Raw genomic sequence first — 57,174 nt, forward strand, 5'->3', positions numbered from 1 at the left:
ACAGCGCCTCGGGCCAGACCCTGACCTACTCGGCCACCGGCCTCCCGGCCGGCCTGTCGATCAGCGCCAGCGGCCTGATCACCGGCACCCCGACCGCCGCGGCCACCTCCTCCGTCACCGTCACCGCCAAGGACACCACCGGCGCGAGCGGCTCGGCGAGCTTCAGCTGGACCGTCAACGGCAGCACCGGCGGCTGCACCGGCGGCGGCCAACTGCTCGGCAACCCCGGCTTCGAGACCGGCAGCCTGTCCCCGTGGTCCGCCACCGCCGGTGTCCTCAACAACGACACCGTCAGTGAGCCCGCCCACTCCGGCAACTGGGACGCCTGGCTGGACGGCTACGGCGCCGCCCACACCGACACCCTGTCGCAGACCGTCACCATCCCGGCCGGCTGCAAGGCCAGCTTCTCCTTCTGGCTGCACATCGACACCAACAAGACCACCACCAGCGCGTCCGACAAGCTCACCGTCGCCGCCAACGGCACCACGCTCAAGACCTTCTCCAACCTGAACGCCAACAACGGCTACACCCAGCAGACCATCGACCTCTCCAGCTACGCCGGAAAGTCCGTCACCCTGAAGTTCACCGGCACCGAGAACTCCTCCTCGGCCCAGACCAGCTTCGTGATCGACGACACCGCCCTCAACGCCTCCTGACGGGGCGGCGCCTGCCTCGCAGGCACCTGGCCCGTAGGCGCTGACTCACAGACGCTGAACTCACAGCAGCGCCGCCCGAAGGCCCGTGGTCCCCCGTCGCAGGACGGGGGACCACGGGTCTTTCCGCACCTCCGGCCCGCGCCGCTCCCGTAGGCGACAACGCGCCCCGGCCCGGGATGAGTTGAGCTCCAGTGCCCGGGACGGCAGCGCGTCGGCCGGGCCTCAGGCCGGGCAGGTGCCCTGCGCGTAGTCGACCGTGGCCGTCGCCCGGGAGTACTGCCACTCGGGGGTCAGCAGGTTCGCGTCGAGCTGTGCGGCTCCGGCGGGGCTCTCCACGAGGTAGCCGAAGTCCTGCAGCCAGGCCGGGTAGAGGTTCTTCGAGCCGATGTAGAAGGTCGAGCTGTCGACCGAGACGACCTTGGTGTGCAGCGGGTATGCGTGGCCGTCCGCCCACTTCGCGTCGGGGGCGGCGCGGAAGGACGCGAGCTGCAGGTTCTGGCACATCGCCGTCTTCGCCCTCGACGCGTCTCCGGTGATGGTGGCGAGCCGGTCCACCAGCGTCTTGCTGATCTCCGTCAGGGACTTCATGTTCGAGTAGCCCGCGCTGCCGACCAGGCCCCGGTTGGCGGGATCGCTGACCACGATGCGGACCTTCACCCCGGCCGCCAGTTTGGCGGCCAGGAGGTCGTAGAGCCGGACGTCGTAGCGGGGCAGCGGCGGGCAGGCGCCGTTGACGTCCTGCTGGGAGATCTCGATGTGGCTGCCGGCCCCGGCGACCAGGGCGCGCAGGGCGCTCTCCTCGGGGTTGACCGTCAGGTAGTCGCGGTCGCCGTTGGTGTTGTCGTGCAGAGCGATCGGCCCACAGGCGGTGTCGGAGGCGGTGGCCGGAGCCGGCTGGTACGTCGAGGTCGGGTCGGCACTCTCGATACCGACTCCGAGGCCGCCGACCGCGATCACCGGCACGTCGCCGGTGGGCGCGGCGGGCGCGGGGTTCTGCTCCTGCTCGAGCTGCGGGGTGCAGGCGGCGCCGTTGGAGGAGGCGAACCAGGCGGCCGAGAAGACCCCGGTGTGCCGGCAGGTCCAGGTCCACAGGGTGTCGAGGTAGGCACCGGCCGAGGAGGCCGCCGGGCCGGTCAGCGCGAGGTCGACGTCCGACACCGGGTGAGCGGTGTCGAGGTAGTCGTCCTTCCAGTCGTTGATGCCGCCGGTGATCACGCTCCGGCCGTCGACCACCAGGAGCTTGGAGTGGTTCCAGGAGAACGAGGTCTTGGAGGTGGTCATCGAAGCGACGGTCAGCGTGACGCTGTCGGCGGCGGGGCCGAGCCTGCCGACCAGCTCGTCGCGGTAGGAGGAGGGCAGTGCGCTGATGTTGTAGAGCGGAGCAGCGCCGACCAGGATCCGGACCTGGAGCCGGTGACCGGCCGCCGCCGAGGCCTTGAGGCCGGTCACTATCGCGTCCTCGAACCCGCCGTTCGGGAAGGGCGCGAGCGTCGATATGTCGACGGTACGGGTCGCGTTGGAGATGTTCTCGGTCATCTTGGCGAGCAGCCGGTCCGTCCCGGTACGGTCGGCGCAGGTCGGGTCGCCCCAGCAGCCCGGCGTCTGCAGCAGCCACCCGGCCGGGTCGGTGGCGGATGCGTCGAGGCTGTTTCCACTGCTGCGCTGCCAGACCTGGCCCTCGAGCCCGGGCGAGACCTGACGCAGCGTCTGCTCGATGGCGTCGAGATGCGGCGTGGCAGTCGGCGCAGTGGTCGGCGTGGCAGTCGGACCGGCGGCCGGTTGGGCGGCCGGAGCCGACGCGGCGAGCGCCGGGGTCACGGGCGAAGCGGCGAGGACGGCGGCGAGCGCCAGCGCGGACGGTACGAGACGGCCGGAGCGACAGGGGAGGTGGCGGGGGCGGAACAAGCGCGGTACGTCCTCTTCTCGAAATGACTGATCGTCAGCAAAGGATCGCACACGGTACATCGGGGCTGCGGCTCAGGTCCCCCCGAAGGACCGGACGGGCATCCGGCCGCCTCCTGCCTGGACGATCGCGCGGACCCCTCACCGGCACGGGCCGGCCCGGCCGACGCCGGCCCAGCTAACGGTGTGTCCAACCCGACGCCGAGCAGGTTCCGTCGGCGCAGCCCGGAGGACCGTCCGGGGCAGCCCGCGTCGTGGTGGCGGCCGGCGGCCCACCCGGTACGGCACGGCCAGCTCCCGTGGCCGCGCGGTACTTGGCGGCGGCGAAGGCCGCTGCCCGGGCCAGCGGCAGACCGGTGGGTGTGCTGAGCCGCTGGGCGAGCGGCCGGTGCCCGGCCAGCGCCCACAGGCAGGTGACGAACGCCTGCGGGCCGCGCCAGACCTCCCCCGTGTCGGCGACCACGGTGATCTCCCCCAGGGTCGCCTGATGGTCCAGGCCGGGGAATCGCTCCCGGGCCTCGGCGGAGTTCACGGCGACGAACTCCAGCGGCACGAGCTGGATCTCTCCCCGCAGCCAGCGGGTCAGCTGCCGGCAGAGCCCGCACGCGGGATCGTGCAGCACCGTGAGCCCGCTGACCACCGGTTCGGCCGGAGGCGTCGTCATCAGGGTCTAAGCCTTGGTCGGCTGCTGGGTCCAACCCTGCGGCGCGACCGGCGGGCGGTGCCGCCGCTCCAGCGCGCCCCGGCGGCGGATCTTGTTCAGCACGTACACGTTGCCCAGGTGTATCCAGCCGATCGCCAGCAGGACCGAACCGAGCTTGATCGAGAGGAAGTCGAAGATCCCCTGGACGTCCGTCACCTGCGAGCCGGCCCTCATCCACAGGACCACGAAGCCCAGGTTGATCAGGTAGAAGCCGACCACCAGCAGGTGGTTCACCGCGTCGGCCAGCTTCTCGTCCCCGGCGAAGACGTCGGTCAGGAACAGTCGGCCGTTGCGGCTGAGAGTGCGGGCCACCCACACCGTCACACCGACGGCGACGGGCAGGTAGGCGGCATAGCTGACGACTGTGTCGTACATCGGAAAGCTCCGTTTCGAACGCGTTCAAAACCTTGTACGCCCGACAGTAGACCTAGTTTTGAACATGTTCAAGATGACGTCTGAAGCCGAGCCGGGCCGGTGTCCGCTCCTGCCCACCGTGCGGGTGGCCGAGGGCGGCGCCTGTCGGGCGCGATCCGGTTCGAGCAGTCACACCGGCACGGAAAATGCCTTGCCCGGCAGTCGGGGCAACTGGGAGGCTTCCGGCCATGTCCGACACTAGATCCAGCAGCTCACCGGGGGTGGCCGCCCTGTTCTCCCAGGGACGGCTGACGGCTGTCCCTCGGAAGACGGCCCGGCGCGAGCAGTTGCTCGTGCACCTCACGGAGACACTGTTCGAACGGGACCGGGCCTACAGCGAGTACGAGGTCAACCAGGCGCTGCTCACAGTGCACGAGGACTGTTCGGCACTGCGCCGCTACCTGGTCGAAGCCGGCCTGTTGACCCGACCCAGGGACGGCAGCAGCTACCGGCGGGCCGCGTAGCCGCTCACCTGGGCGAGTCCTGATCAGGCCGTGGACGCCGCGTGCAGGCCGCCACCGTGGCGGCTGTGGTCGGTCCGGTCTCCTACGATGGCGCGCATGACTACTGGGGGCCTGGACGCCCGGCTCATCGACGACCGCTTCGAACTGCTGCAACGCCTCGGCGGCGGCGGCATGGGCCTGGTCTGGCGGGCCCGCGACAACGCCCTGCACCGCGAGGTCGCGCTCAAGGAGGTCCGCCCGGCGGACCCGGCGATGGCGGCCGCCGACCCGGCACAGACCCGGGAGACCCGGGAACGGGTGCTGCGCGAGGCACGTTCGCTGGCCCGCCTCCAGCATCCGAACGTGGTGATCATCCACCACATCGTCGACAGCCCTGAACATCCCCACCCCTGGCTCGTCATGGAGTTGGTGAGCGGCGGCAGCCTCGCCGACCGGCTCGCCCAGGGCCCGCTCACCGTCGCGGAGGCGGCCAGGATCGGGCGTGGCGTCCTCGGCGCCCTGCGGGCCGCCCACGCGGTCGGCATCCAGCACCGGGACGTCAAACCCGGCAACGTCCTGCTGCGCGCCGACGGCACCCCGGTGCTCACCGACTTCGGCATCGCCGCCATGTCCGGCGCCACCGCCCTCACCAGCACCGGCGCGCTGATCGGCTCGCCCGAATTCATGGCCCCCGAGCGGATCCGTGGCGAGGAGGGCAACCCCTCCTCCGACCTGTGGTCGCTCGGCATGATGCTGTACGTCGCGGTCGAGGGCCGCCACCCGCTGCGCCGGGCCAACGTGATCTCCACCCTCGCCGCCGTGCTCGACGAACCGCTGCCGCCCCCGGTGCGCTCAGGGCCGCTCGGCCCGCTGCTCGGCGCCCTGCTGGCCAAGGATCCGAGGACCCGCCCGGACGCCGCCCAACTCGACCAGGCGCTCGCGCAGGTCGAGTACGAGGCCGGGCACGAGACCCGGTACGAGGCCCAGTACGGCGCGTCGCCGGTGCCGGCCGATTCGCCGACCTGGGTGCCGACGCCCCCGGGAACGCCGACCGTGTCCCCAGTCACAGCCCCGGTCCTCGACCTCGCCCCGATCTCACCGAAGCAGCCGGCTCGCGGCGGACCGCGACGGACCACGCTGATAACGGTCGCTGTCGCCCTGACGGCCGTCGCCGGCATCCTCGGTTGGAGCCTAAGACCCGGCACCGGCACCGGCACCGGCCTGCCGACAACCGCAGCCACCGCACCCCACCTTGCACCGGCCCTCCCGGCGGCGAGTCACCCGGCAGCGGCCGCCGGCGCAGCAACGGCCCCCTCGTCCGCTGCAGGCGATCCCTCCACCCCCAGCGCTCCCACCGGGGGTCTGATCACCCCGGCCGGGGTGCGCGCCACGATCGCGGCGATGAGCCCGACCATGGGCGGCACCAAGGTCATCCGGCTGGTCATCTATCCGGAGTACGCGAGCGCCACCTTCCCGACCGCCGCCAACCCCGAGCTGTACGACTCCGTCGACTACCGCGACGGCAGTGTCACCCGCTCGGTGGGCGGCACCGTGACCGACGTCGACAAGGTCATCGACCTGCGAGGCTTCGACTGGGACGCCCTCCCCGCACTGCTGCAGAAGGCCCAGGACACTCTGAAGGTGCCCAAGCCGAACAGCCCCTACCTCATCATCGAAGCCGACATGTTCACCGGAGTCCCGGGTATCAGCGTCTACCTGTCGAACGACTACGGCAGCGGCTACCTGGAGGCCGACGCGAAGGGCAACGTCACGAGGAGCTACCCCCTGGGTTCCTGACGATGCGTCAGAAGTCGTACCTCAGGCGCGCAGTACCCGGACGTCTCAGGCGCGCAGCACCCGGACGCCGCAGGCGGCGATGGCCCGCTCCTGCTCCTCGTCGAGCAGGTCGTCGGTGACCAGGTCATCGATCTCGGCGAGCGGGCAGATCTCGGCGAAGGTGACCCGGCCGATCTTGGTGTTGTCGGCGACGACCACCGAACGGGCGCTGCTGCGCAGGAAGGCGCGGTCGGTGTGGGCTTCCATCTCGTCGTGGGTGGTGCAGCCTTCGCTCGCGGTCAGACCGTCCACGCCGATGAAGGCGATGTCCAGGTGGTACTGGGTCAGCATCCGCTCGGCGGCCGGCCCGACCAGTTCGTAGCTGGCGGTGCGGGCGTTTCCGCCGACGACCACCAGCCGGATGTCGGGGCGGACGATCAGGTCGGCGGCGATGTTGACCGCGTTGGTCACGATGGTGAGCCCGCTGCGGTCGGCCAGTACCCGGGCGATCTCGGTGACCGTGGTGCCTCCGGTCATGCCCACCACCGCGCCGTCCGGGACGAGCGCGGCGGCGGCGAGGGCGATCCGCTGCTTCTCCACCTGCTGCCGTCCGGCCCGGTGGCGCAGCGGCAGCTCCAGGTTGACCGTGCCGGTCACCGCGCCGCCCCGGGTGCGGTGCAGCAGTCCCTGCTCGTGCAGGGTCTGCAGATCACGGCGGACCGTCGCGCCCGACACGCCCAGCAGGTCGGTGAGCGCATGCACATCGGCGCTGCCCTCCTTGGCGATGTGGTCAAGGATGCGCGCGATTCGATCAGCTTTGAGCATGTTGGGAGTGTAGCCCCAGGTAGGGCGGGTGTGACTGACCGCGCACCTTGAGTGCCACGCCAACGGCGTGGATCACAACAGTCCAGTAACAGCGTCTGGACCTGGGGGTCGGCCTCGTGAATACTTCGCGACGCGGCAGCGTCCCTTTCGGATCTGCTCGAAACTTGCCAGGTCTGATCAATTCCACGCATCAAGTGCCGGATTTGACGCACGGTGCCGGCACATCAGATCTGGACAAACCAGGCGTGGACCCGGTCACCTGCGGGTCCGACGGTGCGAAGGCGGTAACGGCAGTGAACAAGCGTGTGCTCAGTTTTGCGGCGGTCTGTGCAGTCGGCACTCTCACCCTCGCGGCGTGCGGCAGCAGTGGCGGCAGTGGTGGTAGTCCCAAGGCGAGCGGCCCGGTGACCCTCAAGCTGGTCGCGGCCGACTACGGCGACAAGGCGTCCAACAGCTCCACGCTGTACTGGAACGACCTGGTCAAGAGCTTCGAGGCCGCCAACCCGACCATCAAGGTCGATGTCCAGGTGATCAACTGGAACGACATCGACAAGCAGGTCAAGACGATGATCCAGAGCGGCAACATGCCGGACGTCCTGCAGACCGGCGGCTACGCCGACAAGGTCGCCGACAACCTGCTCTACCCCGCCTCCGACGTGCTCTCCCCCGCCACCCAGGCCAACGTCATCGACACCTTCGCCAAGGCCGGCCAGGTCAGCGGCACCCAGTACGGGATCCCGTTCGTCTCCTCCGCCCGCGCCTTCTTCTACAACAAGGCGATCTTCGCCCAGGCCGGCATCACCACCCCGCCGCAGACCTGGGACGACGTCAAGGCCGACGCCACCCTGATCAAGGCCAAGGTCCCCGGTGTCACCCCGTACGCGCTGCCGCTCGGTCCCGAGGAGGCCCAGGGCGAGAGCATGATGTGGGAGCTCGGCAACGGCGGCGGCGTCACCGACGCCTCGGGCAAGTACACCCTCAACAGCCAGGCGAACATCGACACCTTCAGCTGGCTCAAGACCAACCTCGTCGACCCCGGCCTGACGTACGCCAACCCCGCCACCACCGACCGCAAGACCGCCTTCGCGGACTTCGCCGCCGGCAAGGCCGCCATGCTCAACGGCCACCCCTCGCTGATCCAGATGTCCAAGGACGGCAAGGTCGACTACGGCGTCGCCCCCATCCCCGGCAAGAACGGTGCGCTCAAGTCCACGCTGGGCGTGGCCGACTGGATGATGGCCTTCAACAAGAACGGCCACAAGGACCAGATCAAGGCCTTCCTCGACTTCGCGTACTCCAAGGAGAACACGGAGAAGTTCGACGAGACCTACAACCTGATGCCAGTCACCAAGGACACCCTGGCCGACATGACCTCCAGCGGCAAGCACGCGGACCTCGCGCCGTTCTTCGCCCTGCTCCCGAACGCCTCCTTCTACCCGCTGGGCGACACCAGCTGGGACGCCGTCTCCGCCCAGATCAAGCAGAGCATCGGCACCGCCGTCAGCGGCGACCCGGCCAAGGTGCTGGGCGACCTGCAGAAGAAGGCCCAGGACGCGGTCGCCAACAAGTAACCCCCGGACTGACCACCGGAAGCGGACGGGAGAAGACCGGCGCCGGCCGGCCGTTCCCCCGTCCGCCCCCGTCCGCCCACGCACCGCACGTCGGCAAGCCGTGCGGCAGACACTGCCGCACACACACGGAAGGCACCACCCGTGTCCCAAACCTCCGCCACCCCCAAGGCCCCCGGGCCTGGCCGGGGCAGGCCGAAGCCCCGGCGCTCGGGCCCGGGCAGGTTCGGCCCGCTGCCCTGGATCGCCCCCGCCATCCTGTTGATCATGGTCGTCGTGCTCTGGCCCGTCTACGAGATGGTCCACACCTCGTTCCTGCGGATCAGCACCAGCGGCTTCGTCCGTGGCTCGGCCGGCCTGGACAAGTACCGCAAGCTCTTCGGCGAACCCGACCTCGGCCACGTGCTGATCTCCACGGTGATCTGGACCGTCGCCGTCGTCACCCTGACGATGGTGCTCTCGCTGGCCCTGGCGCAGCTGTTCAACCAGGAGTTCCCGGGCCGCCGGCTCACCCGCTGGGCGCTGATCGCGCCGTGGGCGGCGTCCGTCCTGATGACCGCCATCGGCTTCAAGTGGATGCTCAACCAGACGGCCGGCGTGCTCAACACCGCGATGACCGACCTCGGCCTGATCAGCGGCCCGCAGGACTGGCTCGGCGACCCCTCCACCGCCTGGCCGTGGATGATGTTCGTCGCGATTTTTGTCTCGCTCCCCTTCACCACGTACACCCTGCTGGCCGGACTGCAGACCATCCCCGGCGAGGTGTACGAGGCCGCGCGGGTCGACGGCGCGTCCACCTGGCAGACCTACCTCAGGATCACTCTGCCGCTGCTGCGCCCGGCCTTCCTGGTCGGCGTGGTGATCAACCTGATCAACGTCTTCAACTCCTTCCCGATCATCTGGGGCATGACCCAGGGCGGCCCGAGCAGCGCCACGGCCACCACGACGGTGTTCATGTACCAGCTCAAGGACACCGACATCGGCGAGTCCGCCGCCATGTCGGTGGTCAACTTCGCGCTGGTCGTGGTGATGGTGCTGGTCTTCCTCAAGGTCAGCCGCTGGAGCGAGGACGAGAACTGATGGATCGTCATATACAGTCCCCAAAGTCCCGCAAGTCCCCCAAGTCCCGTGACTCCCTGAAGTCCCCCAGGAAGAGGCTGCGGCCGCGTACGCTGGTCATCGCCGGGATCGCCTGGTTGCTGGCCGTGGTCTTCCTTCTGCCGTACGCCGAGATGGTGATCACCGCTCTGCGGCCCGCCAGTGAACTGCGCGACCCGAGCTACCTGCCGCACCACTTCGCCTGGTCCAACTTCGTCAACGTGTGGCGCGACTCCACCCTCGGCGGCAACCTGAAGGTCACCCTGCTGGTCGCCGGCGGCTCCACGCTGCTCGCCCTGCTGGTCGCGCTGCCCGCCGCGTACTACACCGCGCGCATCAAGTTCCGTGGCCGCAAGTACTTCCTGCTGCTCGTGCTGGTCACCCAGATGTTCCAGCCCACCTCGCTGCTGGTCGGCCTGTACCGCGAGTTCTACCAGCTGGACATGCTCAACTCGGTCTGGACGCTGGTCCTCTGCAACGCGGCCTTCAACCTGGCCTTCGCGATCTGGATCCTCACCGCCTACATCGGCTCCATCCCGGTGGAGTTGGAGGAGGCCGCCATGATCGACGGTCTCGGGCGGCTCGGCGCGCTGCGCCGGGTGGTCCTGCCGCTGGCGATGCCGGGCGTGGTCACCGCCGTCATCTTCACGTTCATCTCGGCCTGGAACGAGTTCGTGATGGGCCTGACCCTCTCCACCGTCCCGCAGAGCCAGCCGCTCACGGTCGGCATCAACAACTTCATCGGCAACTACACCGTCCAGTGGAACTACCTGTTCGCCGGATCGGTCATCGCCATCGTGCCGGTGGTCGTGCTGTTCGCCTTCATCGAGCGCCAGGTCGTCTCCGGCCTGACCGCCGGATCCGTCAAGTAACCACCTCTGGCTGCCAGTTCCATCGATCCGCTCCGAAGGAGCCCCCGAATGTCCACCACACCCTCCCGTACCTCCGTCGAGATCGCCTCCCAGCCCGACTGCTGGCGCCGGGCGGCCGCCTCGCTCGCCGAGTTCGCCGCCGCCCTGCCCCGCCGGGGCGAGAGCGTCGCCGTCATCGGCTGCGGTACCTCCTGGTTCATGGCCCAGTCCTACGCGGTGCTGCGTGAGAGCGGCGGCCACGGCATCACGGACGCCTTCGCCGCCTCGGAGTTCCCGAGCGGGCGTCGCTACGACCGGGTCCTGGCGATCTCCCGCTCCGGCACCACGACCGAGGTGCTGGCCCTGCTCGCCCAGTCCCGCGAAGCCGGCGTGCCCACCAGCGCGATCACCGCCGACCCCGCCACGCCGGTGATGACGGCGGCCGACGCCGTCGCCGTCCTGGACTTCGCCGACGAGGAGTCGGTGGTGCAGACCCGCTTCGCCACCACCGTGCTCGCCCTGCTGCGTGCCCACCTGGAGGCCGAGAACGCACTGCCGGCCGGTGTGCGCACCGTCGCCCGGGCGGCCGACGACGCCGAGCGGGCCATCGCCGCGCCGCTCACCGAAGAGGTCACCGGCGCCGAGCAGTTCACCTTCCTCGGCACCGGCTGGACGTACGGACTGGCGCTGGAGGCCGGGCTGAAGATGCGCGAGGCGGCCGGCGCCTGGACCGAGGCGTACCCGGCGATGGAGTACCGCCACGGCCCGATCAGCATCACCCGGCCCGGTCGGGTGGCGTGGATGTTCGGCACCCTGCCGACCGGGCTGGCCGGTGACATCGCACGGGTCGGCGGCACGCTGGTCGCCGGCTCCCAGGACACCGGCTCGCTGGACACCGGCTCCCTTGACGCCAGCTCGCTGGGCGCCGATTCTCAGTACGCCGATTCTCAGTACGCCACCGAGAGCCTGGACCCGCTGGCCGACCTGATCCAGGCCCAGCGCCTGGCAGTTGTGATCGCCGAGGCTCGCGGCTACGACCCCGACCGGCCGCTCAACCTCACCCGCTCGGTCGTGCTGGAGAACTCGCATGCCTGAGCCGCATGACGCCAGCGAGTGCGTGATCGCGCTGGACGTCGGCGGCACCGGCATGAAAGGCGCCGTGCTGGACCGGGAGTTGAGGCCCCTGCTGACGCTGCGCCGGCCCACCCCCCGGGAGGCCGGCCCGGACGCGGTGGTGGACGCGACCGTCGCCACCCTGCGGACACTCGCACGGCAGGCCGCCGATCGTAAGTTGACGGTCCGTCAGGTCGGGGTCGTGGTCCCCGGGATCGTCGACGAGGACCTCGCCCGCGCCGTCTACTCGGCCAACCTCGGCTGGCGCGATCTCCCGCTCGCCGACCTGCTGGAGCAGCGCACCGGATTGCCCGTCACCCTGGGCCACGACGTCCGCTCCGGCGGGTACGCCGAAGCCCTCCTCGGGGCCGCCCGAGGCGCGCGCGACGTCCTCTTCGTGGCCGTCGGCACGGGCATCTCCGCCGCCGTCATCAGCGACGGCCGTCCGCTGCGAGCCGGCGGCTACGCGGGCGAACTCGGCCACCTGGTGGTCGAACCCGGTGGTTCGCCGTGCGGTTGCGGCAGCCGTGGGTGCCTGGAGACGGTGGCCTCCGCGACCGCCGTCGCCGCCGCCTTCACCGCCCGCTCCGGGCAGGCCGTCGAAGGCGCCGACCAGGTCGCCGCCCTGCTGACCAAGGGCGATCCGTACGCCCACGCGATCTGGCAGCGAGCGGCCGAGGCGCTCGGCACCGCCCTGGCAACCGCCGCGACGCTGCTCGGCACCGAGCTGATCGTGCTCGGCGGCGGCCTCGCCGAGGCCGGTGAACTGCTGCTCGCGCCGGTCCGGACCGCGCTGGCCGAACAGCTGACCTTCCAGCGGCGGCCGAGCGTCGTGCGCGCGGCGCTGGGCGACGAGGCCGGCTGCCTGGGTGCCGGGCTCCACGCCTGGCGCGCGGTGAGCGAGGCCGCCCGCTTCGAACCGGCGGGAGCGTCGTGATCCTCACCGTCACGCTCAACGCGGCCCTGGACGTCACGTACTTCGTCGACGCCCTGACCCCCCGCGCCTCGCACCGCGTCGACGCCGTGCACGAACGCGCCGGCGGCAAGGGCGTCAACGTCGCCCGGGTGCTCGCCGCGCTGGGACACCCGACCATGGTGACCGGCCTCGCGGGCGGTCCGACCGGCAGCCTGCTGCGCGGCGAACTGCACACAGCCGGGCTGCGCGACGAGCTCGTACCGATCGCCGGCGACTCCCGGCGCACCGTCACCGTGGTCTCCCGCGAGGACGGCGACGCGACCGTCTTCAACCAGACCGGACCGTTCGTGCGGCCCGACGAATGGGAGAACTTCGCGGCGCACTACGCACAGTTGGTGCGCCGGGCCGAGGTCGTCGTACTCGCCGGCAGCCTCCCCCCGGGCCCACCGCCCGACGCGTACGGGCAGCTCATCGCGCTGGCCTCGGCGGCCGGAGCCGCCACCGTGCTGGACACCAGCGGCCCGGCCCTGCTCTCGGCGCTGAGCGCCGGCCCGGACGTGGTCAAGCCCAACGCCGCCGAACTCGCCGCCGTCACCGGCCGCAGCGACCTCGCGGCCGCAGCCGCCGAACTGCGCGGCCTGGGCGCCCGCGCGGTGGTGGCCTCCTGCGGCCCGGACGGGCTGTACGCGCTCACCCCGCAGGGCAGTTGGCGGGCCACGCCCCCCGAGCAGCTCAGCGGCAACCCGACCGGCGCGGGCGACGCCTGCGTCGCGGCGCTCGCCGCCGGACTCGCGGCGGGCACGCCCTGGCCCGACACGCTGCGCGAAGCCGTGGCCCTGTCCGCCGCCGCCGTCCCCTGCCCGGTGGCCGGCGACTTCGACGCCGACACCTACCACCGATTCCGCACCGCCGTACCCGTGGAGGAAGTCCATGCCGCTCGCACCCACCGATGAGATAGTCCAGGCCGCCACCGAACTCGTGCAGGGAGTCGGCGCATTCAACGTGGTCCAACTGGAGCATGCCCAGGCCATCGTGGCCGGCGCCGAGGCCGCCGGACGCCCGGTGATCCTCCAGATCAGCGAGAACACCGCCCGCTACCACGGCGCCCTCGAGCCGATCGCGCTCGCCACACTCGCCATCGCCCGGACGGCGAGCGTCCCCGTGGCCGTCCACCTGGACCACGCCGAGTCGGCCGACCTGATCCGCGAGGCCGTCGAACTCGGCTTCACCTCCGTCATGTTCGACGCCGCGAAGCTCCCGTACGAGGAGAACGTCGCCGCCACCCGCGAGATCACCGAGTACTGCCACAGCCGGGGCGTCTGGGTCGAGGCCGAGCTCGGCGAGGTCGGCGGCAAGGACGGCGCCCACGCCCCCGGCGTGCGCACCGACCCGGACCAGGCGCGGGCGTTCGTCGCCGCGACCGTCGTCGACGCGCTCGCCGTGGCCGTCGGCAGCTCCCACACGATGCTCACCCGGGACGCCGTGCTCGACTTCGCCCTGATCTCCCGGCTGCGCACGGCCGTGAACGCGCCGCTCGTGCTGCACGGCTCCTCCGGCGTCGGGGACGTGGACCTCGCCAAGGCCGTCAGCGCGGGAATGACGAAGGTCAACATCTCCACCCACCTCAACAAGACCTTCACCCAGACGGTCCGTGGCTACCTCGACACCCACACCGAGGTAGCCGACACCCGCAAGTACCTCGGCCCCGCCCGCGCCGCCGTCGCGACCGAGGTGGCGCGTCTGCTGCGAGTCCTGGCCGGTTCCTGACCCGGAGCCGATTCTGACGAACAGTCACCATGCAGATGGCACAAGCCCCCCAGTCATCAAACGGAGACACCCACGCGCATCCGATCCCTGCTCCTCGCGACCCTGTGCGCGCTCGGCGCCGCCGCGGGCGCAACCAGCACTGGCTGATCACCCCCGCCCCGACCGGCGGTTACACCCTCACCTCCGCCCACAGTGGCCTGCCCCTCACCACCTCCGGCGAAGGCGACGGCAGCGGCCTGGCCCAGCAGGCCGCGACCGGCGCCACGACGCAGGGCTAGTCCTTCACCAGCGCGAGATGAACTCCCCTTCCCCGCACCGAACTTATCCGCCAGACCCCCTCGATCCCGATCTCGGCCGAGGGGGTCCCCGGGCTGCCCGGTCGGCCGGCGCCCGCTCTGCCGGGGACGGCCCCGGGACGCCCTGGTCCTCAGTCCTCCCGGCCGCCCCGGCCCGCAGCGGCGACCGCCTCGCTGTGCCAGGCCCGGCGCGCGTGCGCGATCTGCTCGGGGGTGAACACCCCGTGCTCGGCCTGGTGCGCCTCCACGATCTCGGCCGTCTTGATCAGGGCGAGCGCCCGTTCCGCCGCTTCGACCAAGAAACGGTTGAAGTCGGCGCGCTCCTCGATCTCGTGGACCAGCCGGCTCGGCAGCCTTACCGTTTTCGTCACGATGCTCAGGTCATCAGTCATGGCTCGACGCTAACCGGCCGCTACGCCGTCCGGGGGAGAAAGCGGCAGATTATCGGGCCCGGCGCAGCACGTACCGTCCCTGCGGACGGTCAGTTGACGCAGGGGATCTTGCCGCCCTCGACCGCGTCGCCCGTGAACTGGTCGGCCTGGGTGGCCGGTGAGCCGGACGACTGCTCCTGCTGCACCTGATCCGAGGGGGTGCCCGAGGGAGTGCCGGAGGGAGTGCCGGTCACCGCCGTCGGCGTTCCGGTCGGAGCGGACCCGGCAGTGGTGGACCCGGCGGTGGCGGACGGGGCGGCGGCGGGAGCCGTCGTCGGGCCGGCCGCCTGTGCTATCTGCTGCTTGACCAGAGCTCTGATCTTCGCGACGTCGACGGTGTTCACGTCCCCGTCCTGGCCGCCGAGGTCGGGTTGGGTCTCGATCGGCAGGGTGTTGAACTCGACGTTGCCGCCGGTGAGGTTGGGCACCTGCTGGGCGAAGTCGAGGACGTTCCAGCTGCTGTCGATGATCACGTCCTTCTTCGCGACGTCGATCAGGCTCTGCATCTTGCCGAGGTCGCCGAAGATCCCCTCGTCCTTCAGCTTCTTGGTGACCCCGGCGATGAAGGCCTGCTGACGGTGGGTCCGGTCCAGGTCGCCCCCGTCCAGCCCGTACCGCTGCCGGACGAAGGACAGCGCCTGAGCGGCGTTCAGCTGCTGCGGGCCGGCCGGGAAGTCCGCGCCGGAGCCGTGTCCGACGGTGGTGGCGGTACGGGCGACGATCGGGTCCTTGACCGCGTGCTTCAGGCAGACCTCGATGGGCTTGAGCACGTCGGCGACATGGTAGAAGCCGATCAGGTTGACCTCGGCGAAGTGGTCGATCGGTATCTGGAGGAAGTTCTGCACCGTCAGCAGCGTGGCCTGGCGGCCGGCCTCCCGCCCCCGGTGTTCCAGCTCGACGGGATTCGTGACGCCCTGCTTGGAGAACTCCTCCTCGGCGTAGTACTTGGCCCGGTCGTACGCCTCCTTGATCTTGTGCTTGCCGAGCGGGTGCTTGCCGGGCGCGTTGATCAGATCGACGTAGTCGTCCCGGGGTATCGAGAAGGCCTCGACCTTTCCCCCGTCCGCCGGGATGTGCATCAGGATCAGGGTGTTGGTGTTGTAACCGCCGATGTCGCTGGTCGAGCCCGCGTGCAGCTCGTTCTCCAGGACGTCCTGCGGCAGGGCCTTGCCGTCCTGGTCCCGGCGGCTGTCCAGACCGATCAGCAGCAGGTTGACCGCCTTGTCCAGGTGGCCCGTCCGGTCCACAACGCGCGGCGGCGCGGCCAATTTGACCGGCTCGAGCGCGTTCGAGGTCGTCATGCCGGTGCTGAGCGAGTGGTACGTGTACCAGGTGAAGCCGCTCGCGCCGAACATCGCGAGGGAGGCCCCACAGGCCATCACCCGCCCGGCCACCGTCAGCCGCGACGCCCGCCCCCAGCGGCGGCCCTGCCCCGAGCCGCTGTCGCTGCGCTCCGTCATCCGTCCTCCTTCTCACTTCTCCTGAACCTCGCCACCTGAGACGCTGCGAGTAGGCAAATGGTGGCACGTCTTCGAAGAACTGTTCGGAGCGTCACCGGGGCCGGGCGTCCACGCGTCGTACGAGGTCGGCGGCGGCCTCCGCCCACTGGGGGTGGTCGAAGGTGAAGCCCGCTCCGAGCAGCCGGCCGGGGACGACACGACGGCTCTTCAGCAGGAGTTCGGTGTCCGAACGCAGCGCGAAGGCGCCGAGTTCGGCCATCCACCGCGTCGCAGGCAGACCGACCGGGATGCCGCGAGCCCCGCGCAGCGTACGCATGAACGCGCGCTGCGTCAGGGGGGCGGGCCCGGCGAGGTTCACCGGTCCGCTGAAGTCGTCCCGGGCGACCAGGAATTCGACCGCGCGGACGAAATCCCGGTCGTGGATCCAGGAGATGTACTGCCCGCCGCCCGCGACCGGCCCGCCGAGACCCAGCCGCGCCAACCGCAACAGGAGGTCGAAGGCGCCGCCGCGATCCGGGCTCATCACCATGGCGGTGCGCAGCGCGACCTTGCGGGTACGCGGGGTCTCGGCCCGTTCCTGCGCCTCCTCCCATGCCTTGGCGATCTCGACGCTGTACGCCCAGTACCCCGGAGCTCCGGGCTCGGCGCCGCCGATCACACCCGCCGCCTCGTCGTTGGGCGCGTCGAAGCGGTGGGAGTAGACGGTGGCGGTGCTCATCTGCAGCCAGACCCGGGGAGGCCGGGCAGCGGCCCCGATCGCCTCCCCCACGACCCGGGCGGAGTGCACCCGCGAGTCCATCATGTCCCGCAGATTGGCTGCGGTGTAGCGGCAGCTGACACTGCGCCCGGCCAGGTTGATCACGACGTCACTGCCGTCGATCACCTCGGCCCAGGACCCTATGCTCTTACCGTCCCAACGGACTTCACGGTCGCGCACCGGCCGCCTCGTCAGGACCACGACCTCATGCCCCGCAGCGGTCAGCGCGCGGTTCAGGATCACGCCCAAATGCCCGGCCCCCCGGGTATCACGATCTTCATGAGACTCCCCCTCGGCTCAGGGGACAAGCTTAGCGCAGATTCTTGAACGCGTTCAAAACATCTGCTCGCACCGGCGACACTTCGACCGCCGAGCCGTCCGTGGCCGGCTGAACACAACCCAGGCGCCGGCTCGCACGTCCTGTCGGGCACCGTGCGGGGGTTGCCGTGGCGTAGCGTGGTCGGCCGGGGGCGCCGGGGCGGGTCGGGTCCGTTCCCACCACCCGTCAGGGCCCGAGGTCCGGAGTTACGGAGTAGTGATGTCCAGTTCCCAGCCTGCCATGGCGGATCTGCACGGCGTCCGGCGACGCACGTTCGTCCGCGAGGCGGACGGCTCGACGGACCGCGTCACCGACGCCACGTGGGTGCAGGGCCCCTCGCTGTTCGGGGATCTGCGGCAGCCGCCCGGTCTTGACGAACTGGTCGGGAGGACGTGTCCGAGTGACCTGGACCGCCCGCAACTGCTGGCGCTGTGCGAGCAGAAGGCGTTTGCCGGCGGCTTCGAGCAGGACGGCGAGGTGTTCAGCTGGATCCGCCGGATCGACCTGCACCCGGCGGGACCGCTTCCCGACGCGGGCACGCTGCGCTGGGAGGACGGCGTGCTGGTCGAGGAGGGCCTGCACGAGGCCTATCTGGAGCACTGGGAACTCGTCGAGCGGTCACCGGACGGTCCGGCGGCCGTCCTGCTCGACGATCCGGCGGAGGGGTGTGCGGGCTTGTTGGTCCGGGTGGGCTCCTGGTTCGCCTACGCCCGGGACCGGAGCGCGCCGCTCCCCACGCTCCTGGTCCCGCTCGTCGAGCAGGTCCGGGGTTGCGGGAGCCGCGCGGAGGCGGCCGCGCTGCTGGACTGCGAGGTGTCGATCGGCCGGGTGCACGCGGACCGGTGGGAGATCGTCCGTTCCACCCTTCCGCATCGCGTCGGGGCCTGCCTGCAACCCGAGCCCGGCCCAGGCGGGGACGGGCTGCGGATCCGCGACGCGGATCGGCAGGGCCGGGCCCGCCCGCGCGACTGGCGGTTGACGCGCATCGAGGGCCCGGTACGGCTGCTGACGGCAGGCGACGCCCGAGGCTGACCGTGCCGCGCCGCGCTCAGCTCGGGAGTGCGCGCCCGAGCCGTCCGCTCAGCCCTCGGTACCGCCGGTCGGAGTCGGCCAAGGAGCCTGGTGGGGAGCGAAGTTGGGACGCGCCCTGGTGACCTCGTAGCGGCGCTGCCAGACCGGGGTGGTCGACCCGCTGGTGGCCGGCACGATGGCGGACCAGTCGGCCGGGCAGCTGCGGCCGCTCTTCAGCTCACGCTCCTCGTGCCGCACGAACTGCTTGGTCGCGAAGTGATGGTCGACGATGGACACCCCGGCCCGGTCGTAGGAGTGCAGTACGGCGGCGGTGAGTTCCAGCAGCGCGCGGTCGCGCCACAGGGTACGGTCCCGGCTGGTGTCCAGGCCCATCCCCCGGGCGACCTCGGGGAGTTTGTCGTAGCGGTTGGTGTCGGACAGGTTGCGGGCGCCGATCTCGGTGCAGGTGTACCAGGCGCTGAACGGTGCCAAGGTGTAGCGCAGGCCGCCCAGTTCGAGGATCTGGTCCGAGATCGTGGGGAAGGCGTGCCAGCGCAGCCCGAGTTGTTCGAACCACGGGTGGTCGGGATGGCTGATGTGCACCTCGGGGACCGCGTCCGGCGGCAGGTCGAAGAACCTCGGTTCACGTCCCGGGTACTGGATGACCAGTGGCAGGACGTCGTACTCGGTGCCCCGGCCGCGCCAACCGAGCCGCTGGGCGGCCTCGGTGAGCTCCACCGTCCCGGGATCGCCCACCACGGACCCGTCGTGCTGCCGGTAACCGGCGTAGCGGATGAGCTGGCCGTTCCAGACCCGGGGGCCGGGCCGGTCGGGCCGGCTCGGAGCGAAAACGCTCAGCAGCAGCCGTACCTTGCCGCCGTTCCAGGCCAGCCGGAGATGCTCCACCAGCGCTTCGAACAGGGCGCTCTCGTCGAAGCCGTCGCCGCCGGCCCCGACATCCCGGCAGTCCCGGGTCTCGAGTCCCCGCCAGTAGAACTTGCCGATGCACTGGGCGTTGTTCCGCCAGGCAATCCGGGAGCCCAGCAGGATCTCCACCTCGCTCTGCCGGTAAGTACCCGTCGCGGCCAGCTCGTTCGCCATCTCCCTGACCCGCCGCTCGGCGAGGTCGGCCGAGAGGTGGCCCTCGGCGGCGAGTTGGCGCACCAACTCCTCGGCCTCGACGGCCACCGGCAGGTCGAGCGGGGAGGACGGTACGGGCGATGGTGCGAAGAGAGGTGAGGTCGTCACGATGAGCCCCCTGTCAACGGCGCTGAGCGGGCAGCCAGTTAACCTGCGCGAAACATCCGCCCGCGCCTCGAAGGCTACGCGAAGAGCGTCCTGGCGCAGGACCCCGTGCCGCCACTTTGACGGATCCCATGCACACACCCCGCCCAACCCGGAGGCGGCGCTCACCGCCCCACCTCGCGGGCCTTGAAGTCCTCCACCGTCTCCCGGCGGATCAGCAGCCGGGCCCGGCCGTCCCGGACGGCGGCCACGGCCGGGCGGCCGACCAGGTTGTAGCCGGAGGCCATCGACAGCTGGTACGCCCCGGCGGTGGGGACGGCCAGCACGTCGCCGGCCCGCACCCCCGGTCCGGCGCTCCGCTCCGAACATTTTGGCGACTCCCTGTAACGCCAGCCGCTGCCGCCGCGTCATAGGGCGGTACGGGTTCGAGTGGGGAGTGGTTGATGATCCGAAGTAGCAACGCGCGCGAGGCCAGGGAGGCCGAGTTTCTGGAGTTCGCGGCCGGACGCCAGGGGCAGCTGTTCCGCTCCGCCTACTTCCTGACCGGCGGCGACACCCATCTGGCCGAGGACCTGGTCCAGGAGACCCTCGGCCGGATGTACTCGCTCTGGCACCGGATGTCCTGGCAGGGCCGGGCCAGGCGGATAGAGAACCCGGCCGGCTACGCGCAGACCGTGCTGGTCCGCAGCTTCCTCTCCCACCGGCGGCGGCGCAGCAACGCGGAACGCCCTACCGCCGCCTTCCCCGACCTGGCGGGCGACGACGGGGACGCCACGCTGCGGCTCACCCTGTTCGACGCGCTCGCCCAACTCTCCGCCCGTGACCGGGCGGTGCTGGTCCTCCGCTACTGGGAGGACCGCAGCGTCGAGGAGACCGCCGAGGTACTCCGATCCAGCGCGGGTGCTGTCCGTACCCGGAGCTCCCGGGCACTGACCCGGCTGCGCGCCCTGCTCGGCAGCTCGCTCAGCGAGCTCGCCGCCCTTTGAACCACCTCGCAGCCGCTACCCGAGAGAGGGTGATCCCGCATGTCAAATGACCCACAGTCGGATCCGGAGTTCGAGGACGACCTTGCCCAGGCCTTCGCCCGTGCAGCCGCAGGCGTCCGGACCGAGGCGGAGCCCTTGCTGTCCGGTGGACTCACCCGGGGTCGCGCCCGCCGCCGGCGCCGCACGACCGCCGTCGTCGGCAGCATCACGGCACTCGCGCTGGTCGGCGCGGGCGGCGCGTTCGTGGCGGGCCTGCGCGCCCCGGTGGCCACATCCAACGTCCTGAGCCAGGGCGACGTGCAGAAGAGCGCGCCGCCGCACCTGGACAAGTCGGTCAACGTGCTGTTGATCGGGCTCGACAGCCGCAAGGACATGAACGGCGACGACCTCCCGCCGCAGGTCGTCCAGGACGAGTTGCACGCGGGTGGCAGCAGCGACATCGGCGGCTACAACGCCGACACCCTGATCGTGCTGCACATCCCGGCGGACGGCGGCAAGGTCACCGCGCTCTCCGTCCCGCGCGACGACTACGTGCAGACCGTCGGCGCCGACGGCCGGATGCACAAGATCAAGGAGGCGTACGCGATCGCCAAGGAGGCGGCCGAGCACAAGCTCGCCGGCCAGGGCCTTTCGAAAGCGGCACTGGAACAGCAGAGCCGCGACGCGGGCCGCTCGGCCACCATCCAGACCGTGCAGGACTTCCTCGACATCCCGATCGACCACTTCGCCGAGCTCAACCTGCTCGGCTTCTACGACATCGCCAAGGCCGTCGGACCGATCCAGGTCTGCCTGAACCACGCCGTCAGCGACCCGATCGCCGCCCGGACGGCCGGCCGCGAGGGCGGCGGCACCGGGCTCGAACTGCCTGCCGGGATCAGCTCGCTGAACGCCTCCCAGGCACTGTCCTTCGTCCGGCAGCGCCACAACCTGGTGAACGGCGATCTCGACCGGACACACCGCCAGCAGGCGTTCCTCGCTTCGGTAGGGCACAAGCTGACGCAGGACGGCCTGTTCGGCGACCTGGGCAAGATGCAGTCGCTGCTCGGCATGGTGAAGAAGGATGTCGTGCTGGACGACCGGTGGAACCTCCTGGACTTCGCCCAGCAGGCACCGGGCCTCACCGGCGACAACGTCGAGTTCAACACTCTCCCGATCAGCGGCTTCAAGACCATCGACGGCGAAGGCGTCAACACGGTCGACCCGGACCTGATCAAGAAGATCGTCCAGCAGCTCTTCACCGACACCCCGGCATCCAGCACGCCCCAGGCCGGCCAGGCCGCCGCCCTCCCCATGCAGGGCCCCCCGGTGAAGACCGGCGGGATTCCCTGCGTGAACTGACCGACCGTGAACTGACCGACCCCGGTCGGCGGGCCGCCCTCACAGGGGAAGGGCGGGCCGCCGACCGTTCTTTATGGCTCTCGGCGTCCCGGTCGATGCCGAGCAGCCGGGTGTGGTGCAGGTGCAGCAGGCCGTCACGGCGCTCGACCGGTGGTGCCGTGGCTCTCGCGGGCCACGAAACTGTCACCGTCATGGGCCGACAAGACCGAGCCCGCTGGGACTGGCCCCGTTTCTTCGCACCCGCCGGGCACCGAGAACGGCGGGTGTGACGATCATTCATGCCCCCGCTGTTGTGGGGCGCGTCATCTCCTGACAGGCTCTCGCTGTGATCAGTGCACGTGGGAGGGTCGCAGCGGAGCCTGCCGAGGGTTCCCGGGGGCTGCGGATCACCCTCCCTGATCGGACAGCTTCGGTGCTGCTGCTGCCGTCGTCGAGTCAGACACGGCCGTCAGCACGGACACCGTGACCCGCAGGAGAGGAACGCCGAACACCATGGACACCATCACCAGCATCGATCTGGTCCACCAGTGGAAGCAGCCGGGCGAGCGCCAGGGCGCGTCCGCCGGGCACCCCGCCGGGGAGATCAGGCTCCGGACCACGAGCCGCCTCGCCCGTCGCTCCGCCCTGCTCGCCGGGAGCGCCGGGGACGCCGCCAGGGCCGACACCGGCTTCCCCACGATGACCATCGAGGAGCGCTGACCGATCGGCGGTGTCCGGAGGCCGGTGCGACCGATGGCGGGCGCACCGGCATCCGGCTGTGAACTACGCAAATAATCCGACTACCAGATCTTCACAACGGTCCAGTAACCTGCGGCTATGCGTACCACTTCGCCGGTCACCGTCGGCCGGGACGCCGAACTCGCGCTGTTCTACAGCACCCTGACAGATCTTCGGACCGGTGCCGGACGGGCCGTGTTCCTGTCGGGAGACGCCGGGATCGGCAAGTCCCGGCTGGTCGGCGACTGCGCCGACCACGCCGGTGACCTGGGCCTGCCGGTCCTGCGGGGCCGGGGCAGCTCGACCGGCGCGGGCACGCCCTTCCGGCCGCTCGTCGAGGCGCTGTCCTCCCGCTTCCGCATCGGCGGACCGCCCGGGAACGCGGAGCTCATACCGTACCGTCCGGTGCTGGCCCGGGTCGTGCCGGAGTGGCGGCACACCGCGACCCCCGGCTTCCCGGAGAGCCTGGTCGAACTCGCCGAGGCGCTGCTGCGGCTGCTCGCCGTCCTCGGACGGGAGAAGGGGTGCGTGCTGGTCCTGGAGGACCTGCACGACGCGGACACCGAGACGGTCGCCGTCGTGGAGTACCTCGCCGACAACCTCGCCGGGCTGCCGGTGCTGCTGCTCGGCACGCTGCGCCCCGAACCCGGGGCCGCCCTCGACCTGGTCCGCGCGGCCGAACGGCGCCGGACAGCCTCGCTTCTCGCGCTGCGCCCACTGGCGGCGCCGGACGTCCGCGCGCTCGCCGCAGGCTGCCTCGGCGTCCCCGCCGCCGACGTGCCGACGGAGGTGGTCGACCGGCTGGCGGCGGGCGGCGACGGAAACCCGTACCTCACCGAGGAACTGCTCGCCGAGATGGTCGGCTCCGGGGCGCTCCGCCAGACGGAGGGCGGCTGGCGGGCGGTCCGCGATCTCTCCGCGACCGTCCCGGAGAGCATCGTCCAGAGCTACGGTCATCGGATCGACGGACTGGACCCACGGCTGCGCGAACTCCTGCTGCTCGCAGCCACCTTGGGGCCCCGCTTCTCCGTCGCCACCCTGCGGCTCATCACCGGGCACGACGACCGGGCCCTCTTCGCCCACCTGCGGGCCGGTGTCGAGGCGGGCCTGATCGTCCCCGACCACGCCAGCGACGACGAGTACGCCTTCCGGCACGCGCTCACCGCCGAGGCGCTGCTGGCCTGCGTCCCCCGGGCGGAGCGCGCCGCCGTCGCCCGGCATGCCGCCGCCTCGATGCTGGCGGCCGATCCGGAGCTGTCCGACGACCGCTGCCAACTGGTCGCCGAGCTCCGGCTGGTGGCCGGGGACCGGGCCGGTGCGGCACTGCTGTTCGCCGAGGCGGGCCGCCGGGCGCTGGCCGGCAGTGCGTCGGGAACGGCGGTCCTGCTGCTCGAGCGCGCTCACGAGCTCGTCGCCCAAACGGACCGGGCCGCCGTCACGGAGTCGCTGCTGTACGCCCTCGCCGAGGCCGGGCAGCTCGACCGGGCCTTCGCACTGGCGGACACCCTGCCGCCGGTCGGTACGGCCTCCGCCGGCATCGACCGCAGGATCGCGCTGCACACCCGGCTCGGCTGGGTCGCCGTGATCGCGGAGCGGAGTGCGGACACCGTCGCGCAGCTGACGGCGGTCAGAGCGCTGCTCGGCGACTCCGCCGGCCCCGAGCAGACGGCGGCACTCACCGTGGTCGAGGGGCACCTGGCCCTCCTCCCGGGCCAGGGCGGGGGAACGGCCGACACCGAGCGGCCCGCCCTGGAAGCGGCGGAGGTGGCGGAACGGGCGAACCTTCCGGTGGTCGCCTGCCAGGCCTGGCAGTTGCTCGCGCTGCTGGCCCGTGAACGCGGCTTCGACGCCGCCGACCAGTGCCTGGACCGGATGCTGACCGTCGCCGAGACGCACAGCCTGCCGGTCTGGCGGGTCGAGGCCCTGATGCGGTTGGGCGCCAACGCCTTCATGCGGACCGGCGACGCCCGCAGGCTCGAACAGGCCCGGGAGGCCGCCCGCGAGCTGGGCGCGATCGTGCTGACCCAGCAGACGGAGGGGCTGCTGGCGATGAACGCGGTGCTGACGGGGGACCACGGGACGGCCCGCGAGCTCATCGACCGGGGCCTGGACGCCAGCGCGCGGATGCGCAACCTCGCGACCCACCGCTACCTGCTGCTGACCTCGGCGACGCTCGCGGCGCACCGAGGACGTCGCCGCGAGATGGAGCGGGAGCTGCTGATCTTCGACCAGGCAGGCGGCGGCACCTCCTTCCTGACACCGATGATGCTCGGGCTCTGCCGGACGCTCTGCGCGCTGCTGGAGGAGGACCGCGCGCAGGCGCGCTCCGAACTCGCGGCCGCCGCAGACTGGGAGCAGCAGCACCCGAACGTCTTCTACCTCTCCGGCCGGTACGGGCTGCGCCCGCTGCTGGACGTCCTCGCGGGCAGCTCGGGCCGGGCCGAGTACGAGGAGGTGGCCGCCGCGCCGGCGGCGGGGCTGGCCTGGAACCGGCAGTTCCTGCTGCTCGCCCACGCCGCGCTGCTGGGCCGGGAGGGACGGGCCGAGGACGCCGCCGAGGCCGTCGGCGCGGCCGGTACCACCGCCGGGCTCTTCCCGATGGCCCATCACCTCGGGCTGCGGCTGGTCGCCGAGGCGGCGATCGCCGACGGCTGGGGCGACCCGGTGGGCTGGCTGCGGACCGCCGAGCAGTACTTCCACCACGTCGACACGCCGTCGGTGGCGGGCGCCTGCCGGGCCCTGCTGCGCCAGGCGGGGGCGACCGTCGCGCAGCACCGCAGCGGCCGGGACCAGATCCCGGCGGAGCTGCGCGCGCAGGGCCTCACCCCGCGCGAGTACGAGGTCCTCATGCTGCTGGTGGAACGGCCCGGCAACCAGGACATCGCCCGGCGGCTGTCCATCTCACCGCGCACGGTGGAGAAGCACATGGCCAGTCTGCTCGGCAAGACGGGCCGTCCCGACCGCGCGGCGCTGTGTCGCCTGGCGGCTGCGCTGGGCCGCGGCGCCTAGCGGGAAGCTGCGGACCGTTGCCTTCCGGTTTCGCGCACGCAGTGCAGCAAACAGAGCCCCGCACCCCTGCCGTGGTTACGCGTATGGGGGCAGGGGTCCCAGAACATACGCGTGGTGCCCCGATGACCAGGTCAGCGGGCCCGGGAAGCATCGGGTGCGTACCAGGGGCGTGGCAAGGCCCCGACCTTTTCCGGCGCCGGAGGCCCTTCGTTGACAGTCGACATGCGGACCGTGGACCTGCTCGAGACCGAGCCGCCGTCGGGACGGGTGAGGTTCTCCGTGCTGGGCCCGCTCGTCGTCGAGGCGGGGGGCCGGTCGGTCCGGCTCGGGTCGCTCAAGCAGCGGCAGGTCCTCGCGCTGCTGCTCTGCCGCGCCAACTCCCCCGTCTCGGTCGACCTGTTGACCGACACGCTCTGGCAGGGCGAGCCCCCGAGGACCGCCCGCAAGAACCTACAGGTGTACATGTCGGGGCTGCGCAAGCTGCTCGGGGACGAGACCGGGCACGACCGGCTCGGCCACCACCTCAGCGGCTACCAGCTGCAGGTCGCGCCGGACGAGCTCGACGTGGTCCGCTTCGAAGCGCTCGCCCGCGCCGGACGGGCCGCCGCCGCCAGGGGCGAGTCCGCCCTGGCGGCGAGGCTGCTCGGCCAGGCACTGGACCTGCGGCGCGGGCAGCCGCTGCTCGGGCTGTGCTGCTCGGAGCCGCTGCAGGCCGAGGCCGAGCGGCTGGACGCCCGCTACCTGGCTGCCTACGAGGACTGGGCGGAGGCCCAGTTGGAGCTCGGGGACGTGCAGGCGGTGACGGACGGCATCGGCGAACTGGTGGAGCGTCACCCGCTGCGCGAGCGGCTCCAGGCCGCGCGGATGAGCGCACTGCACCGGTCCGGGCGCCGGACCGAGGCGCTGTCGGCGTACGACGTCCTCCGGCAGCTGCTGGCCCGCGAACTCGGCCTGGCACCGAGCCCGCCACTGGAGGCTCTCTACCGGTCGATCCTGCAGGACGGGCCGCAGCCGTTCCGGGGTTCCGCACCCGGCTCCGGGCGCACCCTGCTGCCCCCGGACGCCGCCGACTTCACCGGCCACCGGGCCCAGGTGCGCGAGCTGACCGAGGCGCTGCGCGGCGGCCGTGGGCAGGTGGCCGTGCTGGTGGGGCCCGCTGGAGTGGGCAAGACCGCGCTCGCGACGCACGTGGCGCATCGGCTCCGCGAGGACTTCCCGGACGGCCGGCTGCTGGTGAATCTGCGCTCCGATGACGGCACCCCGCGCGGCTGGACCTCGGTGCTCGCCGAGCTGTTGCAGGTGACCGGCCTGACCGGACGGGTGCCCGAGCTGCCGGGGCAGGCGGCGGCGGTCTGGCGCGGGTGGCTGGCGGACCGGCGGGTGCTGCTGGTGCTCGACGACGCCCCGGACGAGTCCGCCGTGCGGGCGCTGCTGCCGGGTTCCTGGGCGGGCGCGGCGATCGTGACGTCCCGGACCCAGCTGGCCGGGCTCGCCCCGGTGCACCGCGTCGAGGTGCCGCCGTACTCCGACGAGGAGGCGCTCGAGCTCCTCGGGCGGATCATCGGCGGCGACCGGGTCCGTTCGGATCCGGATGCGGCGCGGCAGATCGTCGCCGCGAGCGGACTGCTGCCCCTGGCGGTGCGGGTGAGCGGACTGCGGCTCGCCGTACTGCGCCACCTCCCGCTCGCGGAGTACGCCGCCCGGCTCGCCGACCCCGGCACGGTGCTGGACGAACTCGCCGTCGGCGACATCGCGGTCCGCCCCCGGCTGGAGACCGGCTGGCGGGACCTGACCGAAGCGGGCCGCCGGGCGCTGCTCCGGCTGGGACGGCTGCCGCTGGCGCTGCCGTTCACCCTGCAGGACGCGGCGGCCGCACTGGGCTGCGGATTGAGCGCCGCGCTACGGGAGTTGGAGTTCCTGATCGACACCGGCGCGGTCACCTCGCCGGCCGCCGAGGTGACCGCGCACGCCGTGCTCTACGCCCTGCCCCGGCTCACCCAGGTGTACGCGCGAGAGCGGGCGCTGGCGGCGGAGTCGCTTCCCGCCGGGGAGCTACGCTGACGGCCCGCTCGACGAAGTCGGCGGCGGCCTCGCTCCCGGAGCGGCGCAGCCGGTCGCCGATCCGGTGCACGTGTGCCGGCAGCTCCCGGTCGGCCAGGGCGCGGGAGATGCCCTCTGCACCGTCCTGGAGGCGCTGGGCCACGCCCGCGCGCAGGCACGCCTCGGCGAGTACGTGCTGCTCGCCGCCGGCCGGTGCGACCACCAGCGGGCGGCCGTTCAGCAGTGCGGACAGGACGGGAGCGGAGGTGCCGTTGGTGACCACCACGGAGGCCATCCGCACCAGCGGATCCATCCAGGGCTTGCGCACCGCCAGGATGTCGGTGCCCTCGGCCTGCTGGGCATCGCCCGAGCGGCCGAGTTCGACCACGGCCTGGAACGGACCTCCGGCGAAGGTCGCGTTGAGCCAGGGCCAGAGGCTGTTGCCGCCGAAGCTGCGGCCCAGGTGGACGTAGACCACGGGCTTGCCGATCCGCTCCGTGTGCGCGGTGATCCCCCGGAGTTCGGCCTCGTCGGCGGGCGGCTCCCACCAGCACGGTCCGACGTGCCGGATCCCCTCGGGCAGCGCGGCGCCGGGCAGTTCCAGGGCGGGGTCACCGCGCAGCAGCAGGCCGGAGCCGGCCAGCACCCGCTGCCCGGCCAGGCCGGCCAGGCCGTCCAGGCCGTCCAGGCCGGTCCGTGGGGCCAACCCAACGCTCTCGCGCGTCCGTTCGTAGTGCTGCACGGTCTCCCGCAGCCGCCACTCGCGCTGGACCGGCTCGGCCTGCTCCTCCGGTCCGCCCGGCCGGTAGGGCCACAGGTGCGTGGTCAGCCCGAGGACGACGACCGGTATGTCCAGCACCTCCGCCGCGAGCAACGCCCCGTGGGCGAGCACCGAGGTGACCAGCGCCTCGGCCCGGTGCTCGCGGGCCGCGCGGAGTACGGCGTGGAACTGCTGCGTGCCCTGCCGGAACCAGCGGTCGACCCGGAAGGCCCGCTGCTCCTCGGACCCGGGCACGGGGTCGAGTCGGTGCACGGCGTGACCGCGACGGCTCAGCTCCAGCCCGACCGCGACGGCCGGGTACCGGAATCCGGGGTCGCTCAGCGGGCAGAGCAGGATGTTCACCGGACCTCCAGCCCGAGGGCGTCGGCGAGGAAGGCAAGCGCGTCGGCGGTCAGCTCGACGCCCTTGGAGACGGGCCGCGCGCCGTGTCCGACCCCGCGCTCCAGGCGCAGCAGCACCGGCCCGGTGCCGACCGAGGCGTGCTGGAGTGCGGCGCACATCTTGCGGGCGTGCAGCGGGTCCACCCGGCTGTCGCCGTCGAACACCGCGAACAGCACCGACGGGTACCGGACCCCCTCCCGCACCCGGTGGTACGGCGAGTAGCCGAGCAGGTTGGCGAAGTGCGCCGGGTCCGCCGCGCTGCCGTACTCGGTGCGCCAGCTCGGGCCCATCCCCGACAGCTCGTAGCGGACCATGTCGAGCAGCGGCGCCATGCAGACCACGGCGGCGTACTTCTCGGGGTGCTGGGTGAGGGCCGCGCCGACCAGCAGGCCGCCGTTGGAGCCGCCCATGATGCCGAGTTGCTCGTGCGTGGTCCAGCCATTGCCGACCAGCCAGTCGGCTGCGGCGTCGAAGTCGTCGAAGACGTTCTGCTTCCGCTCCAGCATGCCGTCGCGGTGCCAGTCCTCGCCCTCCTCGCGTCCGCCACGGATGCAGGCGGTCACGAACACGCCACCGGCCTGCGCCCAGGCGATCGCGTGCGGGCTGTACCCCGCGACGGTGGAGGCGCCGAAGCCGCCGTAGCCGCTGAGGACAGTGGGCCTGGGGCGGTCCGGGGTGCCGGTCGGGGAGACCACGAACATCCGTACCGGGGTGCCGTCGTGGGAGTGGTACGTGAGCTGGCAGCTCTTCACCCCGGCGGTGGGTGCGGTGCCCTCCGGTCTGGCCCAGAGTTCGGTGCGGCCGGTCCGCGCGTCGTAGCGGTAGACCTCGGGGACGGTGGTGTGGTCCGTGAAGCCGAACCACACCTCGGTGCCACCGAGCGGGTCGGCGCTCAGCGAACCGACCGTGCCCGGTCCCGGCAGCGGGACGGTGCCGAGCGGTTCGCCGTCGCTCAGCCGGTGGACGGTGATCTCGCTGACGGCGTGCCGGCTCCGGGTGACCAGGACGAGCGGGGTCGCCAGGCCCGGTCCGTCGAGGACGGCGAGGTCCTCCAGGACGGCTTCCGGGTCCTCGGGGACGAGGTCGTGCCAGCGGCCCGCCGCCAGCTCGTCGGGGGTGCTGACGGCGATCCGCCCGCGCCGGGCCTCCCGGTCGGTCCGCAGGTGGACGGTGTCCGCCGGACCGGTACCCGGCCGGAGGGACAGCGCCGTACGGGCGTCCAGGCCCTCCTGGACCGGGCGCAGCAGCGGGCTGTCCGGCGCGGTGAGCGTCAGGTCCGCCAGCCAGAGGTCGGTGCGCGGGGACGTGCCGGCGGTGGCGCTGACGGTGAGCCAGCGCCCGTCGGGGCTGACGTCCACCCCGTAGAACTGGGTCTTCTCCCGGCCCTCGCCGAAGACCACGGCGTCCTGCTCGGGTGAGGTGCCCAACTCGCGCAGCTGGACCCGGCGGTGATAGTGGTCCTCGCCCGGCAGCCGGCGGACGTAGTAGAACCGCCGGCCGCCGGGGAGCCAGGCCACGGGGGTGCGCCGGACCCGGTCGACGGGACCGTCGACCACCTCGCCGGTGGCGACGTCCAGTACCCGGAGCACGGACTGCTCGGTGCCGCCGCTGGAGAGCTGGTACGCCAGCAACTCGCCCTCCAGGGACGGCTTCCAGCTGTCCAGCACGGTCGCACCGCCCGGGTCGACCGCCTGCGGGTCGAGCAGGACCCGCTCGACGCTCCCCTCGACGACCATCAGCACGGACTGGTCCTGGCCCGGGCGCCGCCGGGTGAAGAAGAGCCGCCCGCCACGGGCCACCGGCCGGGAGACCGCGCCCGGGGCGGCCAGCTCGGCCAGCCGCCCGGACAGCCGCTCGCGCCCGGACCAGCTGGCCCGCCCTTCGGCGAACAGCTCGTCCTGCGCGGCGGACCAGGCGGCGGTGCGCGGGTCCTCGGCGACCTCCAGCCAGCGGTACGGGTCGGACACCGGCCGGCCGTGGATCTCCTCCACCAGCTGCTGCCGGTCGGCCTCGGGGTAGCGGGGAAGGGAGGTCATCTCGGGCTCCGTTCTCTGATGGTTCGTCACAATGCTTTGTCAGACCGCTGGTTCGCGCTCCACATCCGGGGTCGGCGCCGGGACCAGGCCCTGCTCACGCAGCAGCGGGAACGCTCCGAGCAGCGTGGCGGCGCCGGTCAGCAGGGCGAGGGCCAGCCAGGTGTGAGAGACGCCGATCGCCTGCTGGAGCAGGCCGGCCAGGCCGGGGCCGAACGCCGCCATCCCGGCCATCAGCGTGCCCGCAGCGGTGCTGACGCGGCCGAGCAGCTCATGCGGAATCATCAGCATGAGGGCCTGGCCGACCACGATCCCGGCCGGCGGGGAGAGCAGGAAGAACACCGTGAGGAGGCCGCCCATCACCCAGCTGGAGGAGGTGAAGGCGAAGGCGGTCAGGCAGGTCGTTCCCAGGACTCCGACGCCCACCAGAATCGTTCCGGGCGCGAGTCTGCGGACGATCCTCGTCGCGAGCACGGCGCCGATCACCGCACCGACCCCCGCGCAGGCGAGCACCACGCCGACCGTGGCACTGCTCTCGCCCTGGGCGTGAAGGGCCACCACGATCGCCACATCGATGGCCGCGCCGACGAGGTTGACCGCGCCGGCGAAGAGCAGCGCACGCAGCAGGACCGGCTGTCGGCCCAGCCAGCGGATGCCTGCGGTGAGCCGGCGGTCGGCCTGTCCGGCGGTCGGCTTGGGCCGGGAGCGGATGGTGATCCTGAAGATCAGCACCGCTGACACGGCGTAGGACGCGGAGTCGCAGAGGAAAGGCAGGACGCGGTCCACGGAGAACAGCCAGCCGCCCAGCAGTGGCCCGGCCAGCCCGGCGACCGACGCGGAGGTCTGGCTGCGCCCGAGCGCCTCGGCGAGGTGTTCCTTCGGCACGACATCGCGCGCCGCCACCGTACTCGCCGGGCCGAACAGTGCACTGGCGACGCCCTCCACCAGTGCCACCACCAGCAGTTGGGGGTAGCTCAGCAGGCCGGTCGCCGCGAGCACCGGGATGCTGCCGACGGCGGCGAAGCGCACCAGATCCGTCCAGAGCATCAGCCACCGGCGGTCGAGCCGGTCGACCAGGTGCCCGGCGGGCAGCCGGCACACCGTCCGGGTCAGCAGCGAGCCGGAGGCGACCATGCCCGCCTGGGCGGCGCTGCCGCCCAGGCTCAGCACCAGCAGCGGGTACGCGAGCAGCGATATCTGCGATCCGAAGATCGAAATCGCCTGCCCCGCCCAGTACCGCTGGAAGTCCCGGTTGCCGCGTAGTCCACTGGCCTTCGCCATCGGTCGACCTTCCTGGGTCAGAGCTTCCCGCTCGCGTGGAGGTGGTCGAGGAAGGCGGCGTCGACCCGGTCCCGGAACTCCGCGCGGGCCGCTGCGGAGTCCGCGTGCTGGTAGAAGTCGCCGCAGGACGCCCAGCGGCCCTCGGTGCGATCGGAGGGAAGGTAGCCCTCGCTGACCGTGCCGACCTCCCAGCCGGGCTTGCCGGCCGTCTCCCAGCAGCTGTAGAGCACGCCGTCGGCGTTGACCACCGCGCCCTGCTTGCCGTCCGGGACGGTGCAGATCACACAGGATGAGTTGGCAGTCGGACGGCCGACGGCGAAGCCGTGCTCCAGCGCACGGATCTGCCAGCCGGTCATCCGGTCGGCCATCTCGCGGGTGTGCTGCAGCTCGTTCCCGTAGCCGACGCCGACGTCGCCGAGGAAGGCGAAGTAGATCGTGCAACGGGAGGGGTCGAGCTCGGCTGCCAGCCGGTCCACAAGCGCGTCCGTACGGTCGGCGGTGTGGTGCGAGACATTGACCCTGAAGCTCCAGCGCAGCGGGGTCTCATCGGTGGCTCGGACGACGTTGGCGATGATCGCGTCGAAGGTGCCCTTGCCGGACCGGGTGACCCGGATGGAGTCGTGCTCCGTCTGGTCACCGTCGAAGGTGATCTGGACGGAGGAGAGCCCCGCGTCGGCCAGCTGCCGGGCGACCGTCCGGGTGAGCAGAGTGCCGTTGGAGGTCATGCTTGCCGACATGGTCCCCAACTCGCTTGCCCGGGTGAGGGTTTCGACGCACCCTCGGGGGTTGAGCAGCGGCTCGCCGCCGAACAGCAGCAGGGAGAGGCGATCCAGACCGGCCTCGGCCATCCGCTGCCTGGTGAAGTCCATCACCGGGCCGATGGTCTGGGAGGTCAGCCGGGAGTGCGTGATCCGCGGGGGGCGACTGCCGCCGGTCGGGTCCTGTCCCGTGTTCTGGAAGCAGTACCCGCAGCCGAGGTTGCAGTCCGTGCTGGTCAGCACCGTCAGCGAGTAGGATCGCTGCGTCTTGGGCTCGTACAGCCCGGCGTCGCGCAGGTACTGCTCGGTCCCGGGGCGGATGGTGCCGTCCTGGTCGACCTGGTGCGGGCGCAGCCGAGCGGTTCCCCGGTTGCCGACGAACCACCATCCCGACGGCGATTTGATGAGCCGCTCCTGGCGGAGGCCGTCAACGGCGGATGATGCGGTCAAGGGTGACCTCCCGTGAGTGGCAGGCCCAAGTCAGGACCGTCCGTGAACGTGCCGTGGGTGGCGGCGGGCGCCTGTGCGCATTCGTCGCCACCCACGGTGGACCTCGGGTGAAGTACCGTCAGTCGAGCATGTAGTTGTGAATCTCGCAGGAGCCGGGCAGCTGCTCTCCCTCAGCGTTGTGCGCGACCACCTCGGGAGTCTCGTCTCCCGGCTCGTCGGGCCCAGGAGCGCTGGTCTGTCGGCCTGCTGATACATCTGCCATCGACGCGGGATCTCCTGACAGGGAGCGATGGAGGCTCAGACCTGCTCGCAGCTGAGAGGGCATCCGGGCAGGACTTCGCCCTCGGCACCGTGCGCGACGACCTCGGGGGCGTCGGCGCCCAACTCGTCCTGTGCAGGACCTGCGCCCGGCTGATCTGTACTGACGTGCGAAGTGCGCATGGGAGCCTCCAGTGGGAGGCCGTTGTCGGCGGGATCCACCGTTGGTGGAACGAGGCCGGTCGGCGTCGGGTCCTGCCGACGCCGACCGGCCTCGGACTCACTCCTCGCCGATGATGATGTGCACGCCGCAACCGGGGGCGTCCTCGGCCTCGCTGTGGGCGACGACCTCGGGGGCGTCGGTCTCCTCGGTCACGGGCTTCTCGTTCTGGTTCTCCGCCATGGGAGCCTGCCTCTCGGGTCTTCCGCCGGCCTGTCCGGCTGCTGGTGGAGACTCTGCCGGGGTCGGGTTGGAGAGCGGTTCGGAGCCGGTTCGAGAACGCTGAACGCGCTGGTCAGGACGGGTGAATGAAAGCTCAGCCGGCGTGAAGGATCCGAAAGCGATCGGGTTCGGCCGGATCCCGGTCGACGACTTGGATCGGCGTCCAAGCCCATTGCCAGACGCTGATGCCTGGTGTGCGGGAGAACCGGATCTGCCCACGGGTGCCTTCGACCGCGACGCGCGGCCAGGCTTCGGCGATGCGGGCTCGGTCCGCGCCGTGGGAACGCAGCACATCGGCGAGGACGGCGACCGTGTCATAGCCCTCGAAGGCGACGAAGGAGGGCGCTTCGGCCAGCCGCTCGCGCAGGGCCGTCTCGACTCGTACACCGAGTGGGCCGAGGCGCTCGGGCAGGTAGCGCAAGAACGGGATCGCGGCGCTGTCGTCGCCCAGCAACGTCGCCCATTCGGCGAACTCCGGTTGCCCGGCCGGAGCGCCGATCATGAGCTCGGCGAGGCGCTGGTCGCGGCGGACAGCCTTGACGATCGAGACCGCCGGCTCCGGGTGGCCGGCCAGCAGAAGGAGGGCTGTCGCGCGATGGTCGACGAGTTGGTCGCACACGGCCGTGGGGCCGAGCGCGCGCAGGTCGAGCTCGATGACGGTGCCGCCGCGTCATTGACTTCACGAACGGCCAGCTCGAGTCCAGCGAGCAAGTGCCGGCCCGCCTCGACCCAGCCAGGCCGAGTCAGCGGAACGAGAGCGCCGATCTTGACGGACGATCCGCCAGTCCGCTCCGCTCCGGGTGGCGATGCTGGCGTATTCATATGTTGACATCTCCCGTGTGACGACTCGGTTGTGGTCTGTCCGGATCGCAGAGTGGCAAGCTGGTGATCAACATTCTCTGGTTCGCCTTCGACTGCGGCTTTGTGTACACCGCGCTGCGCTACGGTCCACCCCAGTTTCCCTGGCTCTCGCCGTACATCAGGATTCGGGCCGCTGACGTTTGTCCCGGGCCGGCGGAGCGCTGCTACGCTCGCTGACCCTCCCTCAGAAGCGACCAGCTGAACGGATGGCTTGTCGAGCAGGCCGTCCGTGCACTCCAGGAGGGACCGGAGTGCACGGCATCCTCGACGAGTTCGCGGTGGGCGACGACGGCTCACTCACCCCGCTCGGCTCCCGCACCGTCCCCGACGGCGTCGGCGTCGGCGTCGGCGTCGGCGCCGACGCCGAAGGTATCGTCGCCTTCTGATCCAACCTAACCCAGCATCAACTGCGCCCCCCGGGCCCGTTGTTGCCCCGACGCTCGGTGGCTACCGTTGAGTACGTGGAACGGGTGACGACGAGCTCTGACGGGGAGGATGTCCGGTGGCGGTTCACGGGGGTGGCGTGGTCGGTGCGGGGCTGGAGATCACCCGGCTCGGCGGCCTGTGGCGGGTGACCCGGCCCTGGCATCCCGGGCTGCGCCCGTTCGTGCGCAGCTACGCCGGCTACTGGGAGCGGGTGACCTCGCCGTACCAGGTGCGGCTGATCCCGACCGGTCGGGCCGTGGTGGTGATCAGCCTGGCGGAGCCGTTCACCCGGGTCCGGCGGCTGGGGGAGCCGGACCCGGGCAGCGGGCGGATCGGTTCGCTGGTCGTGGGCCTGGAGGACAGGCCCGCGCTGTGCGAGCACCCCGGCGGCCAGGAGGCGATCCGGGTGGAGCTCACGCCGCTGGGCGCCTACCGGCTGTTCGCCCTGCCGATGGGCGAGTTGACCAACCAGGTGGTCGAGCTGCGTGACGTGCTGGGGCCCGGGGCCGGGGTGCTGGTGGAGCGGCTGGCGGCCCTCCGGGACTGGGCGGCCAGGTTCGACCTGCTGGACGCCGCGCTGCTGGCCCGACTCGAGCTCGGCCCGGACCCGGCGCCGGAGGTCGGGCACGCCTGGCGACTGCTCTACGGTAGGGCCGGAGCGGTGCCCATCGCCCGGATCGCCGCCGAAGTGGGCTGGAGCCAGAAGCACTTGATCCGCCGCTTCACCGAACAGGTCGGTCTGACGCCCAAGATGTCCGCCCGGGTGCTGCGCTTCCACCACGCGGTGGGCATGCTCGGCCGCAGGGACCTGAATCTCGCCGGGATCTCCGCAGCCTGCGGCTTCTACGACCAGGCCCACCTCAGCCGCGAGTTCCGGGCCCTGGCCGGCACCACCCCGGGCCGGATGGCGGCCGGCCGCCGGGTGGAAGGGGCCCTCCCCTTGTGAGGACGGGGTTTCTCCAAGCCAGGCCGCCGCCGACGCCCGCCGACGCCCGCCAGCCCTCGCCCCCGTCAGCCGGGGGACTCCAGGGCGGCGAAGGCCTCGTCGAGCAGGCTCACGATCGCTGCGGGGAAGGGGCGTTCCCCCTCCAGGTCCGCGTGGGCGATCAGCGCGCTGCGCATGGCCGCGACGGCGGCCCGGGCCAGGACCGACGCCCGCAGCGACACTGGTCCCGCACCGCCCATCCGTGCGTGCAGCGCCTCGGCGATGCCCGTCTCGAACTCGAACAGGACGGGACGGCCCGGGCGGGTGGGCGCGGAGACGAAGCGCGCGGGCGGTCCGCTGAACAGCACCGCGAAGCCGGAACCCCGCTCGCCGCCGACGGTGAGCAGGGCGGCCAGGACCGCCCGCAGGGGCGGCTCGTCCGCCGGGCGCCGCCGGATCCCCTCGGCCAGGAGTGGCACCAGGTCGCTGAGCTCGCCCAGCACCAGGTCTTCCTTGGACGGGAAGTACCGGAAGAAGGTGCGCTCGGTGACCGACGCGGCTGCGGCGATGTCCTTGACGGTGGTGGCGTCGTAGCCGCGCTCCTCGAACATCCGCAGTGCGGCCTGGTGGAGGGCCTCTCGCGTGGCCGCCTTGTGCTGGGCGCGCCGTCCGGTCTCGTTCACCCAGGCATTCTGGCACGGCCGGGACGGCGTCTGTCAGGACTGACAGGTCGGGCCGACGGGTGGGACCGACAGGTGGGACCGATGGGCACCCCGAGAAAATGTGTCAGTCCTGACAGATACCGTATCGTGTCAGGACTGACAGATTTCGCGTGCGCCGTCCCCGCGCACCTGCGTGAAGGAGCCACCCGCCCATGGCCACCCTGCTGTACCGGATAGGCCGCAGCGCCTTTCGTCACCGCCGAGCCGTGCTCGCCGCCTGGCTGACCGTCCTGGCGGCGATCGCCGCCTGCGTGTTCGCCTTCGGTGGCTCGACGAACAACGAGTTCACCATCCCCGGCTCGCAGTCCCAGCAGGCGCTGGACAGCATGGCCAAGTCCTTCCCGGCGGCCTCCGGTACGAGCGCGCAGATCGTGTTCACCGCGCCGGCCGGCCACCAGGTCACCGAGCCGCAGTACGCCTCCGCCATCGACGCGACCATGGCCGGGGCCGCACACGCTCCACAGGTCAGGGCCGTGCTGAACCCGTTGACGTCCAAGGCGATCTCGCCGGACCACCGCACGGCGCTCGGGCAGGTGCAGTACTCGGCCGGCCGCACCAACCTGGACAGCGGCAGCCTCCCCGCCCTGGAGCGGACCGCGCAGCCGGCCAAGGACGCCGGGCTCACCGTGGACGTCGGCGGGTCCGCCTACGGAGGCGGCGCGAAGAAGGGCGGCCACGCCAAGGAGGCGGTCGGCGTCGTCGTCGCCCTCGCCGTGCTGGCGGTCACCTTCGGTTCGCTGTCCGCCGCCGGAATGCCGCTGCTGACGGCCCTGGCGGGCGTGGCGGTCGGCCTGCTGGGACTGCTGTCGCTCACCAGCGTGACCACCATCTCCGCCACCGCTCCCACCCTCGCGGCCATGCTGGGCCTGGCCGTCGGCATCGACTACGCCCTGTTCATCGTCTCCCGCCACCGCTCCCAACTCGCCTCCGGCGCAGCCGTCGAGGAGTCGGCGGCCACCGCCACCGGCACGGCGGGCAGCGCCGTCGTCTTCGCCGGGCTGACGGTCGTCATCGCCCTGGCCGGGCTCACGGTCGTCGGCATCCCGTTCCTGACCGTGATGGGTCTCGGAGCCGCCGCCACCGTACTGATCGCCGTCGCGGTCGCCGTCACCCTGCTGCCCGCCCTGCTCGGGTTCGCCGGGGAACGGCTCCGCCCGAAGCCCGGCTCCCGGACCATGCGCCGCGAGCAGGCGGCGGCCGGGCCCGCCGACCCGCGCCGCCCGGCCAACGCGGGTGAGCGCTGGGGCCGCCTGGTCACCCGCAAGCCGCTGCTCACCGTACTGGCCGTCCTCGCCGCCCTGCTGACCATCGCCATCCCCGCCCGCGACCTGCGCCTGGCCCTGCCGGACAACGGCACCGCCGCCGCCGGCAGCGGCCCGCGCCAGGCGTACGACCAGATCGACCGCGCTTTCGGCCCCGGCTTCAACGGCCCGCTGCTCATCCTGGCCGACACCACCGGAGCCGCTGACGGCGCACAGGCCGCCGCCGCCCTGGCCAAGGACATCCGAGCCCTGCCCGACGTCGCCACCGTCTCCAAACCCCAGCTGAACGAGGCCGCGCACAGCGCGCTCATCCAGGTCGTCCCGAAGTCCGCGCCCGCCGACCAGCAGACCAAGGACCTCGTCAAGGACATCCGAGGCCACGCGGACGCCTGGCAGCACGACACCGGCGCCAAGGTCTCCGTCACCGGATCGACGGCTGTCGGCATCGACGTCTCCGACCGTCTCGCCGCCTCGCTGCTCCCCTTCGCCCTCGTCGTCATCGGGCTGTCGCTGCTCCTGCTGCTGCTCGTCTTCCGCTCGGTCGTCGTGCCCCTGAAGGCCAGCCTCGGCTTCCTGCTGTCGGTCGCCGCGACCTTCGGCTCCGTCGTCGCGGTCTTCCAATGGGGTTGGCTCGCCGGGCTGTTGGGGGTGGACCGGACCGGGCCCGTGGTCAGTTTCCTGCCCATCATCCTGATGGCCGTCCTGTTCGGCCTCGCGATGGACTACGAGGTCTTCCTGGTCTCCCGGATGCGCGAGGCCTACGTGCACGGTGCCGGACCCCGCCAGGCCGTCCTGACCGGCACCCGGCACGCCTCACGGGTCGTCACCGCCGCCGCGCTGATCATGTTCACGGTCTTCGCGGGCTTCATCCCCGGCGCCGACGCCATCTTCAAGCCGATCGCGTTCTCGCTGGCCGTCGGCGTCCTGATCGACGCCTTCGTGGTCCGGATGACCTTCGTCCCCGCGCTGCTCACCCTGTTCGGCCGGGCCGCCTGGTGGCTGCCGCGCCGACTCGACCGCTGGCTGCCCGACCTGGACATCGAAGGCGAGCGACTGCGGCGCCACGACGACGGGTCCACCGGCAGCGCCACTGACAACGCCACCGACAGTGCCTCCGACGGCGACGAGCGGCACCTCCGAGCCGTCCCGGAGCCGACCCGGCCGTGACGCGACGTGACCGAAGGCGGCGGGGTCGCGACCACGCGGCTTCGCCGCTCGACGGTCAGCTGGAACGCTTCCGGGAGTACGAGTAGACGGCCGGTGGACCGCTTCGGCTGAGCCGGGACGTACCGGATCAGCCGAAGCGGCCGTTGACATAGTCCGTCGTTCGCTGGTCCCCCGGGTTACCGAAGAGCTACCCGGCGATCACTGACCACCTCGGACGTCCTCGCTCAGTTCACCCGTCTGCCCGCAAGGGAGGCGATCAGCTCAGCGGCGGTGACCAGGTCGTCCGGCGGACACCGCAGGGTGACGTACCCGGCCCGGTCCTTCCCGGCACCGACGTGCAGTTCCCCGACGGCAGGCGGACCGCCGGAGCTTTGAATCGTCCTGAACCACACCCGGCGTATCCGGTCGATCGGCATCCCCACCGCCGGCCCGTCGCCGTGCGCGTCCATGCCGACGTGTTCCCGGGTGACCTGGATCGGGCCGAAGACGACCGACCCGGTCTCGTCGAGTGTGCGCAGACTGGCGCCCAGCCCTCCCGAGAGCCCTCCCCACACCAGCGCCCGGGCGAGTGCGGGGCCGCCGCCCACGATCTGCCGAGCAGCGAAGCCGAAGCTCTTGGTACCGGCGACGGAGACTCCGTAGACGCACAGCGGGGGACCGAACCACTGAAGTATCACCCTCTTGATCCACACACTCACCTCGGGCCGGGAACCGATCTGCTTCACCTGCCCCCACATCCCGGTGAGCACGAATCCCTGGTCGAAGACGTGGACGGCCTTGTTGGCCCGGACGGCGGCACCCACCGCGGCAGCGGGCAACCCGAGGATCACGCCGACCGCCACTCCCACCCAGCTGATCGCCCCCGCTGCTACAGCCCATATGACAACGATCATCAGGGGCCACAGTGCCATCACGAACCAGGCGATCCCGTTGAACCGGTAGCTCTCCCGGTGAGCGCCCAGCCCGTGGGACTCCGCCGTCCGCGACACCCGCTCCGACCCCATCCTGCCTCCATCCCCCGGCCCACCAGGCCGTCACGGCCTGCCGCGCCTGCCTTGACAGCGTTCGCCGGAGGCCACCTTCACACAACGTCAGATCATCTGACTACGGAGTATGCGAATCCCGAACCCGGAAACGGGCCCGTTGGCTAGCTTCTCGGCTCATACCGCATCGCCACCGCCCCCGACCCGAACTCCAGCCGGCTCACGAGCTTCAGGTCGACACGCTTCGACAGCCCCGCGAACAACGTCGGCCCATGGCCCACCAACCTCGGCTGCACCACGAACTCGTACTCATCGATCAAGCCCAGCTCGGCCAACGCAAGAGGGAGCTGCACGCCTCCCACGAACAGTCCCTTGCCGGGCTCCCGCTTGAGCTGCTGAACGGCCTTCCCGAGATCCCCGCGCACGAGCTCCGCGTTCCAGTCGACCCGCTCCAGGGTGCTCGACACGACGTACTTCTTTGCCGCGTCGATCGTCCGGGCGAAGGGTTCCATCCAGTCGGGCCGCTCCCCCGTCCGCGTCGGCAGCCGCCACGCCGCCTCCATCATCTCGTAGGTCACCCGACCGAAGAGGAGGGCATCGGCCCGGTCGAGGTTCTCGATCGCGTGACGATGCAGGTCCTCGTCCGCGAACGCCTCACGATGATCGCAGCACCCGTCCAATGTGACGTTGATGGAATACCGAAGGGGACGCATGACGTGAGAGTACCCAGCGCGTGTTCGGTCATGTTGAACTATGAGGCCGGACGCGCCGGGTCAGCCGAAGCGGCCGTTGACGTAGTCCGCCGTGCGCGGGTCCACCGGGTTGCCGAAGAGCTGCGCGGTGTCGCCCGCCTCCACGATCCGACCGGGCGTGTCGTGGGTCGCCAGGAAGAACGCGCAGGACTGCGAGACCCGTTGGGCCTGCTGCATGTTGTGGGTGACGATCACGATGGTGAGCCGCCCGCGCAGTTCCGCGATGGTCTCCTCGACGCGCCGGGTGGAGGTGGGGTCGAGGGCGGAGCACGGCTCGTCCATCAGCAGCACGTCCGGGGACACCGCGAGCGAGCGGGCGATGCACAGCCGCTGCTGCTGCCCGCCGGAGAGCGCACCCCCCGGCGTGCGCAGCCGGTTGCGCACCTCCGTCCACAGGCCGGCACTGACCAGGCTGCTCTCCACCAGGTGGTCCCGCTGGTCCTTGCGGACCTTGATCCCGGCGAGCTTGAGGCCGCTGGCGACGTTGTCGTAGATGGACATGCCGGGGAAGGGGTTGGGGCGCTGGAAGACCATCCCGATCCGGCGCCGCACGTCGGCGGGGCGGCGGCCGGGCGCGTAGACGTCCTCGCCGTCCAGCAGCACCGCGCCGGCCAGGCAGGCGGAACGGACCATCTCGTGCATCCGGTTCAGGATCCGCAGGTAGGTCGACTTCCCGCAGCCGGAGGGGCCGATGAGCGCGGTGACCTGCCCGGCCGGCATGGTGAGCGAGACCCGTTCGAGCACCTTGTGGTCGCCGAACCAGGCGGAGACGTCGCGGGTCCGGAGTCCGAACAGCTGCGCGGGAGCGTCCGGCTCGCGGAGCTCGGAGCGGAGAGCGGGCCGGGCTGCCGGGGAAGGACCGGCGGCCACCGGCAGTGCGAGCGTCTCGACCGCGTCGGAATCGGGGCCGCCGGCGTTCGCCCGGTAGCCAACCCCGACCGGGACGGGCTGTTGGGCGGGGGTGTCCACCCCGGGGTTGTCGGTCATGGTGCTGGGCTCCTCGTTCGGGACGGGTGGATACGGGTGAGAACGGTCGGGCAGCGGTGCTCAGTAGAGGTTCGGGAGCAGGGCGGCGGCGCTCTCGTACACGCACCACAGCAGGGCCCCGAGCACCGGCGCGAAGACCAGGTGGGCCGCCCCGCGCGGCCACCACTGCCGTCCGCGCAGCACCAGCAGGGTCACCGCCGCCAGCAGGGCCAGCGACCACAGTTGCAGGGCCGGCAGGCCCGCGCTGTCGGAGGCGAGGGCGCGGTCGGTGGGCACGGTGCCGGGGCGGCCGCCGGGATCGGGCTGGGCGGTGCCGTCCAGGCGGGCGCCGATGAGCACGGTCCGGGTGGGGATCCAGTCCGAGTCGCCGGTGACCAGGACCAGGCGGGCGGTGGCCGGGTCCTTGACGGGGTGGTCACCGTCCCCGTACGCGTTGACCGTGTAGCTGGAGGTGCCCTGGGCGGTGGTCGCGTAGATCTTGTCGCCGACGCGCAGCTCGGCGAGATCGGCGAAGGGCGACCCGAAGGTGCTGCGGCGGCCGAAGATGACGCTGACTCCGGTCTGACCGGGCAGCGCGGTGTCACGGCGGTGGCCCGGGCCGCGCATCAGGTCCCGGCCGGTGGTGCCCTCGACCACGACGGCCTGGCGCAGGCCGATCGCAGGGATGGCGATCACCGCGACGGGTGCTCCATCGGCGGCCGTCCCGGTCGGCGCGACGGCGCCCGCGAGCTGGTTGGCGAAGCTGCGGTAGGCGGTGGACTGGAAGTGCTCCTCCTGGAGACCGGAGACACCGAGGAGGTAGCAGCCGAAGCCGACCAGGACGAGACCCAGCAGGGTCAGCGCGGTGGCGGTCCTGACCACCGCGCGACGGGCCGGGCCGGCCTGGGCGGCAGGCCGCCGACCGGCCGCCGGACCCGGCGCGGACGGGCGCGGGACCGGGCCGGTACGGGCCGCCGGAGCGCCCGCGCCGAGGGCGGCGGGCGGGTCGAGGGTGGGCGCGGTCATGGCTGGAGCTCCTCCTGCTCGGTGCCCTGCCCCCGCCGGCGCCTCAGGTACGAGCCGAGGAACGGCGGTACGGCGACGACGGCGAGCAGCTCCAGGGCGGTGAGGGTGGTCAGCAGCCGGTCGTCGTGCCGTCCGGAGAGCGCGACCACACTGGCGGGTACGGCCGTCCCGGCGCCGGTGCCGTTCGCGCTCACGATCTGCCCGGTCTGCGGGTCGACGGTGGTCGTCCCGCTGCCGCCGGACGCGCCGCCACCTCCGCCCGCCGCCGCTCCGCCGGTCCCACCGGTCGCCGCTCCGCCGGTACCGCCGGTCCCGCCGGAGGCCGGGCCGGCACCCCTGCCCGTTCCACCGCCACCGCTACCACCGCCACCGCTGCCGCCACCGGCACTGCCGCCCGAAGTCGGGCGACCGCCCTGGACGGTGCAGGTGAGCGGCTGGCCCGCCTGGTCGCAGGGGCTCGGCTGCGGCGCGTTGGTGAGCACGACCAGGCGCCCGCTGGAGTCGAACGTGGGGTTGGGGCAGTTGCCGAGCTGGTTCGGGTCGATCCCGTCGTTGTTGCCGGGGACGTGGCTGACCTGCAGCAGCCCGCCCCGGACCAGACCGCGCGGGATCGGCGAGTAGCCGAGCTGGTCCGCCTCACCCTGCCCGGCGCAGAGGATGTAGCCGATGTACTGGCTGAGCGCCGCGCCCTTGGCGGTGGTGAAGCGCGGCGGGATGCCCCGGGACTCGCCGCCACGCGGCACGATCAGGTAGCTGTAACTGGAGATCGGGTACGCCCGGGGGTCACCCATGGTGTAGACGCCGTCCAGGTCCTGCTGCAGGTAGTTGGGGTCGCCGGGCGGGGTGCTGTCGTCAACTCCCTTGATCTTCGCGGCAGTCAGCGCGACCGCGACGTTGGAGGCGGTCGGCAGGGTGTAGTACCCGGCGGCGTTGAGCACCTTCACCACGGGCCAGTTGGCCCGTTTGGCGAAGGCGTACTCGTCGTAGCCGATGGTGCCCTCGCCGGTCGGCGACTGGATGTAGTTGGCGACGACGTCGGAGCCGTTCTGCGCGACCATGTGGCTGGACGGCGGGAAGAACTCGGTGTAGTCGCCGCACGAACTGCCCACCTGGGCCTTGCAGTAGGCGTCCCACTCGGCCTGGTGGGTGTGCTCCATGTACCGGGTGAACTGTGCGGTGGCGCCCGATCCGTCGGAGCGCACGACGGGCGTGATCGGCGTGTGCGGGAGGGTGCCGCCGTAGTCCTTCTTGATCGCCTGGTCGTCCCAGTAGCCGATCCGACCGGTGAAGATCTTCACGATGGTGTCCGAGGACAGCCGCAGGTTGCGGACCAACTGCCCACCCACGGTGAGGTGGTACATGAAGGCGGTGCCGCCGGCGGTGACCGGCACGTAGCTGAAGTCGTAGACGGGGTTCTCCGGCTGCCCGCCACCACCCGGCGCGCCGGCATCGGTGCCGCTGCGGAACGGTACGTCGGAGGCTGTGAAGTCGTCCTGTCCGATGCTCCACTGCTGGCGGCCGGCGGCCGAGCCGACCGGCGAGAAGTTGATGTCGATGCCCTGCGGGCCGACGTCCTGCCGCCACTGGTCCAGCGCGGGACCGGCCCAGCTCGACCCGTCGCCGTTCAGCGAGGTGCTGGCACTCGCAGCGGGGGACTGCACCAGCAGTACGGCCAGGGCGCAGAGCAGCACGGCCAGTGGGCGGGCGAAGTGCCGGATCCCCGTGGTCGTTCGGGACATGGGTTCTCCTCCGGGCAGCGTGGCACGGTTCATGACGTTCCGTCAGATGGGTGGGTGAACGACTCGGCCAGGTCGCGGGCCACCAGGCGGCGTTGCCGGCGGCTCAGTTCGCCCGGCCGCCGCCCGCCGACGAGCCGGGCCGTGACGAACAGCACCAGGACGATGACCATCAACGTCAACGCCGCCGCGAAGGCCCGCGCGACCATGTCCGTCGAGGGGTACCTGACGTAGTTCCAGATGTAGAGCGGCAGGCTGACCTGGTGCTCCGCGAACGGGTCGGCGTTCATCTGCGAGGTGAAGCCGGAGGTCAGCAGCACGGGCGAGGTCTCCCCCACGCCGCGCGCCATGCCCAGCACCACGGCGGTGACCAGACCGGGACGGGCGGTGGGCAGCACAACGCTCAGCACCGTCCGCCACTGGCTGCCGCCGAGCGCGTAGGAGGCCTCCCGCAGGGTGCCGGGGACCAGCCGGATCACGACCTCGGCGGCGCGGGTGACGATCGGCATCATCATCACGGTCAGCGCGAGGGAGGCGGCGAAGCCGCTCTTCTGGTTACCGAGCGTGAGGATCCACACGCCCAGGATGAACAGCCCTGCGACGATGGACGGCAGCGCGGTCATCGCCTCCACGACGGTACGGACCGGACGCGCCAGCCGGCCGCCGATCTCGGACATGAAGACGGCTGCGGCGATCCCCAGCGGGACGGCGAAGAGCGTCGCCAGCCCGAGCTGCTCCAGCGAGCCGACCACGGCGTGCAGGGCGCCGCCCGAGGTGATCGGGGAGAGGGTGGCGGTGTGCCGCATGTCCTGGGTGAAGAAGTTGGAGTGCGAGGCGGCGTGCGCGCCCCGGAACGCGACGTAGCCGATCTGGTCGAGGATCAGCGCCACCACCAGCAGGCCCGAACCGGCCACCAGCGACTGCACCAGGCGTTCCCTGACCGTCCGAACGTCCCACTGCAGCCGGGAGATCGCCCAGCTCAGGGCCAGGAACAGCAGGTACCAGAAGATCAGGAACCCGAAGGCGCCGCTGAACGGCAGCACCCGCTCGTAGAGCACCCAGGTGAGGGCGAGGGAGCCGGCGGCCGCGCCGAGGTTGGTGCGTACCGTACCGGCGTCGACGCCGCCGAGCCGGATCCGGCGCTGCTCGTCGGGATCGGGCGCGGCGGGTGGGGCAGGCGCGGCGGGCGCGGTCTCCGTGGTGGTGGTCATGCTCGCGTGCTCCTCCGGGGTGATGGCGATCCGGTCGGTGGCTGATGTCATGTCAGTCCGCCGTCGCCGCGCCGGAGCGGGAGCGGCCGATGACCACGGCCGCCAGCATGTTGACCACCAGCGTGAGGCCGAACAGCACCAGCCCGGCGGCCATCAGCGCGGAGAGCGACAGGGGGTCCGACTCGCCGAAGTGCAGGGCGATCAGCGAGGAGATCGAGTTGGCACCGTTCTCCAGGATGTGCGTGGTGACGGTGAACTTCGGCGAGATGATCAACGCGACGGCGATGGTCTCGCCCATCGCCCGGCCGAAGCCGAGCATCACCGCGCCGACCACGCCACCCCGGCCGAACGGCAGGACCACGCTGCGCACCATCCCCCACCGCGTGCTGCCCAGCGCGTAGGCGCCCTCCCGCTCGCCCTGCGGGGCCTGGGAGAAGACCTCCCGGCTGAGCGAGGTGACGATCGGGATGATCATCAGCGAGACCACCGTCCCGACGATGAACGGGGACGAGGTGTAGGAGGCCCCGATGTCACCGGAGCGGACCTTCAGGAAGGGGATCCAGTGGCCGAGGTGCATGGTCGTCCAGCGGACGAAGCCGACGATGCGCGGTTGCAGGAAGAACAGTCCCCACAGGCCGTAGACGATGCTGGGGATCGCCGCCATCAGGTCCACCAGCGACACCAGTGCCGAACGGATGCGCTCCGGCGCGTACTCGGAGACGTACACGGCGGTGGTGAGCGCGACGGGGACGGCGATCACCAGCGCCACCATCGCGATGATGACGCCGTCGGGAAGGACGGCCGCGATGCCGAAGACGTGGGACTGCGTCAGCCACTTCTCCTGGGTGAAGAACGACCAGCCGGTGGCGTGCAGGGCCTGCAGCCCCCGGAGGAGCAGGAAGAACGCGATCAGTCCCATGATCAGGAAGACCGACAGCCCGGCGGCCCGCAGCACGCCTCGGAAGACCAGGTCGCCGGGGGTGACCGGAGCGGTGATCCGGCGCGGGCGGTCGGCAGCCTGGTCGCCGCCGCCGCCCACGGGCTCGGCGTGGCGGACTGCGCCGGGCGTTCTCGAGATCATCGTCGTCTGCACTTCCTCGGCGGTGAGGCCACCGGCTGGAACGGGATGGAACGGAACGGGACGGAACCGGACCCGTGGAGCGGGACAGGAGCCCAGGTCAGCGCCGCAGGCGTGACAGACCCGAGCGCAGGCCGCGCCGGACCGACGAGGACGCGCCGCGCAGGCCCACGCGCAACCGGCTGCCCGCGTCCGTGCCGCCGAGGACGATCCCGATCGGCCCGCCGACCAGCAGCACCGCGCCGCCGATGAGCAGGGCGGGGAGCAGCAGCCGTTGCGAACCGGCCCGGTCCGGGCTCGGATTCCCGGCGGCCACCTGCTGCGAGTTCAGCGGCGAGCCGGTGGCGGCGCCGCTCGGCGAGACCTTGCCGGGAGTACTGCCGTCCCCGGTGCCGGTTGCGCCCCCGGACGTGCCGGCCGCCCCTCCGGTCGTGCCACCCGCGCCGCTGCCGCCCGTACCACCCGTACCGGACGGGCTCCCGCTCCCGCCGCCGGACCCGCCCGCCGGACCGGTGGACCCCGGGTGGGCGGCCGCGACCTGGTTGCCGGGCAACGCGCCGTCCTGGAACGCGACATGCTGCACGGCGGCCTGCGCCTGCTGCTGCTGAGCCGTCGTCAGGTCGAGGAACCCGGACGTGAGCCGACCCGGCTGGAATCCGTACACCTGCCCGTTCCCCTGGTCCGTCACCTGCCGGACGAACTGTGAGATCTTTCCGGCCTTGGCCGTCGAGAGCCCCTGGGTCGGCAGCATCGCGTACTGCACCGTCGTCAGCGGATACGCGGCGGCGTCCTTGCCGAACGCGCTGCCAGCGATCCCGTAGGGCAGGGTCTGCGTACCCGTCGTCGGGTCGACCGGCATGTCGTTCACGGCCGCCTGCTGGCTGTCCAGCGTCGGGGACACGAACGAACCTGCGGGGTTCTCGAGTTGGGCCTCCGGCAGCGAGTAGGCCTTGGCCTGCCCGGTGTCCATGACGGCGAACAGGGCGCGCTGGCCGATCGTGCGCGGGGTGCACTTGTCGTGCGAGTGCGACACGTTGAAGTCCGGGTTGACGCAGGTCGGTTGGTTCTGCAGAGCGTTGCGGGCCACCTGAACCAGGCCGCCGAGCAGCGGATTCCACTCCAGCTGCTTCAGGTGGACGGTGCCGATGGGATTGTTGTTCTCGGCCCCCGTGGAGTCCTGCGGGATGAACGAGTCCACCGGGTACCCCGCGAAGCCCGGGCGCAGGTAGAACGTGTCGACGTGCATCCCCCAGGGATCCGGCGCCCCTTGCAGGAACGCCTCGGCCTGCGGATCGGCGGCGATCCACGAGGTGAGCTGCCGGGTCGTGTCGGTCGTCCCGCCGACCACGATCGGCGCGGGGTCGGCGTTGACGGACAGGCAGGACGGCCAGTTCGGCCCGTTCGCCGGATCGACCGGGTTGAGCTGCAGGAACTCGGGATCGTCGAAGACACAGATCGGATTTCCGGCGACCGAGGCGAACGAGCTGCTCTTGGCGGGGATGAAGGTCTGCACGTACGACTGCGTGAGCATCTTCGCCAGGAGCCTTGCGTCGAGCCGCAGATGGAGGATCTGCTGACCGGACTTGCGGTCGTCCAGCAGGAAGACGACCGACAACGAGGTGGTCGCGAGCGGGGCGTAGACGTACGGGCGCGGGGCCGGGCCGGTGTCGGGATAGGCCGTCAGCGCCACATCACTGCCGGTGCCTTGCAGGAACCGGGCGCGGGCCTGCGGTTCGCCGCCGCCGGAGGTGTACTGGACGTTGATCGGCGAGGCGCCGAGGCAGGCACCGGCCCGCCACTGCTGCATCGCCCGGTTGGCCATCTCCAGGCCCTGGGCGGTGAAGTCGGCCTGCTTGACCTTGCAGTCGGTCGGGGTCGGCGCGAAGCTCAGCGGTACCGCGACGTGGTTGCGCCAGGCGCAGCTCTCGCCGTCCTCGTTGCTGTTGCCGAGGTCCACGGTCTGCATGATGGAGTCCACCGCCTCCAGAACCCCGTTCGCCCCGGTGTCCTGCGAGTGGTCCAGACAGCCGCCCGAGGTCCCCACCAGCGGGCCGATGCCGACCGCGTCACCGCCGTACTCGGGCTCGACCACGAGCGAGCAGGCGTGCTGGGGATCGCAGCCGAGGGTCTGGCTCTGCTGCGCCGTCCAGACCTCGATGTCGGCCGAGCCGGTGCCGTCCGCGTGGGTCAGCGCGATCTTCATGTTGCTGGGGTACTCGGGGGTGGTCGTTCCGGCCGGCGGCGGCGCTTGCTGGAATCCCTTGGCAGGGTTCTGGTTGTAGAGAGTGCTGCCGTAGCAGTCGGTGACCTTCGGGTCCGCGCCCCGGCACTCGTAGACCCGGACCGGGTACAGGATGTTGCCGTCACCCGGCAGGATGTACGTGGGCAGCGTGGCGCCGCCGAAGGTGGAGGGGGTGAAGCCGCTCCAGGACACGTGGACCACCTGGTCGGACAGGTTGTCGGCCTGGCTGACCGTCACCGACCCGTCCGGGCCGTAGCCCCCGTTGGACCCCTTACCGGGCTGCCAGACCGGGGGGCCCTGGACGGTGGTACCACCGGCGTCCGCCCGCGCCTGCGGGACCGTGTGCACGGACTGCGGCAGGGCCCCCAACGACGCAGGCAGGAGCAGGGCCCCCAGGACGACGAAAAGCCCTCGGTGCAGCCACCCCCGGTACGACAGCCGATCTGCTCGCGGCACGGATCATCCCTCCGACGATCAACGACGATCAACACGGCCGCGCCCGTCCGGCGGCCACCGTTGGAACCCATTCCGCCCTGACACCATGACAAGTGACGGTCCATCAGATGTACGGGACGACAACGGACGCGTCGGTTCTGCCGACCGTCGCGGCACAACAGGTGCGGGAGGGCGCAGACGCGGGAGGGCACCTGTGTGGGAGGACACCTGTGCGGGAGGGCGGGAACGGGATCTCCCCCGCGCCCGCCCCCGGCCCCGCGGTCCGGGAGTCAGGAAGCCGGGGTGTAGCTGACCGACAGTGCACCGAACGCCTGCCCGGCGACGAAGAAGCCCGTCCCCAACTGCGCGTCCAGGTACTGCGCTGCGGCGGGGTCGAGGCCCGCCTCCGACGCGGTGAAGTTCTGCGTGGTGCCGGTGACGCCCACGGACAGGTCACCGGACGGGTCGAGCAGCGGCACCGGCGTGCTGGACCCCTCCGGGACGCCGGTGAACTGACCCGCGAAGTCGTCGAACGCGAGCTGCGTGAACTCCACGGCCCGGAAGGTCTTCGCGTCGACGACCAGCAAACTGCCGCCCAGCTGCAGACTGCCGGTCTCCTGCAGGAGGTTGGCGCTCCCGCCGGCCACCGGGAAGGAGGCCGAGGCGCCGGTGGCCGTCGGGTACGAGTCGGTCCCCGGGGGCAGCGCCATCGCGACGATGCCCGCAGAGGCGGCCTGCTGGAGGTAGGCGTTGCTCTCCGACACCACGACGCTGCCGGAGGCGGGAGTCGCGGCCACGGCGGGGGTGGTCACACCCATGCCGAGGGCGAGCGCCGAAGCGGCGGCGACGGCCAGGGCGAGATACGTACGACGAATCATGGGCTTCTCCTCAGAAGTCTCTGCGGACGCGGACGCGAACGCGCAACGCGAGGCGCGAAGTGCGAAGTGCGAAGCACGAAGCGCGAAGCGTGGAGGGGGGCATACGGGAACGACCTGCGCGGACACGGGGTCGGAAGAAGGCCGGCGCCGGAGAACCGGCACCGGCCCGACCGGTCGGGCGCCGGGGGAATCCGGCACCCGACCGAGGGAGGAGCTGATCAGGGAAGGGGTCGATCAGAGGTGCGGTCGATCAGGGGTGCGTGATGACACCGCAGAGGGGCAGCGGCAGGAAGCCGTAGCTCTTCAGGTCGGCCTGGGCCGTGGCGTTCTTGCAGATGAAGCCGGTGGAGCCGAAGATCGCCTTCAGCACGGCGGCGTGGGAGTCTCCCGCGTTCCAGTCACCGGAGCGGACGACGTTGTAGACGTTCCGGCCCCACACGCTCGGGCTGTTGACGAAGGCGGAGTTGATCACCTTGTTGACGGTGTCGACCGGGGCGATGCCGTCGGCGTCGCGGATCGTCAGCGTGCCGGGGGCGTCGCTGCCGGACGTGTGGCCGTAGTACACCTGGCCGATGTAGTGGGCGACGGAGTAGGGGACGATCGCGTCGTTGCTGGCCAGTGCCGGGTCGGTGCCCTCGTTCTCCTCGACGCCGCTGGTGACACAGCCACCGGGGGTGGTGATGCCCAGCACACCGAGGAAGAAGGAGCGGGTGCCGGAACCGTTCTGCGGCAGGTAGGGCAGGATGGTGGCGTTCGGGCCGGTGTAGCCGGAGACGTCCGTGATCTGGTTCCAGTTGGTGATCGAGCAGTTGTAGATGCCGGTCAGGTCGGCCTTGCTCAGGTTCGCCGGGGCGTCACCGGCCGCCTGGGCGGCCCAGCTCACGGCGTCCTTGGCGTAGGCGATGAAGTCGTCCGTCGGCTGGTCGGTGCCGGTCTTCGGGCCGCGCGAGGAGCGGGCGAAGTCGACCGTGGACTTGGTGGTGGTCTCCAGCGCGCTGATGCCCGCGCTGGAGCCGTTCGGGCGGGTGATCGGCGTGGCGCCCGACTTGGTGGTGATCGGGCTCGTGCCGGTCGCGTCCCAGCTGTAGAGCTTGGGGGTACCGGTGTAGTCGGCGGAGAGCCGGTTCAGCACGACCTGGGTGGTGTCCGAGCCCACGCCGACGATGTCGGTGGCGGCCGGGGTCACGCCGGCGGGCGGGTCGGCGAGGGCAGGTCCGGCCGCGAGGGTCACTGCGGCGGCAGTGACGGCGGCGGCGGAGACGAACTTGGCGACTACGGTCTTACGCATGTTGCTGTTCCTCCACGAGGAGAGACGTACATGGCGGACCAGGGTCCGGACTCGAACCCGGTGCCGGTGGCGGCAGCCGAGCGGCCTCCGGCGGGATGAGCATCGCCGGGCCCGGTCCCCCGGCCAAGGTCCCCCGGGCCCCGGCCGAGGCCGTACGGCCGACCGGCCGACCGCGTCGGCCGTGGCGTTGTCGCAGATCAGGACGGTCGTCCGGAGCTGTCCCCGGGAGCGGGACCCGCTCACGCCGGCACGGTACGTGCTTCTCGCGGTGGCGGTTCGGGTACGCCCCGGACATCCCTCGTTCACCGGTGCCGCCCACCCGGCAGGACGCCGTCCCAGGCCTCGGCGGGCAGCAGGTCCAGCGCGGCCAGGAAGCCGTCCAGGCCCTTGCGGCACTGGTCCTGCCGCAGATAGCTCCGGGCGCTGCGCGCGATCGGCTCGCCCGCGCCGCCGGGGCCTGCGGACCGCCGCGCGGGCAGGTGGGCGCGCCACGACCAGGAGCGGCCCTGCTCCTGCAGCACGGAGCAGCGCAGCGCGTGCCGGTCCGCCCGTAACTCGCCTAAGGCGGCCGCCAGTTCGGGTTCACTCCGGTAGAGCGTCACCGAACAGGCGAGCCGCCGTCCGTTCGCGGCGGCCAACGACCAGCCGACGAGCGCACCCGTGCCCCGCATGGCGAGCAGGCGCGGCAGACGCTGACCCGGCAGCCGGCGGCCCGAGGACTCCGAGCCCGGCTCCGCGCCCGGCTCGTCCGCCGGTAGGCCGGCTGTGGGCGACATCGTCCTGGTCACCTCCGTACGCTCACCGGTGTCAGCGGAATCACGAGTGCTCACTGTGGATCACTGCACCGGGGACGGCTGCCGGCTCCGGGGCGCACGACCTGCTTCACCACCCCTCCGTCGGACGGCTCGGGCCACCCGTCCGCTCGGCCGGCGGCCGGGTCGGCCCCAACCCCGACGGCACCGGCGCCACCGGTGGCTCGCCCGCCACTGCGGCCGCTCCCGCTTCGGGCCGGCCCTGTGGCGCGCCCAGCAGGGCGACGAACCTGCGGAACGCGTTCTGGCAGGTGGCGTGGCGCTCGTACGCACGCAGTGACCGGGCGAGCGGCCGGCCGTGCGGGCCGGGGACTGTCCAGATCCACCCGATGCCCTCGCTCTGGTGGATGATCCGCGCGAAGTGGCCGGCGCCCTCGTCACGTAACTCCAGGCACGCCCGGACCGCTGCCTCCGGCGTGCGGAAGTGGTCGGGGGAGACCGCGACGATCCGCCCGTTCGGCGCCTTCAGCCGCCATGCGTACAGCCCGCTGGCCGACTTCTCGGCAACGCAACGCCCCCCACTCCTCCCTCCCCACGCGTCGTCCTGGCTCCTCGGCTGTTCCATGCTCGGCTCCCTCGGCCTCGTGAGCTCTCGCTTGAGCCCGTGAACCTGCTGAACCTGCTGAACCTGCTGAACCTGCGCGCCTTTGCGGCCACGCCAAGCTGAGCAAGTCCGCCGAGTTGAGGAAAGATTTCCGGCCGGTTCCGAACCGCTGTTCCCTGGATGATTGCCCTTCGTTCATCAGCAGAGCCGTATCAGCCAAGGGAGTTGACGCTTCGTCAGGTTTCTGGGCCGGAACGGCCCGGGGCCACCTACGCGCACACCCGCCACTCTCACGGAGAGTGGCGGGTGTGCGAGGCGTACGGGTCGGCGAGGAGCGGGGGGCCGTCCCGCTGGATCAGGCCGCCGGGGCCGGGTAGGTCGGGTACTCCACCCCGGAGACGTGCTGGACGACCCGGACGACCTGGCACGAGTAGCCGAACTCGTTGTCGTACCAGAGGTAGAGGATGGCGTTGTTGCCGTCGACCTTGGTGGCACCGGCATCGACGATCGAGGCGTGGCGCGAGCCGATGAAGTCGCTCGAGACCGCGTCGGGAGCGCTGATGAAGTCGATCTGGCGCTTGAGCGGCGAGGTCAGCGACACGTTGCGGAGGTAGTCGAGGACCTCCTCGCGGTTGGTCTCGCGCGCGAGCGTCAGGTTGAGGATCGCGATCGAGACGTCCGGCACCGGGACGCGGATCGAGCTGCCGGTGATCGTCGCCTTGAGGTCGGGCAGCGCCTTGGCGACGGCCGAGGCGGCACCGGTCTCGGTGATGACCATGTTGAGCGCTGCCGAGCGGCCACGACGGTCGGAGTCGTGGTAGTTGTCCAGCAGGTTCTGGTCGTTGGTGTACGAGTGGACGGTCTCCACGTGGCCGCGCAGGACGCCGTACTCGTCCGCCATCGCCTTCAGCGGCGGGACGATCGCGTTGGTGGTGCAGGACGCGCAGGAGATGATCTGCTCGTCCGGCTTGATCGTGTCGTGGTTGACGCCGTGCACGATGTTGGGCACGTCGCCCTTGCCGGGCGCGGTCAGGACCACCTTGGCGATACCGGGGCGCAGGTGCTTCGACAGGCCCTCGCGGTCGCGCCAGCGGCCGGTGTTGTCGATCAGGATGGCATCGTTGATGCCGTACGCCGTGTAGTCCACCGTGGTCGGGTCATTGGAGTAGATGACCTTGATCTCGGTGCCGTTGGCGATGATCTTGCTGTTCGCCTCGTCGACGGTGATCGTGCCCTGGAACTGGCCGTGGATGGAGTCGCGCCGCAGCAGCGAGGCGCGCTTGACCAGGTCCTCGCCGGCGCTCTTGCGCACGACGATGGCGCGCAGTCGCAGCCCGTTGCCCGAACCGGCCTTCTCGATCAGCAGGCGGGCGAGCAGGCGGCCGATGCGGCCGAAGCCGTAGAGGACGACATCGCGCGACTCACGGCGTTCCATCTTGTTGGCACCCGTGGCACCGATGACCGCCTCGGCGGTGAACTCCGCCACGGAGAGGCCACGGCCGTCGGCCTGGTACGTCGCGGCGAGCATGCCGATGTCGATCTGGGAAGGGCCGAGATCGAGCGTGCTGAGCGCGTGCAGGAACGGCAGCGTGTCGGTGACCGAGAGCTCCTCGCCTGCGATCTGGCGGGCGAACCGGTGGGTCTTGAGGATGCTGACCACCGACTTGTTCACCAGGGAGCGGCTGTGCAGCAGGACAGTGACGTCCCTCTCCCGGTGCAGTCGGCCGATGATCGGAATCATCGACTCCGCGATCTCCTCGCGGTGCTTCCAGTTCGTGAACACGTCTTCGTTGACAGTCACAGGTCCATCTTTCGAGCTAGGCGATTACCCCCATGCTAGCTTTCGGCCATTTCGATCACTCGAGCGGACCCGCCTGGACCGCTGCGGCGCCCGCGCGCCGGGGCTGCTCGGCACACGGGCGCCACCGGGTCGCGGATCAGTCCGTCCCGGGGCCGCTCTCCGCCGGCCCGCCGAGGGCGTCCTGGGCGAGGGCGACGAAACGCGGCACCAGGGGGTGTCCGCCACGCTGGGGATAGACCAGGTTGAGCGGCACGCGCGGCGCGTCCGGAATGGGGAGGAACGACACGAATGAATGGATGTGCTGCCGGCCGACGAACTCCGGGACCACACCCATCCCCTTGTTCGAGGCGACGGCTTCCAACCATTCGTCGAAGTTGCGGCAGACGGCGGAGACGCTGGGGCGGCGGTCCACCGGCCAGTCCGCCAGGTTGGTCGTCCCGCTCACTTCGTTGAGCACCAACTGCTGGTCGGCGAGTTCCAGCCAGCCGATCTCCTCCCGCCCGGCGAGTTCGGACTGGGTGGAGACCGCTGCGATTCTTCGTTCGCACAGCAGGGTGACGACTTTCATACCGGGGGCCACTATCCGGCCTCGCAGGATCGCCAGGTCGGCGTCACCACGATCCACTCCCGCAAGCGCGGCATCGTGCCGGTGCACGCGCACCGGTACGCCCGTCTCCTCCTCGAAGCCCGCGATGACCTCCTGCGGCCACCCGGTGGGAAATCCCCAGGCGAATCCCACCCGGAACACGTCGTCCTCGGGTTCGGGGCGCAGTACCGCCTCCAACCGTGGTATCAGAAAGTGGAGTTGGTCGTAGAGGCTCTCGCCGGCTGCCGTAAGGGCCACCTGGCGAGTGGTCCGTTCCAGCAGCCGGCGGCCGAGTAACTCCTCCAGGCGTCGGATGTTGCGGCTGAGTGTCGGCTGGGAGACGTTCATCAGCTTCGCCGCCCGGGTGAAGTGCTTCTCGTCCGCCACGGCCAAGAACCCACGCAGGTGATGCAGTTCGATGCTCATGGACAGCAGCATATGCAGCGCCAGGAAAGCACCCTCGGCATTTTCGGGCACCCCCCGGCCCCATCGACGCAACTCCTCGCTCAGCTTCGTGAACTTCCTTGTCAGATATGGGATTTCAGCACTGGTACTCCTCGTCCGTCACGCCCTCCCGCCAGTCGGTGGGGCCGTCCGTGACGGCTATGTGGGTCATGAACGTGCCCGGTGCCGCGCCGTGCCAGTGCTCCTCACCGGGGTGGCAGATCACCGTGTCGCCGGCCCTGATCTCCTGGCGCTCGCCTCCCCTGGACTGCACGAGTCCCACGCCTTCGGTGACGTGCAGCACCTGGCCGGCGGGGTGCCGGTGCCAGGCGCTGCGGGAGCCGGGCGTGAACAGCACGTTGCGTACTTCGGCGTTGGCGGTGGCACCGATGCGCGGCCACAGCCACACGTCACCGGAGAACCGGTCCTCGGGTCCCTTGGTCGCATCTCCGGGGTGACGGTTGACGTCCATGGCGTGCTCTCCTTCGTGGTCGTTCTTGGCAGTGGTTGGTTGTGGACAAGAGGCATTGGGGCGTTGGGTCGTTGGGGCGTTGGGGCGCTGCGCGATCGACGCGCGTTCCTGGTCCGGCTGCTCAGCGCTCCGCAACCCGGTGTCCGGCCGCGCCCGGCTCGGCCTTCTCGGTCTTCTCGGTCTTCTCGGTCTTCTCGGCGAACAGGATCAGCGCGGAGGCGGCGACCGACACGGCGGCCAGCACAGCGCAGGTCGTGCTGAATGCGCCGTGCGGTGCTCCACTACGTGCGGCGAGGTCCAGGTACACGGTGCCGAAGACAGCCACCCCCATGGTTCCGCCGATTTGGAGGGTCGTGTTGAACAGGCCGCTCATGTCCGGCGCGTACCGGGGTTCGACGGATTCGGTCAGGTGCGCCAGGGTCCCGCTGAACGCCGAGCCGTAGCCGATGCCGCCGATGCCGAGAAGACCGATCAGCCAGACGGTTCCCTGGGCACCGGCCGCCACCCCGGCGAAGGCCACCGCCATCAGCAG

The 57,174-nt window shown here is 71.3% G+C and carries 51 protein-coding genes and 3 pseudogenes (1 of these 54 only partly in view); 20 read left to right on the forward strand and 34 right to left on the reverse strand.

Features of this window, described 5'->3' with window-relative positions:
- A partial coding sequence (locus tag P3T29_RS27750) for a putative Ig domain-containing protein (RefSeq protein WP_280719401.1) occupies positions 1-656 on the forward strand: 656 nt, incomplete at its 5' end.
- Positions 657-878: 222 nt separating this feature from the next.
- On the opposite strand, the gene P3T29_RS27755 is transcribed toward P3T29_RS27750, so the two are convergent.
- From P3T29_RS27755 to P3T29_RS27765, 3 genes are all read right to left on the reverse strand, one after another.
- A complete protein-coding gene (locus P3T29_RS27755; protein WP_280719402.1) occupies positions 879-2,561 on the reverse strand; it encodes a phospholipase D-like domain-containing protein in 1,683 nt (560 codons plus the stop codon).
- A 175-nt stretch (positions 2,562-2,736) separates the two neighbouring features.
- Complete coding sequence (locus P3T29_RS27760; protein ID WP_280719403.1) at positions 2,737-3,222, reverse strand: DCC1-like thiol-disulfide oxidoreductase family protein; 486 nt, start codon at positions 3,220-3,222, stop codon at positions 2,737-2,739.
- Positions 3,223-3,228: 6 nt separating this feature from the next.
- On the reverse strand, positions 3,229-3,636 hold the full coding sequence (locus tag P3T29_RS27765) for a hypothetical protein (protein WP_280719404.1): 408 nt from the start codon (positions 3,634-3,636) through the stop codon (positions 3,229-3,231).
- A 227-nt stretch (positions 3,637-3,863) separates the two neighbouring features.
- On the opposite strand from P3T29_RS27765, the gene P3T29_RS27770 reads away from it, so the two are divergent.
- Positions 3,864-4,139: a DUF2087 domain-containing protein gene (locus tag P3T29_RS27770; RefSeq protein ID WP_280719405.1), complete on the forward strand. Its 276-nt coding sequence runs from the start codon at positions 3,864-3,866 to the stop codon at positions 4,137-4,139.
- 96 nt (positions 4,140-4,235) lie between these two features.
- Entirely contained in the window at positions 4,236-5,915 is a 1,680-nt protein-coding gene (locus P3T29_RS27775; protein ID WP_280719406.1) for a serine/threonine-protein kinase, read from the forward strand.
- Between the two features lie 45 nt (positions 5,916-5,960).
- Here P3T29_RS27775 and P3T29_RS27780 read toward each other — a convergent pair whose 3' ends face one another.
- On the reverse strand, positions 5,961-6,719 hold the full coding sequence (locus P3T29_RS27780; protein WP_280719407.1) for a DeoR/GlpR family DNA-binding transcription regulator: 759 nt from the start codon (positions 6,717-6,719) through the stop codon (positions 5,961-5,963).
- Positions 6,720-7,012: 293 nt separating this feature from the next.
- Between P3T29_RS27780 and P3T29_RS27785 the strand changes: the two genes are divergently transcribed.
- From P3T29_RS27785 to P3T29_RS27820, 8 genes are all read left to right on the forward strand, one after another.
- Positions 7,013-8,290, forward strand: a complete 1,278-nt coding sequence (locus P3T29_RS27785; protein ID WP_280719408.1) for an extracellular solute-binding protein — start codon at positions 7,013-7,015, stop codon at positions 8,288-8,290.
- Between the two features lie 141 nt (positions 8,291-8,431).
- Positions 8,432-9,367 (forward strand): sugar ABC transporter permease, encoded by a 936-nt coding sequence (locus P3T29_RS27790; RefSeq protein WP_280719409.1) that lies wholly within the window; start codon positions 8,432-8,434, stop codon positions 9,365-9,367.
- Positions 9,367-10,257 (forward strand): carbohydrate ABC transporter permease, encoded by an 891-nt coding sequence (locus P3T29_RS27795; protein WP_280719410.1) that lies wholly within the window; start codon positions 9,367-9,369, stop codon positions 10,255-10,257. The genes P3T29_RS27790 and P3T29_RS27795 overlap by 1 nt, the downstream gene beginning before the upstream one ends.
- Before the next feature lie 48 nt (positions 10,258-10,305).
- On the forward strand, positions 10,306-11,331 hold the full coding sequence (locus tag P3T29_RS27800) for an SIS domain-containing protein (RefSeq protein WP_280719411.1): 1,026 nt from the start codon (positions 10,306-10,308) through the stop codon (positions 11,329-11,331).
- Positions 11,324-12,286: an ROK family protein gene (locus P3T29_RS27805; protein WP_280719412.1), complete on the forward strand. Its 963-nt coding sequence runs from the start codon at positions 11,324-11,326 to the stop codon at positions 12,284-12,286. The genes P3T29_RS27800 and P3T29_RS27805 overlap by 8 nt, the downstream gene beginning before the upstream one ends.
- Entirely contained in the window at positions 12,283-13,218 is a 936-nt protein-coding gene (locus P3T29_RS27810) for a 1-phosphofructokinase family hexose kinase (protein ID WP_280719413.1), read from the forward strand. The genes P3T29_RS27805 and P3T29_RS27810 overlap by 4 nt, the downstream gene beginning before the upstream one ends.
- A complete protein-coding gene (locus P3T29_RS27815; RefSeq protein WP_280719414.1) occupies positions 13,196-14,032 on the forward strand; it encodes a class II fructose-bisphosphate aldolase in 837 nt (278 codons plus the stop codon). Before P3T29_RS27810 ends, P3T29_RS27815 begins: the two co-directional genes overlap by 23 nt.
- A 104-nt stretch (positions 14,033-14,136) precedes the next feature.
- Positions 14,137-14,310: an RICIN domain-containing protein gene (locus P3T29_RS27820; protein WP_280719415.1), complete on the forward strand. Its 174-nt coding sequence runs from the start codon at positions 14,137-14,139 to the stop codon at positions 14,308-14,310.
- 149 nt (positions 14,311-14,459) lie between these two features.
- On the opposite strand, the gene P3T29_RS27825 is transcribed toward P3T29_RS27820, so the two are convergent.
- The 3 genes and pseudogenes from P3T29_RS27825 to P3T29_RS27835 form a co-directional block, all read right to left on the reverse strand.
- Positions 14,460-14,720 carry a hypothetical protein gene (locus tag P3T29_RS27825; protein WP_280719416.1) on the reverse strand — a complete coding sequence of 87 codons (261 nt, stop codon included), beginning with the start codon at positions 14,718-14,720 and terminating at the stop codon, positions 14,460-14,462.
- Between the two features lie 89 nt (positions 14,721-14,809).
- Positions 14,810-16,219: an LCP family protein gene (locus P3T29_RS27830; protein ID WP_280719417.1), complete on the reverse strand. Its 1,410-nt coding sequence runs from the start codon at positions 16,217-16,219 to the stop codon at positions 14,810-14,812.
- 91 nt (positions 16,220-16,310) lie between these two features.
- A pseudogene (locus P3T29_RS27835) lies at positions 16,311-17,257 on the reverse strand (DUF1731 domain-containing protein).
- A 257-nt stretch (positions 17,258-17,514) separates the two neighbouring features.
- Here P3T29_RS27835 and P3T29_RS27840 point away from each other — a divergent pair.
- Entirely contained in the window at positions 17,515-18,327 is an 813-nt protein-coding gene (locus tag P3T29_RS27840) for a hypothetical protein (protein ID WP_280719418.1), read from the forward strand.
- 48 nt (positions 18,328-18,375) lie between these two features.
- On the opposite strand, the gene P3T29_RS27845 is transcribed toward P3T29_RS27840, so the two are convergent.
- Both P3T29_RS27845 and P3T29_RS27850 read right to left on the reverse strand, forming a co-directional pair.
- The gene (locus P3T29_RS27845; RefSeq protein ID WP_280719419.1) at positions 18,376-19,554 is read right to left on the reverse strand and encodes a nitric oxide synthase oxygenase; all 1,179 of its coding nucleotides are present in this window, start codon (positions 19,552-19,554) and stop codon (positions 18,376-18,378) included.
- A 161-nt stretch (positions 19,555-19,715) separates the two neighbouring features.
- Positions 19,716-19,892: pseudogene (locus tag P3T29_RS27850) on the reverse strand (diaminopimelate decarboxylase); the annotation flags it as partial.
- Positions 19,893-19,994: 102 nt separating this feature from the next.
- Here P3T29_RS27850 and P3T29_RS27855 point away from each other — a divergent pair.
- The 5 genes from P3T29_RS27855 (at position 19,995) to P3T29_RS27875 (ending at position 27,662) form a co-directional block, all read left to right on the forward strand.
- Complete coding sequence (locus P3T29_RS27855) at positions 19,995-20,537, forward strand: SigE family RNA polymerase sigma factor (protein ID WP_280719420.1); 543 nt, start codon at positions 19,995-19,997, stop codon at positions 20,535-20,537.
- A 39-nt stretch (positions 20,538-20,576) separates the two neighbouring features.
- Positions 20,577-21,875, forward strand: a complete 1,299-nt coding sequence (locus P3T29_RS27860) for an LCP family protein (RefSeq protein ID WP_280719421.1) — start codon at positions 20,577-20,579, stop codon at positions 21,873-21,875.
- 492 nt (positions 21,876-22,367) lie between these two features.
- On the forward strand, positions 22,368-22,574 hold the full coding sequence (locus tag P3T29_RS27865; protein ID WP_280719422.1) for a hypothetical protein: 207 nt from the start codon (positions 22,368-22,370) through the stop codon (positions 22,572-22,574).
- Positions 22,575-22,691: 117 nt separating this feature from the next.
- On the forward strand, positions 22,692-25,601 hold the full coding sequence (locus tag P3T29_RS27870; protein WP_280719423.1) for a LuxR family transcriptional regulator: 2,910 nt from the start codon (positions 22,692-22,694) through the stop codon (positions 25,599-25,601).
- A gap of 210 nt (positions 25,602-25,811) precedes the next feature.
- A complete protein-coding gene (locus P3T29_RS27875) occupies positions 25,812-27,662 on the forward strand; it encodes a BTAD domain-containing putative transcriptional regulator (RefSeq protein WP_280719424.1) in 1,851 nt (616 codons plus the stop codon).
- Here the strand turns inward: P3T29_RS27875 and P3T29_RS27880 are convergent.
- The 8 genes and pseudogenes from P3T29_RS27880 to P3T29_RS27915 form a co-directional block, all read right to left on the reverse strand.
- Positions 27,595-28,764 carry a glycosyltransferase gene (locus P3T29_RS27880; protein ID WP_280719425.1) on the reverse strand — a complete coding sequence of 390 codons (1,170 nt, stop codon included), beginning with the start codon at positions 28,762-28,764 and terminating at the stop codon, positions 27,595-27,597. The two genes, P3T29_RS27875 and P3T29_RS27880, sit on opposite strands and share 68 nt — an antisense overlap.
- Positions 28,761-30,839, reverse strand: coding sequence for a prolyl oligopeptidase family serine peptidase (locus P3T29_RS27885; protein WP_280719426.1), 2,079 nt, complete (start codon positions 30,837-30,839; stop codon positions 28,761-28,763). Before P3T29_RS27885 ends, P3T29_RS27880 begins: the two co-directional genes overlap by 4 nt.
- Before the next feature lie 39 nt (positions 30,840-30,878).
- The gene (locus tag P3T29_RS27890) at positions 30,879-32,117 is read right to left on the reverse strand and encodes an MFS transporter (protein WP_280719427.1); all 1,239 of its coding nucleotides are present in this window, start codon (positions 32,115-32,117) and stop codon (positions 30,879-30,881) included.
- 17 nt (positions 32,118-32,134) lie between these two features.
- Complete coding sequence (locus tag P3T29_RS27895; protein WP_280719428.1) at positions 32,135-33,325, reverse strand: radical SAM protein; 1,191 nt, start codon at positions 33,323-33,325, stop codon at positions 32,135-32,137.
- A gap of 118 nt (positions 33,326-33,443) precedes the next feature.
- On the reverse strand, positions 33,444-33,587 hold the full coding sequence (locus tag P3T29_RS27900) for a hypothetical protein (protein WP_280719429.1): 144 nt from the start codon (positions 33,585-33,587) through the stop codon (positions 33,444-33,446).
- 35 nt (positions 33,588-33,622) lie between these two features.
- On the reverse strand, positions 33,623-33,766 hold the full coding sequence (locus P3T29_RS27905) for a hypothetical protein (RefSeq protein ID WP_280719430.1): 144 nt from the start codon (positions 33,764-33,766) through the stop codon (positions 33,623-33,625).
- A gap of 97 nt (positions 33,767-33,863) precedes the next feature.
- Complete coding sequence (locus tag P3T29_RS27910) at positions 33,864-33,986, reverse strand: hypothetical protein (RefSeq protein ID WP_280719431.1); 123 nt, start codon at positions 33,984-33,986, stop codon at positions 33,864-33,866.
- Between the two features lie 133 nt (positions 33,987-34,119).
- A pseudogene (locus tag P3T29_RS27915) lies at positions 34,120-34,847 on the reverse strand (hypothetical protein).
- Between the two features lie 290 nt (positions 34,848-35,137).
- Between P3T29_RS27915 and P3T29_RS27920 the strand changes: the two are divergent.
- Both P3T29_RS27920 and P3T29_RS27925 read left to right on the forward strand, forming a co-directional pair.
- Positions 35,138-35,272, forward strand: a complete 135-nt coding sequence (locus P3T29_RS27920) for a hypothetical protein (protein WP_280719432.1) — start codon at positions 35,138-35,140, stop codon at positions 35,270-35,272.
- Between the two features lie 116 nt (positions 35,273-35,388).
- Positions 35,389-36,258, forward strand: a complete 870-nt coding sequence (locus P3T29_RS27925; RefSeq protein ID WP_280719433.1) for an AraC family transcriptional regulator — start codon at positions 35,389-35,391, stop codon at positions 36,256-36,258.
- Between the two features lie 65 nt (positions 36,259-36,323).
- Here the strand turns inward: P3T29_RS27925 and P3T29_RS27930 are convergent, their stop codons facing one another.
- Positions 36,324-36,920, reverse strand: a complete 597-nt coding sequence (locus tag P3T29_RS27930) for a TetR/AcrR family transcriptional regulator (protein ID WP_280719434.1) — start codon at positions 36,918-36,920, stop codon at positions 36,324-36,326.
- 191 nt (positions 36,921-37,111) lie between these two features.
- On the opposite strand from P3T29_RS27930, the gene P3T29_RS27935 reads away from it, so the two are divergent.
- A complete protein-coding gene (locus tag P3T29_RS27935; protein WP_280719435.1) occupies positions 37,112-39,388 on the forward strand; it encodes an MMPL family transporter in 2,277 nt (758 codons plus the stop codon).
- Between the two features lie 224 nt (positions 39,389-39,612).
- Here P3T29_RS27935 and P3T29_RS27940 read toward each other — a convergent pair whose 3' ends face one another.
- The 16 genes from P3T29_RS27940 to P3T29_RS28015 form a co-directional block, all read right to left on the reverse strand.
- A complete protein-coding gene (locus P3T29_RS27940) occupies positions 39,613-40,392 on the reverse strand; it encodes a hypothetical protein (RefSeq protein ID WP_280719436.1) in 780 nt (259 codons plus the stop codon).
- Positions 40,393-40,535: 143 nt separating this feature from the next.
- Positions 40,536-41,084 carry a dihydrofolate reductase family protein gene (locus tag P3T29_RS27945; protein WP_280719437.1) on the reverse strand — a complete coding sequence of 183 codons (549 nt, stop codon included), beginning with the start codon at positions 41,082-41,084 and terminating at the stop codon, positions 40,536-40,538.
- Between the two features lie 60 nt (positions 41,085-41,144).
- Positions 41,145-42,110, reverse strand: coding sequence for a phosphate ABC transporter ATP-binding protein (locus tag P3T29_RS27950; RefSeq protein WP_348532871.1), 966 nt, complete (start codon positions 42,108-42,110; stop codon positions 41,145-41,147).
- Positions 42,111-42,170: 60 nt separating this feature from the next.
- The gene (locus tag P3T29_RS27955) at positions 42,171-43,115 is read right to left on the reverse strand and encodes a class E sortase (RefSeq protein WP_280719438.1); all 945 of its coding nucleotides are present in this window, start codon (positions 43,113-43,115) and stop codon (positions 42,171-42,173) included.
- A complete protein-coding gene (locus tag P3T29_RS27960) occupies positions 43,112-44,854 on the reverse strand; it encodes a substrate-binding domain-containing protein (RefSeq protein WP_280719439.1) in 1,743 nt (580 codons plus the stop codon). Before P3T29_RS27960 ends, P3T29_RS27955 begins: the two co-directional genes overlap by 4 nt.
- A 29-nt stretch (positions 44,855-44,883) precedes the next feature.
- Positions 44,884-46,113, reverse strand: coding sequence for a phosphate ABC transporter permease PstA (pstA, locus tag P3T29_RS27965; RefSeq protein ID WP_280719440.1), 1,230 nt, complete (start codon positions 46,111-46,113; stop codon positions 44,884-44,886).
- A gap of 1 nt (position 46,114) precedes the next feature.
- Positions 46,115-47,143 carry a phosphate ABC transporter permease subunit PstC gene (gene pstC, locus P3T29_RS27970; RefSeq protein ID WP_280719441.1) on the reverse strand — a complete coding sequence of 343 codons (1,029 nt, stop codon included), beginning with the start codon at positions 47,141-47,143 and terminating at the stop codon, positions 46,115-46,117.
- A 97-nt stretch (positions 47,144-47,240) separates the two neighbouring features.
- On the reverse strand, positions 47,241-49,838 hold the full coding sequence (locus tag P3T29_RS27975) for a hypothetical protein (protein WP_280719442.1): 2,598 nt from the start codon (positions 49,836-49,838) through the stop codon (positions 47,241-47,243).
- Positions 49,839-50,107: 269 nt separating this feature from the next.
- Entirely contained in the window at positions 50,108-50,695 is a 588-nt protein-coding gene (locus P3T29_RS27980) for a hypothetical protein (RefSeq protein WP_280719443.1), read from the reverse strand.
- Positions 50,696-50,945: 250 nt separating this feature from the next.
- The gene (locus P3T29_RS27985) at positions 50,946-51,983 is read right to left on the reverse strand and encodes a substrate-binding domain-containing protein (RefSeq protein WP_280719444.1); all 1,038 of its coding nucleotides are present in this window, start codon (positions 51,981-51,983) and stop codon (positions 50,946-50,948) included.
- A gap of 302 nt (positions 51,984-52,285) precedes the next feature.
- The gene (locus tag P3T29_RS27990) at positions 52,286-52,759 is read right to left on the reverse strand and encodes a hypothetical protein (RefSeq protein ID WP_280719445.1); all 474 of its coding nucleotides are present in this window, start codon (positions 52,757-52,759) and stop codon (positions 52,286-52,288) included.
- 106 nt (positions 52,760-52,865) lie between these two features.
- The gene (locus P3T29_RS27995; protein ID WP_280719446.1) at positions 52,866-53,360 is read right to left on the reverse strand and encodes a hypothetical protein; all 495 of its coding nucleotides are present in this window, start codon (positions 53,358-53,360) and stop codon (positions 52,866-52,868) included.
- A 334-nt stretch (positions 53,361-53,694) separates the two neighbouring features.
- Positions 53,695-55,140 (reverse strand): glyceraldehyde-3-phosphate dehydrogenase, encoded by a 1,446-nt coding sequence (locus P3T29_RS28000; RefSeq protein WP_280719447.1) that lies wholly within the window; start codon positions 55,138-55,140, stop codon positions 53,695-53,697.
- Between the two features lie 136 nt (positions 55,141-55,276).
- Positions 55,277-56,152: a LysR family transcriptional regulator gene (locus tag P3T29_RS28005; protein ID WP_280719448.1), complete on the reverse strand. Its 876-nt coding sequence runs from the start codon at positions 56,150-56,152 to the stop codon at positions 55,277-55,279.
- A gap of 115 nt (positions 56,153-56,267) precedes the next feature.
- Positions 56,268-56,642 carry a cupin domain-containing protein gene (locus P3T29_RS28010; RefSeq protein WP_280719449.1) on the reverse strand — a complete coding sequence of 125 codons (375 nt, stop codon included), beginning with the start codon at positions 56,640-56,642 and terminating at the stop codon, positions 56,268-56,270.
- A gap of 121 nt (positions 56,643-56,763) precedes the next feature.
- On the reverse strand, positions 56,764-57,174 hold the end of the coding sequence (locus P3T29_RS28015; RefSeq protein ID WP_280719450.1) for an MFS transporter. The gene runs 1,179 nt beyond the window's last position; the window shows 411 of its 1,590 coding nt (coding positions 1,180-1,590); its start codon lies beyond the right edge, outside the window; its stop codon occupies positions 56,764-56,766.

Source organism: Kitasatospora sp. MAP5-34 (assembly GCF_029894335.1).
Taxonomy (GTDB): domain Bacteria; phylum Actinomycetota; class Actinomycetes; order Streptomycetales; family Streptomycetaceae; genus Kitasatospora.

Excerpts from the sequence above, each read along its gene's own strand:
- P3T29_RS27995 (WP_280719446.1), bottom strand. The coding sequence starts at position 53,360 with ATGGAACAGCCGAGGAGCCAGGACGACGCGTGGGGAGGGAGGAGTGGG.
- P3T29_RS27840 (WP_280719418.1), top strand. The coding sequence starts at position 17,515 with ATGTCCAGTTCCCAGCCTGCCATGGCGGATCTGCACGGCGTCCGGCGA.
- P3T29_RS27800 (WP_280719411.1), top strand. The coding sequence starts at position 10,306 with ATGTCCACCACACCCTCCCGTACCTCCGTCGAGATCGCCTCCCAGCCC.
- P3T29_RS27985 (WP_280719444.1), bottom strand. The coding sequence starts at position 51,983 with ATGCGTAAGACCGTAGTCGCCAAGTTCGTCTCCGCCGCCGCCGTCACT.
- P3T29_RS27890 (WP_280719427.1), bottom strand. The coding sequence starts at position 32,117 with ATGGCGAAGGCCAGTGGACTACGCGGCAACCGGGACTTCCAGCGGTAC.
- P3T29_RS27815 (WP_280719414.1), top strand. The coding sequence starts at position 13,196 with ATGCCGCTCGCACCCACCGATGAGATAGTCCAGGCCGCCACCGAACTC.
- P3T29_RS27905 (WP_280719430.1), bottom strand. The coding sequence starts at position 33,766 with ATGCGCACTTCGCACGTCAGTACAGATCAGCCGGGCGCAGGTCCTGCA.
- P3T29_RS27795 (WP_280719410.1), top strand. The coding sequence starts at position 9,367 with ATGGATCGTCATATACAGTCCCCAAAGTCCCGCAAGTCCCCCAAGTCC.
- P3T29_RS27830 (WP_280719417.1), bottom strand. The coding sequence starts at position 16,219 with ATGACGGAGCGCAGCGACAGCGGCTCGGGGCAGGGCCGCCGCTGGGGG.
- P3T29_RS27865 (WP_280719422.1), top strand. The coding sequence starts at position 22,368 with ATGGACACCATCACCAGCATCGATCTGGTCCACCAGTGGAAGCAGCCG.
- P3T29_RS27990 (WP_280719445.1), bottom strand. The coding sequence starts at position 52,759 with ATGTCGCCCACAGCCGGCCTACCGGCGGACGAGCCGGGCGCGGAGCCG.
- P3T29_RS27910 (WP_280719431.1), bottom strand. The coding sequence starts at position 33,986 with ATGGCGGAGAACCAGAACGAGAAGCCCGTGACCGAGGAGACCGACGCC.
- P3T29_RS27955 (WP_280719438.1), bottom strand. The coding sequence starts at position 43,115 with ATGACCGCGCCCACCCTCGACCCGCCCGCCGCCCTCGGCGCGGGCGCT.
- P3T29_RS27765 (WP_280719404.1), bottom strand. The coding sequence starts at position 3,636 with ATGTACGACACAGTCGTCAGCTATGCCGCCTACCTGCCCGTCGCCGTC.
- pstC (WP_280719441.1), bottom strand. The coding sequence starts at position 47,143 with ATGATCTCGAGAACGCCCGGCGCAGTCCGCCACGCCGAGCCCGTGGGC.
- P3T29_RS27980 (WP_280719443.1), bottom strand. The coding sequence starts at position 50,695 with ATGATTCGTCGTACGTATCTCGCCCTGGCCGTCGCCGCCGCTTCGGCG.
- P3T29_RS27940 (WP_280719436.1), bottom strand. The coding sequence starts at position 40,392 with ATGGGGTCGGAGCGGGTGTCGCGGACGGCGGAGTCCCACGGGCTGGGC.
- P3T29_RS27860 (WP_280719421.1), top strand. The coding sequence starts at position 20,577 with ATGTCAAATGACCCACAGTCGGATCCGGAGTTCGAGGACGACCTTGCC.
- P3T29_RS27760 (WP_280719403.1), bottom strand. The coding sequence starts at position 3,222 with ATGACGACGCCTCCGGCCGAACCGGTGGTCAGCGGGCTCACGGTGCTG.
- P3T29_RS27780 (WP_280719407.1), bottom strand. The coding sequence starts at position 6,719 with ATGCTCAAAGCTGATCGAATCGCGCGCATCCTTGACCACATCGCCAAG.
- P3T29_RS27960 (WP_280719439.1), bottom strand. The coding sequence starts at position 44,854 with ATGTCCCGAACGACCACGGGGATCCGGCACTTCGCCCGCCCACTGGCC.
- P3T29_RS27945 (WP_280719437.1), bottom strand. The coding sequence starts at position 41,084 with ATGCGTCCCCTTCGGTATTCCATCAACGTCACATTGGACGGGTGCTGC.
- P3T29_RS27935 (WP_280719435.1), top strand. The coding sequence starts at position 37,112 with ATGGCCACCCTGCTGTACCGGATAGGCCGCAGCGCCTTTCGTCACCGC.
- P3T29_RS27855 (WP_280719420.1), top strand. The coding sequence starts at position 19,995 with ATGATCCGAAGTAGCAACGCGCGCGAGGCCAGGGAGGCCGAGTTTCTG.
- P3T29_RS27950 (WP_348532871.1), bottom strand. The coding sequence starts at position 42,110 with ATGACCGACAACCCCGGGGTGGACACCCCCGCCCAACAGCCCGTCCCG.
- P3T29_RS27770 (WP_280719405.1), top strand. The coding sequence starts at position 3,864 with ATGTCCGACACTAGATCCAGCAGCTCACCGGGGGTGGCCGCCCTGTTC.
- P3T29_RS27885 (WP_280719426.1), bottom strand. The coding sequence starts at position 30,839 with ATGACCTCCCTTCCCCGCTACCCCGAGGCCGACCGGCAGCAGCTGGTG.
- P3T29_RS27870 (WP_280719423.1), top strand. The coding sequence starts at position 22,692 with ATGCGTACCACTTCGCCGGTCACCGTCGGCCGGGACGCCGAACTCGCG.
- P3T29_RS28010 (WP_280719449.1), bottom strand. The coding sequence starts at position 56,642 with ATGGACGTCAACCGTCACCCCGGAGATGCGACCAAGGGACCCGAGGAC.
- P3T29_RS27775 (WP_280719406.1), top strand. The coding sequence starts at position 4,236 with ATGACTACTGGGGGCCTGGACGCCCGGCTCATCGACGACCGCTTCGAA.
- P3T29_RS27900 (WP_280719429.1), bottom strand. The coding sequence starts at position 33,587 with ATGGCAGATGTATCAGCAGGCCGACAGACCAGCGCTCCTGGGCCCGAC.
- P3T29_RS28005 (WP_280719448.1), bottom strand. The coding sequence starts at position 56,152 with ATGAGCATCGAACTGCATCACCTGCGTGGGTTCTTGGCCGTGGCGGAC.
- P3T29_RS27805 (WP_280719412.1), top strand. The coding sequence starts at position 11,324 with ATGCCTGAGCCGCATGACGCCAGCGAGTGCGTGATCGCGCTGGACGTC.
- pstA (WP_280719440.1), bottom strand. The coding sequence starts at position 46,113 with ATGACATCAGCCACCGACCGGATCGCCATCACCCCGGAGGAGCACGCG.
- P3T29_RS27825 (WP_280719416.1), bottom strand. The coding sequence starts at position 14,720 with ATGACTGATGACCTGAGCATCGTGACGAAAACGGTAAGGCTGCCGAGC.